Annotated in this window: 45 protein-coding genes and 5 pseudogenes (2 of these 50 cut by a window edge); 36 read left to right on the top strand and 14 right to left on the bottom strand. The window is 29.5% G+C overall.

Translation table 11 applies throughout. The annotated features are described in order from the left end of the window. From AXY43_RS02355 to AXY43_RS02340, 4 genes are all read left to right on the top strand, one after another. A protein-coding gene (locus AXY43_RS02355) for a glycoside hydrolase family 11 protein (RefSeq protein ID WP_012059233.1) crosses the window boundary here: on the top strand, positions 1-108 show its 3' end. It extends 537 nt beyond the left edge of the window; only the last 108 of its 645 coding nucleotides appear in the window; its start codon lies off the left edge, out of view; its stop codon occupies positions 106-108. A 218-nt stretch (positions 109-326) separates the two neighbouring features. Then, positions 327-953, top strand: coding sequence for a GntR family transcriptional regulator (locus AXY43_RS02350; RefSeq protein ID WP_039768756.1), 627 nt, complete (start codon positions 327-329; stop codon positions 951-953). Positions 954-1,315: 362 nt separating this feature from the next. Next, positions 1,316-2,443, top strand: coding sequence for an ABC transporter ATP-binding protein (locus tag AXY43_RS02345; protein WP_039768754.1), 1,128 nt, complete (start codon positions 1,316-1,318; stop codon positions 2,441-2,443). A gap of 1 nt (position 2,444) precedes the next feature. Continuing rightward, a complete protein-coding gene (locus tag AXY43_RS02340; protein ID WP_023975383.1) occupies positions 2,445-4,019 on the top strand; it encodes an ABC transporter permease/substrate-binding protein in 1,575 nt (524 codons plus the stop codon). Positions 4,020-4,053: 34 nt separating this feature from the next. Here AXY43_RS02340 and AXY43_RS02335 read toward each other — a convergent pair. Further along, positions 4,054-4,266, bottom strand: a pseudogene (locus tag AXY43_RS02335) (KipI antagonist); the annotation flags it as partial. A 357-nt stretch (positions 4,267-4,623) separates the two neighbouring features. Here AXY43_RS02335 and AXY43_RS02330 point away from each other — a divergent pair. The 3 genes from AXY43_RS02330 to AXY43_RS02320 all read left to right on the top strand — a co-directional run bounded on the left by AXY43_RS02330 (position 4,624) and on the right by AXY43_RS02320 (position 9,147). Next, positions 4,624-5,745: an IS4 family transposase gene (locus AXY43_RS02330; RefSeq protein ID WP_243099107.1), complete on the top strand. Its 1,122-nt coding sequence runs from the start codon at positions 4,624-4,626 to the stop codon at positions 5,743-5,745. A 391-nt stretch (positions 5,746-6,136) separates the two neighbouring features. After that, the gene (locus AXY43_RS02325) at positions 6,137-7,807 is read left to right on the top strand and encodes an acetolactate synthase large subunit (RefSeq protein WP_039768750.1); all 1,671 of its coding nucleotides are present in this window, start codon (positions 6,137-6,139) and stop codon (positions 7,805-7,807) included. 392 nt (positions 7,808-8,199) lie between these two features. Then, positions 8,200-9,147 carry a LysR family transcriptional regulator gene (locus AXY43_RS02320; protein WP_023975382.1) on the top strand — a complete coding sequence of 316 codons (948 nt, stop codon included), beginning with the start codon at positions 8,200-8,202 and terminating at the stop codon, positions 9,145-9,147. Between the two features lie 337 nt (positions 9,148-9,484). Here AXY43_RS02320 and AXY43_RS02315 read toward each other — a convergent pair whose 3' ends face one another. Further along, a complete protein-coding gene (locus AXY43_RS02315; RefSeq protein WP_023975381.1) occupies positions 9,485-10,066 on the bottom strand; it encodes a TetR/AcrR family transcriptional regulator in 582 nt (193 codons plus the stop codon). A gap of 197 nt (positions 10,067-10,263) precedes the next feature. Here AXY43_RS02315 and AXY43_RS02310 point away from each other — a divergent pair, with 197 nt between their 5' ends. The 3 genes from AXY43_RS02310 to AXY43_RS02300 all read left to right on the top strand — a co-directional run bounded on the left by AXY43_RS02310 (position 10,264) and on the right by AXY43_RS02300 (position 16,010). Further along, the gene (locus tag AXY43_RS02310) at positions 10,264-11,610 is read left to right on the top strand and encodes a TolC family protein (protein WP_105410914.1); all 1,347 of its coding nucleotides are present in this window, start codon (positions 10,264-10,266) and stop codon (positions 11,608-11,610) included. Positions 11,611-11,701: 91 nt separating this feature from the next. Next, the gene (locus AXY43_RS02305) at positions 11,702-12,910 is read left to right on the top strand and encodes an efflux RND transporter periplasmic adaptor subunit (protein ID WP_105410913.1); all 1,209 of its coding nucleotides are present in this window, start codon (positions 11,702-11,704) and stop codon (positions 12,908-12,910) included. Between the two features lie 13 nt (positions 12,911-12,923). Beyond that, positions 12,924-16,010 (top strand): efflux RND transporter permease subunit, encoded by a 3,087-nt coding sequence (locus AXY43_RS02300; RefSeq protein ID WP_105410912.1) that lies wholly within the window; start codon positions 12,924-12,926, stop codon positions 16,008-16,010. A gap of 448 nt (positions 16,011-16,458) precedes the next feature. Here AXY43_RS02300 and AXY43_RS02295 read toward each other — a convergent pair whose 3' ends face one another. Next, complete coding sequence (locus AXY43_RS02295) at positions 16,459-17,601, bottom strand: epoxide hydrolase family protein (protein ID WP_105410911.1); 1,143 nt, start codon at positions 17,599-17,601, stop codon at positions 16,459-16,461. Between the two features lie 304 nt (positions 17,602-17,905). Here AXY43_RS02295 and AXY43_RS02290 point away from each other — a divergent pair, with 304 nt between their 5' ends. Both AXY43_RS02290 and AXY43_RS02285 read left to right on the top strand, forming a co-directional pair. After that, entirely contained in the window at positions 17,906-18,760 is an 855-nt protein-coding gene (locus tag AXY43_RS02290; protein WP_039768739.1) for a helix-turn-helix domain-containing protein, read from the top strand. A 523-nt stretch (positions 18,761-19,283) separates the two neighbouring features. Then, positions 19,284-21,661: pseudogene (locus AXY43_RS02285) on the top strand (EAL domain-containing protein). A 44-nt stretch (positions 21,662-21,705) separates the two neighbouring features. Here AXY43_RS02285 and AXY43_RS02280 read toward each other — a convergent pair. Then, positions 21,706-22,251 carry a DUF6512 family protein gene (locus tag AXY43_RS02280; protein ID WP_039768734.1) on the bottom strand — a complete coding sequence of 182 codons (546 nt, stop codon included), beginning with the start codon at positions 22,249-22,251 and terminating at the stop codon, positions 21,706-21,708. A 630-nt stretch (positions 22,252-22,881) separates the two neighbouring features. On the opposite strand from AXY43_RS02280, the gene AXY43_RS02275 reads away from it, so the two are divergent. The 3 genes from AXY43_RS02275 to AXY43_RS02265 all read left to right on the top strand — a co-directional run bounded on the left by AXY43_RS02275 (position 22,882) and on the right by AXY43_RS02265 (position 24,895). Continuing rightward, on the top strand, positions 22,882-23,631 hold the full coding sequence (locus tag AXY43_RS02275; RefSeq protein ID WP_077869644.1) for a class I SAM-dependent methyltransferase: 750 nt from the start codon (positions 22,882-22,884) through the stop codon (positions 23,629-23,631). A 262-nt stretch (positions 23,632-23,893) separates the two neighbouring features. Then, the gene (locus tag AXY43_RS02270; RefSeq protein WP_077869645.1) at positions 23,894-24,502 is read left to right on the top strand and encodes a uridine kinase family protein; all 609 of its coding nucleotides are present in this window, start codon (positions 23,894-23,896) and stop codon (positions 24,500-24,502) included. An 84-nt stretch (positions 24,503-24,586) separates the two neighbouring features. Then, on the top strand, positions 24,587-24,895 hold the full coding sequence (locus AXY43_RS02265) for a nucleoside triphosphate pyrophosphohydrolase (RefSeq protein WP_012059057.1): 309 nt from the start codon (positions 24,587-24,589) through the stop codon (positions 24,893-24,895). Between the two features lie 327 nt (positions 24,896-25,222). Here the strand turns inward: AXY43_RS02265 and AXY43_RS02260 are convergent, their stop codons facing one another. Then, positions 25,223-25,780: a TetR/AcrR family transcriptional regulator gene (locus tag AXY43_RS02260; protein ID WP_023975371.1), complete on the bottom strand. Its 558-nt coding sequence runs from the start codon at positions 25,778-25,780 to the stop codon at positions 25,223-25,225. A gap of 421 nt (positions 25,781-26,201) precedes the next feature. Here AXY43_RS02260 and AXY43_RS02255 point away from each other — a divergent pair, with 421 nt between their 5' ends. The 4 genes from AXY43_RS02255 to AXY43_RS02240 all read left to right on the top strand — a co-directional run bounded on the left by AXY43_RS02255 (position 26,202) and on the right by AXY43_RS02240 (position 31,272). Further along, positions 26,202-27,395, top strand: a complete 1,194-nt coding sequence (locus AXY43_RS02255; RefSeq protein ID WP_105410910.1) for a multidrug efflux MFS transporter — start codon at positions 26,202-26,204, stop codon at positions 27,393-27,395. Positions 27,396-27,435: 40 nt separating this feature from the next. Then, a complete protein-coding gene (locus tag AXY43_RS02250) occupies positions 27,436-28,032 on the top strand; it encodes an isochorismatase family protein (RefSeq protein WP_017212962.1) in 597 nt (198 codons plus the stop codon). A 600-nt stretch (positions 28,033-28,632) separates the two neighbouring features. Beyond that, positions 28,633-29,295 (top strand): CAP domain-containing protein, encoded by a 663-nt coding sequence (locus AXY43_RS02245; RefSeq protein WP_039768723.1) that lies wholly within the window; start codon positions 28,633-28,635, stop codon positions 29,293-29,295. Positions 29,296-29,856: 561 nt separating this feature from the next. After that, complete coding sequence (locus AXY43_RS02240; protein ID WP_242986330.1) at positions 29,857-31,272, top strand: methyl-accepting chemotaxis protein; 1,416 nt, start codon at positions 29,857-29,859, stop codon at positions 31,270-31,272. 98 nt (positions 31,273-31,370) lie between these two features. Here AXY43_RS02240 and AXY43_RS02235 read toward each other — a convergent pair whose 3' ends face one another. Next, positions 31,371-32,672 (bottom strand): IS110 family transposase, encoded by a 1,302-nt coding sequence (locus AXY43_RS02235; RefSeq protein ID WP_105410909.1) that lies wholly within the window; start codon positions 32,670-32,672, stop codon positions 31,371-31,373. 352 nt (positions 32,673-33,024) lie between these two features. Between AXY43_RS02235 and AXY43_RS02230 the strand changes: the two genes are divergently transcribed. Together AXY43_RS02230 and AXY43_RS02225 are read left to right on the top strand one after the other, a co-directional pair. Beyond that, a complete protein-coding gene (locus AXY43_RS02230) occupies positions 33,025-33,393 on the top strand; it encodes a hypothetical protein (protein WP_243099156.1) in 369 nt (122 codons plus the stop codon). 25 nt (positions 33,394-33,418) lie between these two features. After that, a pseudogene (locus tag AXY43_RS02225) lies at positions 33,419-33,715 on the top strand (CAP domain-containing protein); the annotation flags it as partial. Between the two features lie 234 nt (positions 33,716-33,949). On the opposite strand, the gene AXY43_RS02220 reads toward AXY43_RS02225, so the two are convergent. From AXY43_RS02220 to AXY43_RS02210, 3 genes are all read right to left on the bottom strand, one after another. Beyond that, on the bottom strand, positions 33,950-34,714 hold the full coding sequence (locus AXY43_RS02220) for a DODA-type extradiol aromatic ring-opening family dioxygenase (RefSeq protein WP_039768719.1): 765 nt from the start codon (positions 34,712-34,714) through the stop codon (positions 33,950-33,952). 164 nt (positions 34,715-34,878) lie between these two features. Then, on the bottom strand, positions 34,879-36,873 hold the full coding sequence (locus tag AXY43_RS02215; protein WP_105410908.1) for a methyl-accepting chemotaxis protein: 1,995 nt from the start codon (positions 36,871-36,873) through the stop codon (positions 34,879-34,881). A gap of 22 nt (positions 36,874-36,895) precedes the next feature. Next, positions 36,896-37,369, bottom strand: coding sequence for a MarR family winged helix-turn-helix transcriptional regulator (locus AXY43_RS02210; protein WP_039768718.1), 474 nt, complete (start codon positions 37,367-37,369; stop codon positions 36,896-36,898). Between the two features lie 168 nt (positions 37,370-37,537). Here AXY43_RS02210 and AXY43_RS02205 point away from each other — a divergent pair, with 168 nt between their 5' ends. The 3 genes and pseudogenes from AXY43_RS02205 to AXY43_RS02195 all read left to right on the top strand — a co-directional run. Further along, positions 37,538-37,789 (top strand): hypothetical protein, encoded by a 252-nt coding sequence (locus AXY43_RS02205; RefSeq protein WP_146145451.1) that lies wholly within the window; start codon positions 37,538-37,540, stop codon positions 37,787-37,789. Between the two features lie 12 nt (positions 37,790-37,801). Further along, complete coding sequence (locus AXY43_RS02200) at positions 37,802-38,770, top strand: hypothetical protein (RefSeq protein WP_105410906.1); 969 nt, start codon at positions 37,802-37,804, stop codon at positions 38,768-38,770. 12 nt (positions 38,771-38,782) lie between these two features. After that, positions 38,783-39,073, top strand: a pseudogene (locus AXY43_RS02195) (IS1096 element passenger TnpR family protein); the annotation flags it as partial. 185 nt (positions 39,074-39,258) lie between these two features. On the opposite strand, the gene AXY43_RS02190 reads toward AXY43_RS02195, so the two are convergent. After that, positions 39,259-40,023, bottom strand: a complete 765-nt coding sequence (locus AXY43_RS02190; protein WP_193928533.1) for an EFR1 family ferrodoxin — start codon at positions 40,021-40,023, stop codon at positions 39,259-39,261. 204 nt (positions 40,024-40,227) lie between these two features. Here AXY43_RS02190 and AXY43_RS02185 point away from each other — a divergent pair, with 204 nt between their 5' ends. After that, positions 40,228-40,785 (top strand): TetR/AcrR family transcriptional regulator, encoded by a 558-nt coding sequence (locus AXY43_RS02185; protein ID WP_065417506.1) that lies wholly within the window; start codon positions 40,228-40,230, stop codon positions 40,783-40,785. 187 nt (positions 40,786-40,972) lie between these two features. Here the strand turns inward: AXY43_RS02185 and AXY43_RS02180 are convergent, their stop codons facing one another. Both AXY43_RS02180 and AXY43_RS02175 read right to left on the bottom strand, forming a co-directional pair. Beyond that, the gene (locus AXY43_RS02180; protein ID WP_023976088.1) at positions 40,973-41,221 is read right to left on the bottom strand and encodes a carbohydrate-binding protein; all 249 of its coding nucleotides are present in this window, start codon (positions 41,219-41,221) and stop codon (positions 40,973-40,975) included. 74 nt (positions 41,222-41,295) lie between these two features. Further along, positions 41,296-42,795 carry a glycosyl hydrolase family 18 protein gene (locus AXY43_RS02175; RefSeq protein ID WP_243099155.1) on the bottom strand — a complete coding sequence of 500 codons (1,500 nt, stop codon included), beginning with the start codon at positions 42,793-42,795 and terminating at the stop codon, positions 41,296-41,298. Positions 42,796-43,352: 557 nt separating this feature from the next. On the opposite strand from AXY43_RS02175, the gene sigI reads away from it, so the two are divergent. Further along, positions 43,353-44,105 (top strand): RNA polymerase sigma-I factor, encoded by a 753-nt coding sequence (gene sigI / locus AXY43_RS02170; protein ID WP_012059032.1) that lies wholly within the window; start codon positions 43,353-43,355, stop codon positions 44,103-44,105. 287 nt (positions 44,106-44,392) lie between these two features. Next, positions 44,393-45,625: a family 16 glycosylhydrolase gene (locus tag AXY43_RS02165; protein ID WP_105410902.1), complete on the top strand. Its 1,233-nt coding sequence runs from the start codon at positions 44,393-44,395 to the stop codon at positions 45,623-45,625. A gap of 219 nt (positions 45,626-45,844) precedes the next feature. Here the strand turns inward: AXY43_RS02165 and AXY43_RS27450 are convergent. Beyond that, positions 45,845-45,937, bottom strand: a pseudogene (locus AXY43_RS27450) (IS3 family transposase); the annotation flags it as partial. Positions 45,938-46,071: 134 nt separating this feature from the next. On the opposite strand from AXY43_RS27450, the gene AXY43_RS27445 reads away from it, so the two are divergent. After that, entirely contained in the window at positions 46,072-47,904 is a 1,833-nt protein-coding gene (locus AXY43_RS27445) for a carbohydrate-binding protein (protein ID WP_206608162.1), read from the top strand. A gap of 188 nt (positions 47,905-48,092) precedes the next feature. On the opposite strand, the gene AXY43_RS02155 is transcribed toward AXY43_RS27445, so the two are convergent. Beyond that, positions 48,093-48,362 carry a beta-1,3-glucanase family protein gene (locus AXY43_RS02155; protein WP_242986070.1) on the bottom strand — a complete coding sequence of 90 codons (270 nt, stop codon included), beginning with the start codon at positions 48,360-48,362 and terminating at the stop codon, positions 48,093-48,095. A gap of 168 nt (positions 48,363-48,530) precedes the next feature. On the opposite strand from AXY43_RS02155, the gene AXY43_RS02150 reads away from it, so the two are divergent. The 8 genes from AXY43_RS02150 to AXY43_RS02120 all read left to right on the top strand — a co-directional run. Beyond that, positions 48,531-49,865: a nuclease-related domain-containing protein gene (locus AXY43_RS02150; protein WP_105410901.1), complete on the top strand. Its 1,335-nt coding sequence runs from the start codon at positions 48,531-48,533 to the stop codon at positions 49,863-49,865. A gap of 211 nt (positions 49,866-50,076) precedes the next feature. Next, positions 50,077-51,207, top strand: coding sequence for a GGDEF domain-containing protein (locus tag AXY43_RS02145; protein WP_105410900.1), 1,131 nt, complete (start codon positions 50,077-50,079; stop codon positions 51,205-51,207). A 162-nt stretch (positions 51,208-51,369) separates the two neighbouring features. After that, complete coding sequence (locus AXY43_RS02140; RefSeq protein WP_243099154.1) at positions 51,370-52,605, top strand: AAA family ATPase; 1,236 nt, start codon at positions 51,370-51,372, stop codon at positions 52,603-52,605. Positions 52,606-52,897: 292 nt separating this feature from the next. After that, positions 52,898-53,470 (top strand): DNA-3-methyladenine glycosylase I, encoded by a 573-nt coding sequence (locus AXY43_RS02135; protein ID WP_174775795.1) that lies wholly within the window; start codon positions 52,898-52,900, stop codon positions 53,468-53,470. A gap of 109 nt (positions 53,471-53,579) precedes the next feature. Further along, the gene (locus AXY43_RS02130) at positions 53,580-54,053 is read left to right on the top strand and encodes a YbaK/EbsC family protein (RefSeq protein ID WP_105410899.1); all 474 of its coding nucleotides are present in this window, start codon (positions 53,580-53,582) and stop codon (positions 54,051-54,053) included. Then, positions 54,013-54,138 carry a hypothetical protein gene (locus AXY43_RS28355; protein WP_257792335.1) on the top strand — a complete coding sequence of 42 codons (126 nt, stop codon included), beginning with the start codon at positions 54,013-54,015 and terminating at the stop codon, positions 54,136-54,138. Before AXY43_RS02130 ends, AXY43_RS28355 begins: the two co-directional genes overlap by 41 nt. 105 nt (positions 54,139-54,243) lie before the next feature. Further along, positions 54,244-56,118 (top strand): sensor histidine kinase, encoded by a 1,875-nt coding sequence (locus tag AXY43_RS02125; protein WP_181246046.1) that lies wholly within the window; start codon positions 54,244-54,246, stop codon positions 56,116-56,118. A gap of 82 nt (positions 56,119-56,200) precedes the next feature. Beyond that, positions 56,201-57,671 carry the 5' portion of a response regulator transcription factor gene (locus AXY43_RS02120; RefSeq protein ID WP_105410897.1) on the top strand. It continues 71 nt past the right edge of the window, so only the first 1,471 of its 1,542 coding nucleotides appear in the window; its start codon is at positions 56,201-56,203; the stop codon falls past the right edge of the window.

Raw genomic sequence — 57,671 nt, 5'->3', positions numbered from 1 at the left:
GCATGGGGAAGTAAAGGAATGGCTTTAGGTTCTAGTTGGGCTTATCAGATGATAGCAACAGAAGGATATCAAAGTAGTGGAAGTGCTAATGTAACAGTATGGGAATAGAACTTAACAATGTAGTTTTGAAAATTTTTTGTTATTTATTTAAGCTTTAATTTATAAGGTTTTGATTCTCAGTATTTTATAAATTATATGAAGTTAGGTTATGATAAATTAAGAAGAATAGCAGAAAATAAAAATATATGATAAAATACCTTTGAAAGTATTTCGTAATATTTTCAAAGGTATTTAAATCTAATTTTAATAAGAGGATAGAAGAAAAGATGGAAAAAAAAATAAGAATAGTTAGTCCTGTTTATCAGCAAATTGCCACAGATATTGCCTCGAAAATAGCAAGTGGACATTATCAAGTTGGTGAAAAAATATATGCGCGTTCTGTACTTGCAAGTCAATATGGAGTTTCAGCAGAAACGGCTAGAAGAGCTATAGCAATACTTGCAGATGTGGATATTGTAGATGCCAATAAGGGCAGTGGTGTAATAATAAAATCAACTGAAAATGCTATGAAATTTATCAAGCAGTATAATGATGTTAAGACGGTTAATGATTTAAGAAATGATATATTAGATAAATTAGAAGGGCAGAAAAAAGAAAATGATCTATTAAGAGAACAAATAATTGATTTGTTAGATAGAACTGATAGATTTAAGTCTATAAATCCATTCATACCATTTGAAATACGTATAACTAAGGAAACCCCATACATAGATAAAAATGTAGCTGAAATTAATTTTTGGCATAATACCTCTGCAACAATTGTATGTATCAAAAGAAATGGATGCCTAGAAATGTCGCCAGGACCATATGCTGTGTTACGTGATAATGATATTTTTTATTTTGTCGGTGATGAAAGCTGCTATGAGAGAGTAAATAAATTCTTATATCCATAATATATCTCTGAATTAATTTGTAACGGGTAATATATTAACCATTTAGATTATAAAAATGGTTAATATATTACCCGTTATAATTTTAGCGTGAAAAATCTTAATCCAAATCAAAATTAAATATATAACAGCTCACTTCCAATGCTTATTGAATGTTATGATTCAAGAGTTTATCGATATTTATCTAATTTCGCTCTTTGTAGTATCTCAGATTTTCAACGTGAAGCTCTATAACACAAAAAGCAAAAAAGTTCAAATTTGACAAAAGTAACAACCTTATATTACAATTAAGTTGTTACTAAAACTATAAAAAGTAACAACTTGTATATGGAAATAAAGTTGTTAACGGGAAGGGAGTGGAATTTTTGATAGAATTTAAAAATGTTCGCAAAGATTTTAAAAACAAAACAATACTCAAGGATATTACACTAAAGATAAATAGAGGAGAGCTTGTTGCTATTATAGGATCAAGTGGATGTGGAAAGACCACAACCTTAAAAATGATAAATAGGCTAATTAAGCCAACAGCAGGTAAGATTTTTATTAATGGAGAAGATATTGCATCAAAAGATGTGATAAAACTTAGACGAAATATTGGATATGTAATACAGCAGACAGGATTGTTTCCGCATCTTACAATTAGAGAAAATATTGAGATGATTCCTAAAGTTGAAAAGTTAAACAAAGCAAGTATAAAAAAAAGAACTCTTGAACTTATGGATATGGTTGGATTAAATAGTAATGACTTTTTAGATAGATATCCAACAGAACTTAGTGGTGGGCAGCAGCAGAGAGTAGGAGTTGCAAGAGCCTTTGCTACTAATCCAGAAATAATTTTAATGGACGAGCCTTTTAGTGCATTAGATCCAATTACTAGAGTTCAGCTTCAAGAAGAGTTAATTGATTTACAAAGTAAATTAAAAAGAACTATTGTGTTTGTAACTCATGATATGGATGAAGCAATAAAAATAGCAGATAAGATTTGTATAATGAATAAAGGTGAGATTGTGCAATATGATACGCCTGAAAATATACTTAAAAATCCTATAAACGATTTTGTAAGTGAATTTATAGGAAAGAATAGAATATGGTCTTCACCAGAATTTATAAGAGCTAAGGATATAATGATTGACCATCCTGTTGTTTGTTTTAAAAATGCATCACTTTTAAGATGTATTGAAAAAATGAGAAGTTCAAAAGTTGATAGTTTAATGGTTATAGATAGAGAAAGTTATCTTTTAGGAATTATTACAGCAAAGCAGATTCAAAATAAAACTGATAGAAATATTCCTGTAGAAGAGATAATGAATAAAAAATTTATAAGCGTACAACCTGATGATTCAATTATAGACATTCTTGAACTTGTAAAGGAACATAAAATAGGACAAGTACCTGTTCTTGATGACTTTGGAGTTTTAAAAGGTATAATTACCAAAAGTAGCTTGGTAACAACTCTAAGCAGTCAGTTTTTAGATATGGAAGAGGTGAATTAGTATGAACGAATTTTTAAATTATATATTTACATCAAAAGATCAGATAATTACATTGCTGCTTGAACACATTAAGCTTACAGCATTATCAGTTGGGATAGCTATAATAATTGGTATGCCATTAGGAATTCTTACAAGCTATGTGAAAAAGCTAAACAAGCCAATCTTAGGAATAGCTAGTGTTGTACAAGCAATTCCAAGCATGGCACTGCTAGGATTTGCAATACCGTTTTTAGGGATTGGTACACCGCCAGCGATTGTAATGGTAGTACTATACTCATTATTGCCAATTATAAAAAATACAACAACAGGGATTGATAGTATAAATTCAGACATGCTAGAGGCTTCAAAGGGAATCGGACTTACTAAATTTCAAGTTTTAGTTAAAGTTCAAATTCCATTAGCACTACCAGTAATAATGTCAGGAATAAGAATTTCAGCAGTTACAGCAGTAGGACTTATGACTATGGCAGCATTTATTGGTGGTGGTGGTCTAGGATATTTAGTCTTTTCTGGTATAAGAACTGTTAACAATTATCAAATTTTAGCAGGAGCAATACCTGCATGTATATTAGCCTTATTAGTAGATGGGTTATTTAGTATTGTAGAAAAACTTGTTACGCCAATCAGTTTGCAAAAAGCTAATAACAAATCCAAAGAAGCAAAAATAAGAGCTAGAAAAATACAAAAGGGTATATTAGCAGCCACTGCATGTGTACTTATTGGGATTTTTGCAGTAAGTGGATTATCTAAAAAGATTTCTAATAAAAAAGTTATTACAATTGGAAGCAAGGACTTCACTGAACAAGAGATTTTAGGAAATATATTATCAGAGCTTATCGAAAGAAAAACAGATATTTCAGTTAATCGTAAATTTGCATTAGGCGGTACTCAGGTTATATTTTCAGCCATGCAAAATGGAGATGTTGATATGTCTGTAGATTATACGGGTACAGCGTACGGAGATGAATTAAAATATAAACCAATATCAGATGTAGAAGAAGTTTATAATACAGTAAAAAAAGATTTTAAAGATAAGTATAATATAGAAGTATTAAAACAGATGGGATTTAATAATACCTATACACTTGCTGTAACGAAAGAAACTGCTAAAAAATATAATCTCAAAACAATAAGTGATTTATCTAAAGTTTCAAATGACATTACTGCAACTACAACCTTAGAGTTCTTGAATAGGGAAGATGGATTAGTAGGTTTAGCTAAAAAATATAATTTGAATTTTAAGAATACTGTAGGCATAGATGGTAGTCCTAGGTATGCGGCATTAATGAATAAAGAAAGTGATGTTATAGATGCATTTTCAACAGATGGATTATTAAAGAAATATGACTTAAGCGTTTTAAAAGATGATAAAAACTTCTTCCCTCCATATTATGCGGTTCCAGTTGTACGAGCTGAGACATTAAAGAAATATCCTGAAATACAACCGCTTGTAGAGGGAGTAGGAGATTTACTTAATAATGATGTAATGAGCGAATTAAACTATGAAGTAGATGAATTAAAAAAAGATCCTAAAGATGTTGCTGTAGATTTTCTAGAAAAGAATGGATTAATCTAATTAAAGCAAAAAAAATTAAAGGTAGATTACGATGCTAATGCAAAGTAATCTGCCTTTTTCTATTTAAATATAGTTTTTCAGCTTCCTTTAATGTGCTTTTCTTAAATGTAATTTTATCGTTAGGTTTTAGCTGAACTATTTTTTGTATGTCTACAGATGCAACATGAGCAATCTTCGGATATCCCCCAGCTGTCTGTCTATCAGCTAAGAGAATAATTGGATTGCCATCTGGAGGGATTAATAAGCTATTCCCTCTTAAAAATAATACTTATATTAAGTTTTTTATTAACATCTGTAAGTTAAAAAGAATAAATATAAAAAAATCCCAGGCGACTGTGGAGCCGTAGATTTTTTTTACGCATCTGCCTTTCCGAACGCATGTGAGGAAAATCTGGCAGGCGAATAAGATTTCTTTTTTATTCTTTTTCTATACAAAAACTAATTAAATAGCCTTCTTCATAAGTTATCCACAGATTCTATTACATTATAAATTCCCATATGTGTTGATTAACCAAAAAATAGAAGTGAAAATATATAAAAAATGAGGTCATTCTGTAGTAATATTAAAGTGCGAACCAAAATAATACTTAAGGAGAATGCCCTCATGAAAAATACTACCACTATATTTGATATATTTCAAACATTTTTAAGTGAAAAGGAAGTTGAAAAATTTAGTGAAATTTTAGAATATGTTGATACTGCAAGAAAATTCACATTATATGATTTAATAAAATTCTTTATTGCAGCAGCTACGAATGAATATAAGAGTTATAGGGATGGCGTTGAGCATATGGAATCAGTAGGGCTAACACCAGTTGATTATTCAACTATTTCTAAAAAAGCCTCTAAGGTAGATTACAAAATTTCTAAAACTTTATTTGAGATTATTGTTTCTAAATGTAATCGTAGAATGCGAAGAATTCTAAATTTGCCAAAACAATTAATAGCAATTGATTCAACTACCGTGACCGTAGGTGAAAACCGTCTTAAATGGGCAAAATTTAATGGGAAGAAATCTGGAATAAAACTTCATATATCTTTAAATATTAATGACTTTACACCACAAAAAGTTATTGAAACTATTGCTAAAAAGCATGATGGACCGATAGGTGAAGGTTTAATAGATGTACACTCTATTTTAGTTGAAGATAGGGCTTATGAAAATCATGAGAGATTTGATATGTTTAAAGAAATAAAACAATCTTTTGTTATAAGAATAAAAAATAATACAATACTTTCAAAACCAAAGAAATTGAGAAGTTTAGGAGTAGTAGAAAATTCTTCTGTAATTCGAGATGTTACATGTTATTTAGGAAAAGAGACTAAAAAAACTCAAAATAGATTTAGAGTAGTTGAATTTACTGATTATTATGGTAAATCAGTAAAAGTGTGCACTGACCTAATGAACATTACTCCAGAAAAAATAGCAGAAATATACAAGGAACGTTGGAAAATTGAAACCTTCTTTAAATTTATAAAACAAAACTTGAATGTAAAAAGAATATTTGGAACAACTGAAAATGCTGTCTATAATCAACTTTTCATATCATTGATAGCTTATGTTTTGCTTCAATTTACTTATGTTGAAACGACTAAAAATTTAAAATATGTTAAATTATCACTAATTCAATTTGTAAGAAAATTGCTTAAAAAAAGTCTTAAGGTCGAAGTCTATATATCTATTAACTTATTTTTGAAAAATATCAAAAATAAGTTAATAATTTAAAGTAAAAATTTGGTTAATCAACACTTGTGATAAATTCCTATAGAATAAAAAAAGAGCCATTTTAATAAATGACTCCATTGTCTTGCTATTTGATTATAATCTTACATAAAAAAATAAATTTTTTCAAGAATTTATTTAAGATTAAACATATTTACCAAAACAATTTTATCATTATTCTAAATATCATTCAAACAAATTTTTTGTTGCACAACTACAACAAAACAGTTGTTAAATAAATTAGTTGATTTTCCTCATTTTATCACAACCATTTTATTGTAATTAAATAGGAAAAAAGTTGTTGGAAAAATATTTTTAATTGAAGTATGATGTTTGAGAAAATATTAATGCATTAAGCATAATACTAAAATATATAGATTAGAGGATGTTTACTATGGGGACAGAAAAAAATGAAAAAGTTCAATTAAATACAGCACAGCTGTTAGTTAAATGCTTGGAAGCAGAAGGAGTAGAATATATTTTTGGAATTCCAGGAGAGGAAAACTTAGAAGTAATGAATGCTATTGAAGGGTCAAGTATTAAGTTTATTACGACTCGTCATGAACAAGGGGCTGCATTTATGGCTGATTTATATGGACGGTTAACAGGTAAAGCAGGAGTATGCTTATCAACACTTGGTCCAGGGGCAACTAATTTAGTAACAGGAGTAGCAGATGCACATAGCGATGGTGCCCCTGTAGTTGCAATTACTGGACAGGTTGGAACTGAAAGAATGCATATAACATCGCATCAATTTTTAGATCTTTGTAAAATGTTTGAACCAATTACTAAGAGAAGTAAGCAAATTGTTAGACCAGATACAGTAAATGAAATTGTAAGAATCGCTTTCAAATATGCTGAAAGCGAAAAACCTGGAGCCTGTCATATCGATTTACCTGTAAATATTTCAAAGATGCCTGTAAGTATTTGTGAAAAACCATTAGAAAAGAAAATTCCACCAAAAGAATATGCAGCCTTAGCATCAATAGAGGAAGCTGCAAGTGAGATATTTAAAGCAAGAAATCCAGTTATATTAGCTGGAAGTGGAGCTATTCGGAATAATGCTGCAAAAGCAGTTACAGAATTCGCAAGTAATTTAAAGATTCCAGTAATAAATACTATGATGGCAAAAGGAATAATTCCTTTTGATAATATATATTCAATGTGGACAATAGGAATTCCGCAGAAAGATTATGTAAATAAAGTTATTGAGGATGCTGATTTAGTAGTCACAATTGGTTATGATATCGTAGAATATGCACCAGCAAAATGGAATGTAAATGGAGATACTAAGATTGTTCATGTTGATACAAGACCATCACACATCAATAAGCTTTACCAGCCAATAGTTGAAGTAGTTGGTGATATTTCAGATGCTTTATATAATATAATGAGAAGAACATCTAGAAAAGAAGAGCCAGTTGATGCACTAAAAATCAAAGAAAAAATGGTTAATGAACATCAAATCTATGCAGAAGATGAAAGTTTTCCAATGAAACCTCAGAAAATCTTAAGTGATGTCAGAAAAGTAATGGGACCCCATGATATTGTGGTTTCAGATGTTGGTGCGCATAAGATGTGGATTGCAAGGCATTATAATTGCTATGAGCCAAACACCTGTATAATTTCTAATGGTTTTGCAACAATGGGAATAGGAGTTCCAGGTGCAATTGCAGCAAAATTAATAAATCCTAGTAAGAAAGTTTTAGCAATTGTTGGTGATGGCGGTTTTATGATGAATAATCAGGAAATAGAAACAGCACTTCGTATAGGTACTCCGATTGTCGTTTTAATTTTTAACGATAGAAATTACGGGTTAATAAAATGGAAACAAGAGGATCAGTACGGTAAGAGCTGCTATGTAGAATTCACAAATCCAGATTTTGTTAAAATGGCCGAAAGTATGTATGCAAAAGGATATAGAGTGGAAAAATCAGAAAACTTAATACCAATTTTAGAGGAAGCCTTTAAGCAAGATGTGCCAGTAATTATTGATTGTCAGGTTGATTATAGAGAAAATACAAAGTTAACAAAGCATTTAGCAGAAGTATATAAGAATCTTTAAGCAAAAAATATGATTAAGAGATGATATTTAAAACGAGGCGCTAGAGAACGAAAGGCTAATTGTTAAAACAGAAATTTGTTTATTTAAAATATATAAGGAACTTATTTATAAATTTAAATCTCTACCGGAGGATACTGAATTAAATAAATTTATAGGGAAAACTCTGGATTGCAAGGAAAAAGAAGTATATGATAAAATAGAAGAATAATTAAACGTGCTAATTCCTAGAAAAGCTTTAAGAGATAGAATATTCTAGAATATGAGCTAATATAGTTAAAGATAGTATAGTAGGAAAGTAAAGACGTTTGATGATAAGTAATTATGTAGAATTAGCAATAGAAACAGATATGAAATATATTTATATTAAATACAAGGTAGAGTAGTGTTACGTTATGATGAATTTTCTTAATTTAGAGTATTTTTTAACAGCAGCAGAAGAGCTGAATTTTACAAAAGCGGCAAAAAAATTGTTTATTTCTCAACAGTCATTAAGTTCTCATATTTCAAAATTGGAGAATGATTTGGGGGTTGAATTATTTAATCGTACAGTGCCATTAACATTGACACCAGCGGGGAAAAGTTTAGTGAAAAATGCCTTAAGAATTTTGGATTTAAAAGAGCAGTCAGTAAAGGAATTGGCAGATATTAAAGATTTCAAACGTGGAGATTTGTTTATTGGAGCTTCACATACAAGAGGACGAGCCTTTTTGCCAGAAATTCTTCCTTATTATAATGAAAAGTTTCCTAATATTAATTTACATTTACTTGAAGGAAACTCAAAGGAACTAGATGCAGCTTTATTAAAAGGTGACGTAGATTTAATAATAGGAATGTTACCTTTTAATGTTGAGAATGTAGAGATGGTTCCACTTTGTAATGAAGAAGTTCTTATGGTTGTTCCAGATAATATATTAGTTAAATATTTTCCTAATAATTATATGGAAGTAAAACAAAAACTTGAAAAAGATATGGATATTACATTACTAAAAGATTGCCCATTTCTAATGGTTAATGCTAAAAATAGAGTTAGAATTATTGCAGATGAAATGTTTAATGAAAAAGAAATAAAACCTAATATTATATTGGAGACAGAAAGCATTGAAACAGTGCTGGCACTTTCAGTTAAAGGAATGGGAATTACTTTTTATCCCAAAACCTTAATGAATAATAAAGATTTAATATTCGATAAGAATACAATTACTGGAGTTAATCTCTATCATCTGAAGTATAACAAAACTCATGGTACATTAGCTATTGGATACCAAAAAAATCGGTATGTATCTCAAGCTTTAAAAGAATTTATTGAGCTTGCAAAAGATAAGTACGGAAATATAGAATAATAGCATAAGTTATTAATTAGCGTTCTAGTTCTATAAGGTGTTAAACACTTTTAGTAAACTAGAACGCTTTTATTAATAAAGGGTAAAAGGAATAAGATAAAGGAGCTGCTTACTTTTTGCTTTGGAATTTAACTATTTAGTAATTTCAAACTTAAGTAAAATATATTCCATAACTAAAACTTCCTAGAAGTTAAAGTGATGTTCTTTTAATTGAAGAACCTAAATGGATAAACATATAGGTTTAAAGATTAAATTAACTTGAGCTTTTTTAGCCTTGCACAATAGATGAAGTTTCATTTAAGAAATAAGATCTTGTTTTAGCAGATAGAATTCCTGTCTATTTATCAGTTGTATCCAATTTGTCAATCAACATATCTCCATATCTAACCATTTCATCAATACTTAGAGGCATATTATTTTCAAGCCACCAAATGGCTAAACTAACCATTGAAGAAGAATAAAATTCTGAAAGAATTGGTGCAGGGATTAAAAATATTAGTCCATTAGCTTCGTCACTTTCCAATCTAGATTTTGTACGTCCAACTACTATTTTTTGAAGCACTTTTATTGTGGAACCATTATTTAATAGGCCGACTGAATACATTTTTATATTTTCTTGCATATGTTCTAATAGAAGTCTAAATAAATTTACATAGTATTGCCTTGGATTATCAACTGGAGTCTGTTCAGTGCTTTTTTCTTCGAAATTTTGGACTAATTGACTAATTAAAGAATCAAGCAAATGATATTTATCTTCAAAATGTTTATAAAATGTAGTTCGATGGACCATTGCCTTCTCACAGATATCAGTAATAGTGATATTATCGAAGCTTTTTTCAGAAAGTAAAAGTGTTAAAGCATCAAATAATAGTTTATATGTCCTTCTTATTCTTAAATCAAGAGTTTTATTATTAGTCATAAGTTCCTCCTAAGGAAATAATCTACACATATGTAATTGTGCAGATTAACTATATAGATTAAGGTTATTGTTTCTTGATAACCCTCATACAACAGTATATAGTATTTGTTGTACACCTGTAAAGTTTGTATACATGTGTAGATTATAAAACTATATTTAAATATTTAAATATTTAAATAATGGAGAGGTGGATATTAATGAGACGAAATATAAAAAATCTGATTGCTGTTGGAATTTTAGTAAGTATCATAAATAGTAGCACTGCACCAGTATTTGCAACAGAATCTACATCTACCGAAAGTGAAAATATCTCAAGACAAGCGCAAAATCATACTAATAGGGTGGAAAACGTAAGCGTTGGACAAGGTATACATGATGATGTAGATAAGAGAGTTCTAAAACTAACTGATGCAATAAATGCGGCAATAAGTAATAGTGATAAGTTTGCTTTAAAATCGAAACAAATAACCTATTATCGAAATAAAGAGGATCTTCAAGAAAAAAGCACTGATTTTAATAAATCCTTAGCAGGAGATAATTACTCCAGTGATGTATATGATTATCCTTACGATAAACTTGAATTGCAGGAAAAGCAGACAAAACAATCAAGAGATTTCATGGAAGATCAAATATCGAGTGATATTACCAATAAATATAATGATATGGTTTTAAAGCAAATTGATATAGATAAATCAAAAAGAAACTTGGAATTAAAGAAAAATGATTTAACTTATTTAAAAGGAAAGCTGTCGCTCGGAATGGCAACAGAGAATCAAGTTACTGATACTGAGGTTGAATTAAAATCATTACAAGATGATATAACAGCAAAGGAAAATGCTTTAAGTGATGCTAAAGATTATTTCAAAGTGTTAACTGATTTAGATTTAAAGAATACTTACATATTTGATTATGATGTGGATTATGGAAAATTTAAAATAGATGACTCAGTTGAGGAATATATAGATGATAAGCTTAACAGTTATTTTGAATATGATGATAAAATATTAGATTTAACTAAGGACTATCTGAAAGATTTGAAGGACGAAGGAATAAAAGACATTATGAATAAAGATATACCAATAGCACCTAAACAATCCGATTATATTACAACTGATGCTAATGGTAATACTACATTAGATTCTGGTGGGCTTGCTTTGGCGTCAATAGCATATGAACAAAAGGAATTAAAGTATTATACAGATCTTAAGAATTATGAAGCTTATCTAGATGGTAAATACAGTTACGATGAATCAAAAGTTAAGTTAGATGATACGAAAAAGAGTCTTAAAAATATATTAAAACAAAATTACTCAACATTACTTGATATAGAAAATAAAATAGATAACTTAAAAGAACAGATTAATTCAACAAATACTAAACTTAAATTTGCAAAAGCTCAAGTAGATATGGGATTAATGCTACAAAATGATTATGATAAACAAGTTATAGCAAGTGAAGAATTGGATACTGCTTTAAGAAAACTTATTTATATTCATAATAACTTAAGAGATAGTATTCAAAAGCCATGGATATTAAGTAACTAATAAATTTTTTCAATGAATAAAAATTATTCAGGAAAATAAACTCAATAAATATTATGTTTTATGTGCGATATGGTGAATATAAGGAGGATATATGAATAAGAAGATAATAGCTATTTGTTTAGTAATTTTAAATTTTACAACATTAAGTGGATGCAGTAAAAATGATAAAAAAATAGATGCAAAAACTTATCCAGTGAAAACAGTAGAACTTCAAAATCAAAGCCATTTAAGTGATTTAGAATATGAGGGTATAACAGGAGGAAGTGAAGTAAGAAAGCTTTCCTTCAAAAGTCCAGCTAAAATTTCAAAAATATATGTTGTAAAAGGTCAAAAGGTGAAAAAAGGAGATAACCTGGTTGATTTAGATAAAAGTGACTTAAATTTGGCAGAAAATGCTGCAAAAGCTCAAATGGATGCAGCTCAAGCCCAATATGATAAAGCAGTAAATGGAGCACAAGCAGAGGATATAAATAAAGCTCAGATAGCAGTAAAAAATGCTCAGGATGAGTATAATTACTGCAAGGATTTATATGATAAAACCGTTAATTTATTTCAAATAAAGGCAGCTACACAGCAGCAGGTTAACGATCTTAAAATTAAATTAGATGGTAGTGAAAGCCAGTTAAATGCAGCAAAGGAAACATTGACACAGCTTCAAAATGGAACAAGGGAAGAGGATAAGCAAGCAGCATTGGCACAGGTAAATGCTGCAAAAGCTAATTATGATTCAAAGGTTAATTTAGTTCAAGATGCATCTCTTGTAGCAGATGAAGATGGTTATGTAGTAGATGTCCTTTGTAAAGAAGGAGAAATGCAACAAGCTGGGTATCCAGTAATTTTAGTTAGAAGTGACGATCAAGTGATTACTGCAGGTTTATCAGATGATGATGTAAAGAAAATACAAGTAGGAACAAAAGCAGAAGTTAAAATAGATGACACTACTACTGATGGAGAAATTATGAATATAGTTCAAGCACCTGATAAACAAAGTGGAACTTACAGTGCAGAAATCAAAATTTTAAATCCAATAGATAATGATAAATATTACGTAGGTCAGTCTGTGAAAGTTTATATTGATAATGGAGAAAAGAGTGGCATATGGATTCCAATTACCAGCATTTTGAATGATGGACAAGATTATGTTTATACAGTGGAAGATGGACGTGCTGTTAGGAAAAATGTAACTTTAGGAGATACAAATGAAAATGAAGTACGCATAGATGGATTAGAAGTTGGAGAAAACCTTATTACTGAAGGTATGAAAAATATAAAAGCTGGATATCAGGTTTCAGCAGAATAAAGGGGGATGAATTATGGGATTGATTAAAGCAGCTATTAGAAATAAAAAAATAGTATTATTTTTAATAACTATAGCTATTTTAAGTGGATGTTATTGCTATTATATTGTTCCTAAGCAGGAAATGCCAGATGTTTCATCTCCAGCAGCAATGATCACAACGGTTTATCCAGGAGGTTCTCCTAGTGATATAGAAAGTTTAGTTTCAAAAAAAGTTGAAGAAAAAGTTGAAGAAATAGATGGTTATGATTATTGTGAGTCTTACTCTGTAAATAATGCTTCAATAGTTGTTGTTTTCTTAACTAATGATTGTGATAAAGAGAAAGCATGGCGTGATATGAGAGATAAGATAAAAGATTTAAAATCAGATCTCCCAGATGGATGTCAGGATAGTGATATAAATACGAATCTTACAGAAACTGCTGGTATGATTCTAAGTGTATCTGGCGATAATTACACATATGAACAATTGGGAAATTATGCAGATGATATAAAGAAGCAGCTAAGCAATGTTAGTGGTATTTCAAGATTTGATATAAAGGGTAAGCAAGATAATCAGGTAAAAGTGGAAGTGGATTTAAATAAGATAAATAAATATCCAATTTCTTTTGAAGACATATGTGGAGCATTAAAAGCTCAAAATGTAGATATTCCTTCTGGAAATTTAGATTTAAAAACTGGGAAAATGAAAGTTGAGACACCTGGAAGTTTTACATCTCTTAGGGAAATAGAAGATACTGTGGTGAATGTTTCAACTGATACTGGACAAACTATTAGGCTTAAAGACATAGCCAAGGTTTATATGGGTTATGATGATGATTCTAGTCTTAAATTCACTAGCAATGGAGAAAATGCAGTATTGCTTACAGGTTATTTTCAAGATAATAAAAATATAGTTTTAATAGGTAAGGATGTAACAAAAAAGTTAGATGAGATAAAAAAACAATTACCACCAGATTTGAAAATAGAGCAAGTTACTTTTCAGCCTAAGGCTGTAGATGAATCAGTTTCTTTCTTTATGGAGAACCTTAGAGATGGTGTGATTCTGGTAGTTATAACTGTTTTAATAGGAATGGGATTTAGAAATGCAATGGTAGTATCAGCAGTAATTCCGATATCTATATCTATGTCATTTGTTGCTATGAATGCCCTTGGTATTAAGGTTCAGGAAATGTCTACCACAGCACTTATTATAGCTCTTGGAATATTAGTAGATGATGCCATTGTAATAGGCGATGTTGTGCAGGTAGGTATTGATGAAGGTATGTCTGGAGATGAAGCTGCTTTTCATGGTATTAAAAAATTATTTGTGCCTGTATTCACATCTACATTGATTATTATTGGTGCTTTTGCACCACTTTTAAATATACCTGGTGGAGCAGGAGAATTCTTAAGAACTTTGCCTCAGGTAGTAATGATATGTATTGCGTGTTCTTACTTATCAGCACTGTTTGTAACTCCTGCTATGGCATCTATATTTTTTAGAAAAAGTAAAAAAGTTGAGAAGGAAAGTATAATAAAAAGGTTTTTCCATAAACTTTTAAATTATGGACTTAAGAATAAAATAAAGATTATTATAATATGTTTATGTTTATTTGCAGTATCAATAGGATTGCTGAATTCAATAGGAACGAAGTTCTTTCCTTATGCAGATAAAGACATTCTTTATATAGATGTTGCTAATGAAAAAGTGGATAATATTGACAGCACGAGTGATTTAGTAAAACAAGTTGAATATATAGTAAAATCAGATGAAGATGTTACAAGTTATACGTCAGCTATAGGTGGTGCTGTGCCTAAATTTTATATTACTATACCTCCTCTTGCACCAGCAAAAGATAAAGCTCAAATTATGATGAACATAGACCTAAATAAAACCAAAAAGTTCAGTACAAGACAAGAATTGGCTGAGTATTTACAAAGTCAAATAGATAGTAAAATATCTGGAGGTACTGCAACAGTAAAACTCTTGGAACAAGCAATGCCAACAGGTGCACCTATTCGTATAAGACTTACAGGAGATGATTTAGAGAAGCTTTATTCGGCTTCAGATCAAATACAAGAAAAATTAAATGGTATTCCAGGAACTACAAATGTAAGAGATGATGCAGCAAAAAAGACTTATCAATATGAAGTAGATATAGATAGTACTAAGGCAGTACAGCATGGTTTATTAAAATCTGATATAGAAAAGCAGATAAGCATTGCTATAAGAGGATATGCTGCTTCTGTATACAGAAAAAATGGAAGTGATTACGATATACTAGTTAAAAGTAATGCTATATCAGTTGAAGATTTAAAAAATTTACAAGTGAAATCCAGCCTTGCAAAAAACAAGGTATTGTTATCAGAAGTAGCAACTATAAAACTTGATTCACAGATAGACCAAATAAAACATTATAAGAAAGATAAAACTGTAACAGTATATAGCGATATAAAAACTGGTTATAATGCTGTTACCGTAGAAAATGCATTAAGTCCGGAAATAAATAAGATGGATATAGATGGTGTAAATGTTATTTATGATGGTGAGAAACATCAAATAGATTTGAATTTTACAAGTCTAGGTATAGCTGCAGCCATGTGTATACTAATAATTTATGTGATTTTATTTGTTCAATTTAAATCTTTTGTACAGCCACTTATAATAATGTGTGCACTTCCACTATCATTAATAGGAGTAACGGCAGGGCTTCTCACATTTAAGATGCAGCTATCTTTAACTGCTGTAATGGGAATAATAAGTTTAATTGGAGTAGTTATAAGAAATGGTATTCTGCTTGTGGAATATATAATTGAAGGAAGAAAAGAAGGTCTTTCTATAGATGAAGCATGCTTGAATGCTGTAAGTCAAAGATTCAGGCCGATAATACTAAGTTCTGTAGCAACTATTACAGGTCTTATACCACTTGCATTTTCAAAAAGTGCGTTATTTGGACCTATGTCTGTAACCATAATATTTGGACTTGCATCAGCTACTTTCCTTACATTCGTAGTTGTTCCAGTGGTTTATTCTTTAGTTAATACTAGGTTAGAGGAGATATCAATAAAGCCTGATAAGCCAAGTGTTAAATCACTGAAATTCTGGAAAAAGCAAGGATAAGTGAATAAAATAGCTACTATTTATGATGCTAATATCTAAAATAGTGGCTATTTACTGCATTTGTGATCATTGAATAAGAAGAGGTTTAGTGCTGTTTTAAAAATGTTATGTTTATGGGTATTGTTGCAGTTATGTGGAATAAAAGTACGTGAGTATATCATATACCTTCACTAGAAATTATAAATATATTTGTGAAGAAAACATTTGAAAATGAGCTGATGAGATTCTTAGTTGTAGATTGTTCCACTTTAGCTTGTGAAGTGAGAGTCCAAAATTTTATTTTGGGTTCCTCGAACTTCCTCAGCGAATGTAATGAGTCGAGCTTCCCTAGGAAAGTGGGAGCATGCTAAAGTGGTGAAATCTGAAACTTAGAATTTCCAGCGATATTTTTATAGTTTTTCGGAACAAAATATTTATAATTTCGGTAAGCCATGACATAAGTTCAAGCTTATCTATAAGTTCTAAAGAATGTGCAAATTTCTTCAGCAAAATGTTCAGGATCTTCCATGGCTGTAAAATGTCCTCCTTTAGGCATTGTAGTCCAGCGAGTGATATTTAAATTGCGCATAGCCCATTCTTTTGGTGGCAGCAATACATCAGAAGGGAATAAAGCCATGCCTGTTGGTACATCTATGTATCCTATTGGTGGCAATGAATGTGTATTTTCATAATATGCATTTGCCGATGATCCTATGGTATTTGTGATCCAATAAATCATTATATTAGTGAGAAGCTCATCTTTAGTAAAGGTTTTATCTAAATCCTTATTGCGATCACTCCAGCTGAGAAATTTTTCTATAATCCATGCAGCTAGGCCAACAGGTGAGTCAGAAAGTCCATAGGCAATGGTTTGTGGTTTTGTAGATTGAATAGACATATAGCCTCCCTCATTTGAAATCCATTCTGAAGCAATTTTCTTATAATGCAATTCATCTTTTGAAAGCTCTGTATCATTTGAAATCATAAGATCTCTTATAATTCCAATATCAGTTAGATGGATTCCTATTAGAAGTTCTGGATGGTTTAATGCCAAGTATCTTGTAACACCTGAACCCATATCTCCACCTGCAGCGGCAAACTTACTGTAGCCAAGCTTTTCAGTCATTAGTTTTGCCCAAAGTTCAGAAACAGCATAATTATTCATACCACTATGTTTTGAAGCACTAGAAAAACCAAAGCCAGGTAGCGAAGGGATAATTATATCAAAAGAATCATTAGGATCACCACCATAACTTGCAGGGTCAGTAAGAAGTGGGATAATCTTTTGATAGCGTATGAAACTGTCAGGCCATCCATGAGTAAGTATAATTGGGGTAGGATTAGGTCCCTTTCCTTTTTCGTGTATGAAGTGAATATCTATCCCATCCACATTACAGCGAAAATGAGAAAAGCGGTTTAATTCTTTTTCTTGTGCACGCCAGTCAAACTCATCCTTCCAATACGAAACAAGTGATTTTAAATAACTTATATTAGTACCTCGTTCCCAACTTGAGTTTTCTAGCAGCTCAGGCCAGCGTATATGATCCAATCTGTATTTTAAATCATTAAGTACCTCATCAGATACTTGGATATTGAATTTTTTAATAGACATAATAATTCTCCTTTCATATAAGTTATAAACAGTAAGTTATTAATAGACTTATTTGCATAACTTTCTTTAATTCTTAATAATAGTCTACCATTTAGAAAATATGATACAATGTCATAAATGAAGCTTTTAACTATACTATTTGTAAAAGAACAAGAACAAAATCTCAAAGGCGACTGTGGAATTGTCGACTTTTGGTGTGGGGATTTTTTACGTATTTGTCTTAGAATTTGCTATTGATTAATAAAAATATAAATGGTAATTTAAATTTATTACTTATTTTAATGTACCCAATGGAGGAATGCTTATGCCACAAATGGATCGTCACAAGAATAGAACTGTATATATAGAATTTATTGCAAATGAAAACTTTGTAAATCTTCCTTATAAAGAGCGTTTAACTATAACCTTTATTACGAGTGGAAGCATGAATTTACAACTAAATGGTCGCCCTGTGAAAATTGTCGCTCCAAGTATTCTTTGTTTATCAATGGAAGATAAAATAGAAGTTATTGAAAAACAAAATGTATCTTCGCAATCATTTTGTTTCCATCCAGATTTTTTTAATACAGCTCATTTCTCAGAAAATACTGGATATCTGTCAACTAATCTAAAAATAAAAACTGGTCTTTTACTTTTTGGAAAAGATAAAATTCATACTAGGGTATATGCTGTAGATGAGAAAATATATTTGAAATTATATGAGTGGTTTTTTATTATGGGAACAGAAGTATATGCACAAAGTGACTCGCTTTGGGTGTGTAGAATAAAAAAATACTTAATACAAATACTTGGATTGATTGAAGAGCTAAACCACCATAGCGAAGAATCACCTGTTAATTTGGTTTTAGAATATATACATATAAACTATTCTGATAAAATAACATTGGAAGATTTAACAAGATGTGCTCATTTGAATCGTGTGTCACTAAATAAAAGTTTTCAGGATCTATGTGGCTGCACAGCAATGGCCTACTTACTAGCGTACCGCTTAAAGGTTTCTGAGAGTCTATTGACTCATACTGATATGAGCTTAAACGAAATTGCACGTGCCACTGGCTTTGAATATGATACATATTTTATAAAACAATTTTTGGCTAAAAAGGGTATGACTCCAACAGAGTTTAGGAAAAACTCAAGAGAGTTTTCAAGTCACCAATAAAAAATGTGAAATATATTTGAGAAGATAAATAATACCATTTAAGAAATGGAATTAGCAATAGTAGAGGATACTGAAGTTTATAAAAATCGGAATCCTCTATATTTATGGTATTTAATGTATTGTAATCTTATTTTAAGAATATACTATATTCTTAAAAGTCTAATTCATAAAAGCCTATCTTAACTGTGACATAATGTGAGTTTGATAATTTTATAAGGAATGAATATATCATTTAAAACTTATATATTCACTGCTAAAAAGTCTAATTCATTAGTAGGAGTTCATGTATGCAAATGAAGTTATTGGAAAAATATTTTTATTATGTATAGATTTACAGAACTTGAATATTTATGAAATTAAGAATAAAATGATATAATGACAGAAAATGTTGAAATATGAAATTATTTAATAGAAACGTATAAAATTTAAGTTATAGTTTCTCGATAATTATATAAAGTAGAAATTTATTAAAATATTTTATGCCGGAGGTGGTTTTATTTATATTAGTTTATTTATTTCGTTAATGTTATGTTGCGTTTTTTATTCATTCCTAGGGATATATGGATACAGGATGGACAAAAAATCAAAAGCTAATCAAATATTTTTAAATTTAAGCATGTGTTGTGCTGCTTGGGCACTTGGATATGCAATGATGCTGACTTGTGAAAATATAAATATAGCGTTTTTTTGGAGGGCAGTTTCAGTTTTTGGGTATTGTTTTTTTTCTGGTCACTGGCTGTATTTTGCACTTGTATTAAATAATGAGAAAGAAAGTAAATACAATCGGATTATAATAATTTTAGCCCACGTTCCTGCTGCATTATTATTTTTATGCAATATTATGGTTGAACCATCTTCAGCTATGATTAGAAGACCTTATGGATGGATTGATGTGGCTCCAAATTTATTTGGTCAAATTGCATACAGCATATGTTCTATAATTTTTTATGTATCAGGTCTTGTAATGCTATTTAATAGAGGGAGATATTCAAAAAAGAATAGGATAAGAAAGCAAAATAAAATTATTTTATGGACATGTTTTATAAGTATTACATAGGGGTATTAACAGATATTATTTTACCTATGTTTGGAATTCTTGTCTTTCCTTCAGCAGTTTTGAGTGGAACTATAGCGTTGGGTGGTGTTTGCTATGCAATAAGTAAGCACAGGTTTATGTTAACTACTTCGAAGTATTTATCAGAATACATTTTTAATAGTGTTAAGAACCCAATATTTATTTTAGATGAGAATTTTGCAATCCAAAATTGTAATGAAGCGTCATCAAATATAACAGATTATAAATTTAAAGAATTAGAAGGAAAGATGTTCAGCGATTTAATATCTTATAAAAACATTGAGTTTAATACTATAATAGAAAATAGTTATGTGAGAAATGTAGAGGTTAATTTACAACAAAAAGATGAAGGATACATTGTATGTGAATTATCAAGTACAGTTATATATGATGAGTATGACGATAAACTAGGTATTGTAATTTTGATACATGATATTTCAGAAAGAAAGAGAATAGCAGAAATAGAAAAGAAATATACTTTAAAACTGGAAAGAAAAAATTCGAAACTTGTAGATCAAATAAAAGATAAGATACTTGCAGAAGAAAAAATTCGTCATTATGTATATTATGATGCTCTCACAGAAATTCCTAATAGAAAAATGATGTTAGAAAATATTAATCAACTATTAAAAAATAAAGATAAAAAATTTGCAATTCTTTTTATAGATTTAGATGATTTTAAAAATATAAATGATAATTTTGGACATCAAGTTGGTGACAAAGTTCTTAAAAAAGTAGCATCTACATTGAAAGATTCTATAGGTCCACAGGATATAATTAGTAGAATTGGTGGAGATGAATTTATAATTATATTGAAAAATGTAGAGTCTGATATATACATTAAAGAAATTGCTCTAAGAATACAAAAGGAATTGAAAAAGCCAATTACTTATAATGAAGAATCTTTAATTCTTGGAGCAAGTATAGGAATAAGTATATTCCAAGAGCATGGAGAAGATTCAGATACTTTGATTAACAATGCAGATTTAGCTATGTATGAAGTTAAGAAAAATGGTGGTTATGACTTTGCTATATATTCACCTAAAATGGAACATAAAGCAATTGATAAATTAGAAATGAAGATGAAATTAAATAAAGCATTATCAAATAATGAATTTATGGTTTATTATCAACCTATTATGGATTTAAAGTCAAAGAAAGTGTTAAATTCAGAAGCGCTTATAAGATGGAAGCAAGGGGATAGAATTATTCCGCCTATAGAATTTATTCCTATAGCTAAAAGTGTAGGAGAAATAATACCAATCGATAATTGGATGTTAGAAAATGCTTGTATACAGTGCAAAAAGTGGAATGAAATTGGATCGCATGAATTTAGTGTATCAGTAAACACCTCTTATTCTCAACTAAAGCAACCTGAATTTGTATCACTCGTTCAAAATATATTGGAGGCATATTCTCTGCCGTCTGAATACCTGAACCTAGAAGTTACTGAAGATGAGGCCATGGAGGATTTTGAAACAATTATAAACATATTGGAACAATTTAAGAGTATGGGAATAAAAATATCATTAGATGATTTTGGAACAGGCTATTCATCTCTTAATTATGTAAATAAATTGCCTATTGATAAAATAAAAATTGATAAATCCCTTATAATGAATTTGGAAACAAACTATAAAAATCTAACGATTATTAAATCAATAATAAATATGGGACATAGCTTAGATATTAAAATTGTTGCAGAAGGAATTGAAACAAAAGAACAGCTTAGAATCTTAAACGAGCTTAAATGTGATTTCATTCAAGGGTATTTAATAGGAAAACCTATGGAAGCATCCGATTTTGAACATAAGTTTATTAATTAAATTTTCGTTTAAGATTAAGCTGATCCATATAAAGAGGACTTATTTTAATGAATTCCATACTGTTTAGTAATGGGGTCCATAAAAATCGGCAATTTAGGAGGAAGAAAAGTAAAAAGAGTAAAACAAATTATTATTAAAGAACCTATTATAATAGATAAATAAAAATGAAGCATAATTAATGTTGCATATTTATAAATATGCAAAGATAAACATTGAGCTATAGAAAGCCCTAAAAATAATGAAAATATGTCAAGAAATAATGATTGTATTCCAAGAGCACCTGTGTAGGTATAGAAAAAGCAAGTTATAACAATACAGCTAGTAATAACTGAAATGACAGAGCATATGGCCCAGATATACAAGTTAACTTTATCTCGAAATATTAAAATGCCTAGTATATACCAAATAAAAGTAGGATAGGTAGAAAGTTTTAAATGTTCCCAGATACTTTCGTTAACAGGAGTAAAGATACCTACTATAACTGATTTACCACTCCAATCATATGCAAAGTGAGCTAATGATCCAAGTAAAAAAGTAATTGGAATACCGATAATAAACCAAAATTCAGGACTTAAAAGCATGTTGTTCATAATTTAGATACATCTCCAATTTAAATTATATAACTGCTTTAAATAAAGTTATAGATATCCAACTATAATCTGTACGTATGCGTATACCTCACCGAAATGAATAATATACTTTTGTTCCAGTTTCTAGGTAATTATGATGGGTGATTCTAAGGCTATAAAGTTGCACCCAAAGTGCTAGCCTCAAAGAACAAGCTTTGAGGCTAGCACATTTGGAACAACTTATAGCCAAGGATAACATCCATCAAAATTACCAATGAAACATTCCACAAAAGTATACCATTCATTTCTGGTTGGAAGATATTTCATGGGTTAAGTATAGTTCATTATTGGGTTATCTATATAAACTAACTATAAAGCAGTTTCATATAATAAATATATGTATCATAAATGAAAATTAAAACCTAAAAGCCTTATGTAAAATTTTGCTTAATACTTTCAGCGAAATTTTCATAGCTTTTCGGAATCAAAATATTTATGATTTCGTAAATTAACACATAAATCTAGGTTTTAAAGTTGGATCTCTATATAAATCATAGTTATATAAAGTATAATTAATATGCATTTCAATTATGGTATCTGTTTTGATATACTATTTTTAATGTCAGGTATATTTAAAATGGAGGTGTTTTTATGAATATTAAGTGGAATGCTAAAGGGTATACGAAAGATTTTCAGTTTGTACATCAATATGGTGAAGATGTTTTAAATTTGTTAGATATTGAGAAAGGAATTAAAGTCTTAGATCTTGGATGTGGTAATGGAGCATTAACGAAAAAGATTTCGGACATGGGAGCAGATGTAATTGGTATGGATGCATCAGGAGAAATGCTGGAAATTGCAAGAAAAAATTATCCTGAACTAACATTTATACAGGATGATGCAGTGAATTTTATTTTAAATGAACAAGTTGATGCGATATTTTCTAATGCAGTTTTTCATTGGATTGATAATCAAGATGGATTGCTAGAGAGTGTTTATAATGGATTAAAAATAAACGGAAGCTTAGTATGTGAATTTGGAGGATACGGATGCACAGAAACAATCCATTCATTTTTGCAAAAGGCTTTTGAAGCAAGGGGATTAGAATATAAGAGAACATTCTATTTTCCAACTATTGATGAATATACTCCTATTCTTAGAAAGCATGGACTACAAACAGTATATGCAGCATTATTTGATCGTAAAACCGCACTTATAGGTGAAGATGGAATGAAGAATTGGATTGAAATGTTTGTTATACAGCCTTTTAAAGGCTTAGATGACTCGTTAAAAAATGAAATTATTGATGAGGCGGTAAAAAGCTTAAAACCTATTCTATATCAGAATGGAGTATGGTATGCAGATTATGTGCGCATTAGATTGAAAGCTAGAAAAATATAAGATATATATGTTGGAAATATACTAGTTCTAAAAATATCGTAAGAATTTTAACCGTAATTGTGAATTATGAAATGTGCATTGTGAATTACAAAATATCTATAGAAAAGATACGAATTTAGAGGAATATCAATCATAAATGGTGAACAAATATATTATAGTAATAAAATAATATTAAAGCTGCAATAACATGTTTATTAATAAACAAAGCACTGTCTTTAGCAGGAGTTTATGTAAAGTAAGCCTTTAAATATTGGAGGAAATAATGAATAAAGAACGTAAACCACATATTTATAATGAATATAAATATGTAATTGATGAAATTAAGAACTTACTAAAAGATAATGAAAAATTAGTAATAGCCATTGATGGAAGATGTGGCGGAGGGAAGAGTTCCTTAGGAGCAATGCTTGCAGAAGAGTTTGATTGCAGCCTTTTTCACATGGATGATTTCTTCCTTCCTCCAAGAATGAAAACAAAAGAACGACTAGCACAGCTTGGTGGAAATGTTCACTACGAAAGATTTGAGGAGGAAATCTTAAAGTCATTAAAAAACGACGAGCCTGCTGTATATAGAAAATATTTATGCAATAAAGGGGAGCTAAGTCAGCCTATAAAAGTAGAACCTAAAAATTTAACTATAGTTGAAGGAAGTTATAGTCTGCATCCTACATTAAGGGATTATTATGATTATAAAATTTTTATAACTATTGATCCTAAAGTGCAGCATGAACGAATTCTAAAACGTAATGGTGAAGAAAAACTTCAGGATTTCATAAACAAATGGATTCCACTGGAAGAACATTACTTTACAGAACTAGACATTGAGAATAAATGTGACATAATATTTGATACTACAAATATAAAGAGATAGATGAAAAGTTCATTTAGATAATACGATTTTTAATAAAAATATTAAATACGGGAATGTGGATAATTGTGGAAAGAGTGAGAGTTAATGAAAGTATATAATAAATTAGTAAGAGATAAAATCCCAGAAATAATAAAAGCTGATGGAAGAGAATGTGATATAGACGTCGCAACTAAAGAAGAGAAGTATGAGCTTTTAGAAGCCAAACTAAAAGAAGAAGTTAATGAATTTCTGGAAGATAAGAACTTAGAAGAATTAGCTGATGTTATGGAAGTTTTGTTTGGACTTGCTGACAGCCTAGGCTTTAGTGAAGAAGAGCTTATTAAAGCTAGAGATAAGAAAAGAGAAGAACGTGGGGGATTTAAGGAAGGAATTGTCCTTAAAAGCACAAAATGATCTTGTTGTGAAAATATAACAGCAATAGAGGTAAATGACAGAATATGTTGGCTTTCTAGGTTATGTTCGCATGTTTAAAAAGATGGGCATAAAAAATTCTAACTAAAAGCCGTATATGATTTTACTAAAGAGAGTTTACACAAAGTAAGCTCTCTTTTTATGTTAAGAAAAATATACAAATTTGGATCTTGAAAATCAAGTTATTTAAATAGTTAATGCATATTGGTCATACAAGAATCTTAAAATCCTATAACAAAGGGGGAGGTGGATTAATCACTTTGTTTTGTTAAGTATACTCATATTATATTTTCTTACCTTTCACAAGGGTTATTTGTTAAGTGACGAGATAAAGTCATCTATCATAGATTTAAAGGTATCTTCTAAATCAACATCACCTTGAAAATATCCAAAGGAATATAATGAAATAAAACCATGTAAGAGACTTCTTAAAGTTCGGCTTTTATGAACCAAAAGAATTTCATCCTTAATGTAAGACTTTAGAATTTCATGAATAATATGAGTTATTTTTCTCATCAAATTAAATAATTCATTATTTTTAGTGCTAGGAATACTGATAAAAAGTTTATAAGCTGTCTTATTTTCAAAAGCGAATTCTTTATAAACACTAGCATATTCTCTTATGGCATCATAACCACTCTTGCCAATCAGCCTCTGCATCAATTTTTGATTCAGCTCATTTAACATATATACCGTCATTTCAATTTTAAGTTCATCCATATTATTAAAGTGATTATACAAAGAAGGATATTTTACATCCAATTTTTCAGCGATTTTTTGAAAATTAAGTTGATTAATACAAATTTCATCTGCTAGACAAAAAGAAACTTGAATAATCTTTTCTCTGGTTAGATTTCTTTTGTGCATACACTTTTCACTCCTATAACCTTATAAAAATAGTTTAATGTTTAAAAAAATATATATGTTGCTATAGTAAATTTACATTTAAAACTCTAATAAAGCAAATGTTAATCAAGAGCATGATGTTGAAACTTAATTGCAATATATAATTATAAAAACATTTTGTATTATATAATATAATTATAAACTATATTTTATAATTTACAAACTATAAAATATAGTTTATAATCAAATTGAAGATAATGAACAGAAAAATTAAGGGGGAAGTAATAGAAACTTTATCAAGATATTAGCAATTACTAATATTTTTTGTTCTTTAGCAAATTGTAATGTGGTGAAATTTGAGGAAAATTTATATAAAAGGCTATTCAGATGAGGTTACATGTAATTTTGTTCTTAATTTATACAAATAGAAAGGAGTATGCTTATGGAAATATGGAGAAAAAATTTAATAGTGTGTTGGTTTGGGATATTTGTTGCCGCCATAGGGATGAGTCAAATCGCTCCAGTATTGCCAATCTACATACAGCATCTTGGAGTTCAAGATACAGCATCAATTACAAAAATTTCAGGAATTGCATTTGGTATTACTTATGTAGTTTCAGCTATTTTTTCACCAATTTGGGGCAGTGCTGCTGATAAATATGGGCGAAAACCAATGATTCTTAGAGCAAGTCTTGGTATGGCCATAACTATAGGGTGTATGGGATTTGCACCGAATGTATATGTTCTAATAGGGTTAAGATTACTTCAAGGGGTAATCACAGGGTATAGCACAGCATGTACAGCACTTATTGCAACTCAGACAGATAAAGAAAATGCAGGATATGCTTTAGGTACACTTTCAACAGCAAATATTGCAGGTTCGTTAATTGGTCCAACAATTGGTGGGTTCATAGATGAGGCCTTTGGTTTACAAAGCGTATTTTTCATAACAGCGGCACTACTTTTGATCTCATTTATTACAACTGTTTTATTTGTAAAAGAATCTTTTACTCGAGAAGATAAAGATGTTCTAAGCATTAAGGAGGTATGGAAGGCAATTCCAGAAAAAAACCTTACAATTACAATGTTTGTAACTTTCTTTGTATTAGCTGTTGCATTATATTCAGTTGAACCTATTGTAACAGTATATGTTAAGCAGTTATCCAATAATAGTAGTCATATTGTGCTTTTGGCTGGATTAACATTTTCAGCTTCAGGTCTTGCAAATATAATTGCTGCACCAAGACTAGGTAAACTTTCAGATAAAGTAGGGGCTCATAAAATAATACTAGCATGTACTATAGGTGCAGGAATAATTTTTATACCACAAGCTTTTGTAAAAGACACTTGGCAGTTAATGGGCCTTAGATTTTTATTAGGAATAGCATCTGCTGGACTTAATCCATCTGTAAATATCGTACTAAAGAAAATAACTCCAGCGTCTCTTACAGGCAGAGTATTTGGTTTTAACATGTCGGCAGGATATTTAGGGGCATTTGGAGGTGCAGTTTTAGGTGGACAGGTAGCAGGAAACTTGGGAATGAAATACGTATTTTTCATTACAAGTGCATTATTATTTATAAATGCAGTTTGGGTCTATTTCAAAGTTTATAAAAAACTTAGTTTAAATCAATAATTATTATATAAATAAAATGAATAAAAAGGAGAAAATAAAGATGGAAGATTTAAAATTAAACGAAAAGGAACTTATTAATGCTAAAACTAGCGCTCTTGTGCTTATAGATTTACAAAAAGGAATTGCAGCTGGAGGAATTTCAGGTTCACCTAATCCAGTTGATCAGGTAATTAAAAACGCTAGTAAACTAGTTAAGGAATTTAGTGAGAAAGGGGCATTTATAGTTTTAGTAAGAGTTTCAACTATAGATGGAAAAGATATGGTTAAGCCAAAAACAGATTTGGCCTCTAGTGGAATGAAATATCCAGAAGGCTGGGATGAGCTTATACCTGAAATAGCAGGAGCTAAGAATGCTCATATTGTTACAAAAAGGCAATGGGGAGCATTTTATGGTACAGATTTAGATTTACAGTTAAGACGTAGAGGAATTGATACAATTGTGTTAGGAGGAATTTCAACTAACATTGGAGTTGATACTACAGCAAGAGAAGCTTTCCAACATGGCTATAATCAAATTTTCGTAGAAGACGCAATGACAGCAATAAGTAAAGAAGAACATGAATATGTTTGTAAATATATATTCCCTAGAATAGGCAAAATTAGAACAAGTGAACAAGTGGTTTCTTTATTAAAATAGATATTAGAAGATAAATTTAGAAGAAGATATAGAACATATAGTTCATCATATCTTCTTCTTTTATATTATTAAAAAAATATAGGGGATTATCCTTGGCACTTTAAGATGTTAAATGATATTAGGCACATTCAAAAAATAACAAGTCTGCTTGCCATCAGAGGAAGCTCGACTCGCATTCGCTAGCTGAATAATCGAATTCACACAAAATCATAGATTGCATTGTGTGAAAGTTCTAAGAACGAAATATAGAATTTTGATTCTAACTTTTGGTTCACTGCTTATCTGCAACTTGCTCTAATATGCTCGCTATGAGGGCAATTGTCGTCCTTGCCTGATGAAAAATAATCATAGCAACTTTAGACTTTTTATTTATTTTCATATGCCTTATGGTGCATAAAGACGTATACAAGAACATAGTAAAGCAAGTTCAAGACAATATCATTTAAATCAATAAATTGAGAAGAATTCATGTTGAATATTGTCGAAAAGATGATAAGATAGAGACATGTCCTTACTCGAAAGCAACAAAAACTTAAAAAATATTTTTTGTTTAAATAAAAATCATAAGGACAAATAAAACATATAGAAGGAGAAAAACTAATGAGAAAGAATGGTTTAAGAAGAATAGTAACTACAGTTATTGCAGCTACAACAATAGGGAGTTTCTCATCATTAGGAGTATCTGCAGCTACAATTAATTCAAATATTAACGATTATAATAATGTTAATATAAATAATCTTTTAAATACAAATTTATATATGAATACTTCTAATGTAAATAACGTTGGTAATACAGATACAGTTTCAAAAAGTAGCACAAATGCAACATCAGTAAATGTACAGGGGTTACCTAATCTGCCGACAAATTATTCAATCAGCATGCAAAATTCTGCTGAGGATAAAATTCTTCAATTAATGAATGAAAAAAGAAAAGAAGCGGGTCTTCAGCCATTAACTATAGATAATACATTAGTGCAAGTTGCACGATATAAGAGTGACGACATGATTCAAAATAATTTCTTTGATCACACAAATCCAGACGGAACAAAGTGGACAAACTGGTTACACACAATAGGCTATACTTATACTACAGCAGGAGAGAATATTGCATATAACACTTCTGACCCAGTTGAATTATTTAATCAATGGTGGAACTCACCAGGTCATAGAGCAAATATGATGAATGAAAAATATACTAAGGTTGGTATAGGTGTAATCTACGGAAATAACAAATACATGGGAACTCAAGAATTCTCAAACTAAAGATTAGCAATAAAAATAAGAGCTTATGTAAATAGGCTCTTATTTTTTACTGTATAAGTGTAGGTGTAGGCTATAAATAGATAGTTATATATTTGCGCTTATTTTTATTAATTACTTATATATACGTTGCAAAATTAATTCTTCATCACAATTCTAAAAATATTGAAAGAATTTCAGCCGTAATTGTGAATTGTGAAATGTGCATTGTGAATTGCAACATAATATACTAAAAATATCATATTCATATCTTTGGATTAAATCAATTATTAGGCGTAATCAGTATTTTAATAATATAAAATTGCTTTGTAACTTTATAAATAAATATACCTATTAATTCTAAAAGTATAGGATTAGAGGATTATTAAAATATAAGTGAAATATTGGAGATAAGATATTGAGATATACAATGCTAATTAATTATGTAACAAAAATCTTTGAAAATAATATGATAAAGTGTCAATGTTATGTGAAAAAAGTAAAAAATAGAATAAATATAATAGACATTATAATTTAAATTAAAGTATAATTAATGTATTGAGAAAAATATTGGGAGGGATAGTGATGAGATTTAGTAAAATTAAGTTATCAAACAAACTAATTATAGCATTTTCATTAATGATTATTCTAATTATGGGAGTATCCTCACTAGCTATACTTAGATTAAGTCAAATTAATGGAACTATTAATCAATTAATTGACGTAGAAAATGAGAAAGTATCAGCTGCATATAATATGAGAGGAAGCCTTAACAAAATTGCAATTAGCATAAGAAATATATCAATTAGCAATGATATGAATTATATGAATGAGCAAAAAAAAATACTAGATAAGAATAAAATTATTTATTATGAAAACGAAGATAAACTTGGTAGCTTAGTTTATACTGAAAAAGGAAAAGAAATATATAAAGAAATAAAGAAAAATTCTGAATTAGCATTTTCAGCATTTGATGAAGCTGTTAATTTAGGGATGAGAACTGGAGTATCAACCGAAGAACTTCAAAATATGATTACTAATATAGAGAAACCACAAGATGAATTACTTTTAAGTATAGAAAATATGATAGCTGCTCAAAATAATTTAATGAAATCACAAGGACAACTTTCTAAAGAGATAACAGATAGTTCTAAACAACAAATGGTTATACTATTAGTAGTAAGTATTATTATAGGAACTTTATTTATGCAGTTAATTAGAAAAAGTGTCATAAATCAAGTAAAAGAAGTTATGAATGGTGCAGGAAAATTGGCAGATGGTAACTTTGATATACAAATGAAAGTAGTTGCTAAAGATGAAATAGGAAATACTGTAACTGCATTAAATGGTGCAGTTGAAAAACTGAACGAAAGTATGTTGTTTATTAAAGATAAAAGCAAAAGTATCCTTGAGAGTAGCGAATTAACAAATAAAATGTTTTCAGAGGTAAGTTCTAAAGTAGATGAAATATCAGCGGCGACAGAAGAAATATCAGCAGGAATGGAAGAATCATCTGCAGCAGTTGAAGAAGTTACATCTATGGCTTTTACTGTCAAAGAGGAAGTGAGCGTAACAGCTCAAAAAGCTCAAGAGGGATTAAATGTTGCATTGAATATACAAGAAAAAGCAGTTTCAATCAATAATGATTCTATTAAATCAAGGGAAAATGCAGAGAGAATATATAGGGAAACAAAAATTGGATTAGAAAAAGCATTGAAGGAAGTTGAAGTTGTAAACGAGATATCAGAAATGGCAAAAAGTATAGATGCAATAGCAAACCAAACTAACTTACTTGCGCTAAATGCAGCAATAGAGTCCGCTAGAGCAGGGGAAGCCGGTAAAGGATTTGCTGTTGTAGCAGATGAGGTTAGGAAACTTGCAGAACAGTCATCACTAACAGTTTCTGAAATTCAGAATAAAATAAATGCTGTATTAGCTTCAGTTGGAAAACTTTCAGGTTCATCACAAGATATCTTAGTATTTATAGAAAAGACCAGCTAATAATAGTCAAGTTAATTTTAAAAAAAATAGTTTTTGGAAAAAGAGTATGGCAAACAAACCGTTTCAAAACACGAACGGTTACAGAAATTGGAATAAAATTAAGCGACTTTGTTTAAAGAGTTATTTTCTAGGAACATTTGCTTATGTATTTTTGGATCTCTTTGCTCAAACGGAGTTTGATTTCGGAGAACAGCAAAAATGTAGTTTATAATTTTATGCATTATAGCGACTAAGGCGATTTTAGGCTTTTTGCCTTTAAGGTTTATTTGATAATAATCTAATAGGACTTTATTTATAGGAACTCCATTACGATTGTTACGGATTGAAGCTAGTGCAACAGAATATAATGCTCTTCGACCGATTCGAGTTCCTCTTTTTGAAATTTTATTATCATCGCCTTTAAAATTACCTGATTGATTAACTGAGCTATCAATACCAAAGAAAGCTACAAGATGTTTGGGCTTAAGAAAACCATCAATATCACCTATTTCAGCTATTATAGTAATAGCAGTTAATTGCCCTATGCCAGGAATTGAATCAATTAGTTCAATATTAGCTCTAATAGATTCAGGAAAAGTTTCAGACTGTATAAAATTGTTAATTTTCTGTAGCAATGTATCAATCTCTGATTGAATAGTTTTTATTAATGTTATAGAGCTGGCTATTTTGACGGCTAAACCGTCTAACGGTAAGCCAATTATTTTAGCTTCATTAGCAACCTTAAATAATTTGGAATATGTATTTTCCGACCAGATAATGCCCTTTTTAGAGCTATTAAGGAAAATCTTAATTATATTTTCCTTAGGTGCCTCTAAAATTGATTGTGGCGTTGGGTATTGACTTAAAAGCTCAATTGAACTTTTAGATGTTGAATCTGAAAATATAGTATTATAGCCAGGAAAAATAACTCTTAAATCAGCGGATAATTTTTTCTTAAAAGTAGAGCTAGTATCTGTAAGTTTGTAATACTCTCTTACAAGATTTTTCAGAAGAAAAATATCAAGGCTAAGTTGTTGTGATAACTTAATGTTTTGAAATTTTCCTATTGTTGCAATAGATAAAGCGTCTTTTTTATCATTTTTCACTTTTCTTATGTCGCCATTTTTGTTAGACTTAGTAACGAGTGGATTGATAACAAATGTGTTATCGAAATATTTATTAAGATAGTGGAAAAGAGATAAATGGTACACGCCAGTGGACTCCATGAAAATTGCAGTTTTCATGTTAAACTCTTCTTCCACTTTTTTTATTTCATCAACTAAGTGGTTGAAGCCATTGAGATCATGCTTTATTTTAAATGACTTCTTATAAATATCACCATTCGGTGCGAGTATTGCAGTATATGAAAAATCAGCTGAAACATCAATTCCTATTACAGGACTATAAAAAAAATTAGACATTGTATATATCTCCTTAAATTAAATTTTAGATATAGAATAGAACTTCCACTCTGTCAGATAGCTTATAACCTTGTTTGTGACACGGGTAATTCCCGAAGGGAAACCCAACCAGCTAAACATAGAATTCTACCTGATGAAATGATACGCTTTTTTACGGGTATAGGTTCTAAAAGACCTCCCAGGAGGTTTACATCTATCTTCTATTCAGGAGTATTATACTAGACTATATAAAACTTGGTTAGATTCCTTTAAGGAATTTAAATAAAAAACTATTTAAGATATGAAATGCATATTCCCTATCGGGGCGTAGGCAAAGTAATAAATTAGAATATTAAAAATAATAAGAGGTGTAATGTTCGTTAGAAAGATAAATAGTTTTCTATCAAATGTTACAACTAGATTATACAAGGAGGTTCTTAAAGATTATGATAAACTAATTACTATAAGTGCTGAGTATAAAAAGGATGGAGATACTGTTAAAGAAATTATAGGTAATTTTGCAGAAGTTTCTGAAAGTGTTTCTGAGTCTGTAGATCAAATTTCAAAAAGCATGGAAGATGTTGCAATTTCAGTATCAGAAGTAGCTAAATCATCTGCTAATATTGTTTCAAATGTTATTGATGTAAGCAGCAAAAATGAATCTATATTAGCTGCATCTAACAATAATGCAGAAAGTGCTTTAAAGTTAGAAGAAATTATAGAGCAATTTAAATTAAAATAAAATACAAATATAAGGAAAACGCTATTCATTAGTGAAAGTTGTGCGATATAAGAGTGACAAGATGATCCAAAATAACTTCTTTAATCACACAAATCCAGACGAAACAAAGTGGACAAACTGGTTACACACAATAGGCTATAATCATACTACAGCAGAAGAGAATATCGCATATAACACTTCTGACCAGGTTGAATTATTTAATCAATGGTGGAACTCGCCAGGCCATAGAGCAAATATGATGGATGAAAATTATACTAAGGTTGGTATAGGTGTAATCTACGGAAATAACAAATATATGGGAACTCAAGAATTCTCAAACTAATTATTAATAATAAAAATAAGAGCTTATGTAAATAGGCTCTTATTTTTTACTGTATAAGTGTAAGTGTAGACTATAAATAAGTGGTTATACATTTGCGCTTATTTATATTTACAATTAAGAGAGAAAGCATCAAACAAAACAGATAAGAGGAATTATGACAAATGAAATCATAAATCCTCTTATCAAAAGAACTAAAATCTAAAATGAAAATGCTGAGGTTCAAGGCAAATCTGTCTAAAATTCATAGCAAAGATAGCTTAAGTTTCCTAATTGGTAATCTCTAAATATAACTCTAGGGGTTAATTCTGAACTGCTGCCTAAAGCTATAAATAGTGGGACAAGATGATCTGCAGTTGGAACTGCTAAGTTAGCATGAGGAGCATATTTTTTATAGTTATTAAGGGCATTCATGTCCTTGTTTCCTATCTTGTCAATTAACCAATCATCAAATTCTTTAGACCAAGAATCAATTGTATTACTATCAAAATTAACTAATCTTAGATTATGAACTGTATTTCCACTTCCAAGAATTAAAATATCTTCAGAACCAAGCTCTTTGAGTGCATTGCCTATTTTAATCTGCTTATCAATAGGTAGAGTATAATTTATAGAAACTTGAATAACTGGTATATTAGCTTTTGGATAAAGATGCTTTAAAAGAGTCCATGCACCGTGATCCAAGCCTCTTGTTAGATCTGTTTTTACATCAATACCTGAATTTATTAATTTATTTCTAATTTTTGTTGCAATAGTGCTAGAACCTCGTGCAGGGTATTTAATTTTATAGAGTTCTTCTGGAAATCCATAAAAATCATATACAGTATCATATATATCATCAGAAGCAGAAATAGTAAGTGTTTCAGTTGTCCAATGGGCTGTGAACACAACTATAGCTTTAGGATTAATAGATCCTCCAAGGTCATTTAAAAATTTAGTATACACGCTTTGCTCAATTGCCATCATAGGTGAACCATGAGCTAAAAATAAAGGTTTAATCATATAATAAACACCTCCAAATATTTTTGTTAAATTAAATATATAGTGCATAAATAATTATTTAAAACTTAATGATTTCCAAAGGAAATCAGCAGTAATTGGCCATTTAGCATTATCCTTAGAACATATAAGTTTTAAGGATTACCTTACATTAAGAATTAATGTAACTAAACTATAAATTTATTTTGCTCAGCGATTAATTTCTTTGTCATATTATTTAAGGTAGCAGAAGCTTTTGCAACTTCATTAGATAGCTTGTACATTTCGTCAGTAGAAGCAGATATTTCTTCAGATGAAGCTGATATTTCTTCGGCTATAGCAGATGTACTTTCAATCTTATCAAGAATATCGTCCTTTTCTTTATTTATTTCTATAGTTGCCACATTTACAGTTTGTACTTTTGGAATTACAGTTTTAATAACATCAATTATATTTTCAAATGAGTTTATAGTTTCATTTATAATACTAACTTGATTGTTAAGATCTGTGGTCATGCTATTTGTATCATCTTTTATTACATTAGTATCATTAGAGATATCAGATACTAATTTACTAATATTTTGAGATGAAGATTTTGTTTGTTCTGCCAAGACCTTTACTTCATTTGCTACCACTCCAAAACCCTTTCCGGCTTCACCAGCATTTGCAGCTTCTATAGATGCATTTAATGCTAATAAGTTAGTTTGATCTGCTATTGAATTAATAATTTGTACTATATTATTTACTTCTTTTATATTGCTGCTAAAAGTAATAATTTTATTAGATAAATTTTTAAAGGATAAACTTATACTGCTTACTGTATCCATTAATAACTTCATGCTTGAGCTGCTATTATTTGCAAGTTCATTCATTATTATTGTATTTTTATCTATATCTTTAGTGTTAATTACAATATCTTCAAGTTTACTACTGAAGATATTTAAAGTTGTAGTGATTTCAATTAGGTTATTCGCTTGAGAATTAATTCCACTTGCTACCTCTTGCATTGAATTTGCCACATTATTAGAAGATGAGACCATGTTTTGAGATATAGTTGATAAATCACTTGAGTTTTCATCTATTATTAGAGAACTGTCCTTAGACATTTTAATCATATCTCCAATTGAGTTTTGCATAGTATTCATAGAGTTAGCGATATCACCAATTTCATCTTTAATGTATAAATATTTTTCACTTATCTTATTAGTGAAATTTCCAGTAGCCAATATATTTAAGGAATTAGAAGCATATCGGATTCTTTTAGATAGTCTATTTGAAATAATATAAATTACAAGAATTCCAATAACCAAAAATAATATAGATGTAAGGGTTATTGAGAATTTTAGAGAGTTAAGTTCTGATAGAAGTTCAGATTTCTCTAAAATAACAACTACAGACCATTTTTCTTTTTCGATTGGAGCAAAGCCTCCATAAGATTCTTTTCCACCAAAAGTATATAAACTTAAACCAGTTTCACCAGCTATCATTCTCTTTTGCATATCAGCGATACCTTTTAGGCTAGGATCTTTTTCTGCTTCTTTTATAGAATTATATTGATTTAATGGCATGCTTGAATCCTTATAAGCAATGCTATTGCTTTGACTGTTAATCATGTAGGCACTTCCAGTTTTACCAAAAGAGATCTTCTTAATCATCTCACTAAGTTCCATTCCATCTCTAACTGATACTAATACGCCTATAATTGAGTCATCATTTTTTATTGGTACTGAATATATCATTGTCATTGCAGTTTTGTCTTCATTAACTTCAGGATCATTAATAAAATTTTCTCCAGACATTGATTTTTTAAAATAAGTAGTATCTTTTATATTAGTTTGTTCACCAGTAGTATATATAGTGTTTCCATTCATATCAGCGTATCCCATTTTAATACTACCATTTCTTTTTGCTTCAGCTTTTAAAATAGTCATTAATTTATCTGGAGTATCATTGTTTAATGAAGCAGTCTTAGCAGTAACTTCCAGTGAATTTAATTGATTATCTAAATTAGCCTGAACAGTATTAGAAGCCTGGATAGCTATTTCAGGTAATGTCTTTGTAATATTTGATATTAAAGCGTTAGATGCATTAATATAAGAAATAATTCCAAATCCAGTGCTTACAACTAAGAGTAATATACTTATCAGAATAATTAATTTTGATTTTATAGTTTTTATAAACATAATTAAACCATCTCCTTAATATTTATTTCATAGTTTTCTTATCTTCATATAGATCTCGCATTTTTATAATCAAGTTCTGAGCTTTTAATAGTGATTGAGATAACTCAGATATTTCTTCATTAGAAAGAACATTAAATCGTTCTAAAAAAATATCCTCTCCAGCTGCAGCAACAGATGAAATAAGATTTAATGATTTATTTGATAGTGATAAATAAACAATTCTTTTATCTTTTTCATCTTGTTTTTTTATCAAGTAACCAAGATTATATAAAGCATTAATACTTCTGCTTGTATTTGGTACAGATATGTTTAATTTTTTACTTATTCTTGATGCTGTAGTAGTACCTTCAAAATGAATAAAATTCAGTATTTTTGAAAGAAGGGGAGTTATTTCTGTATTAGTTAGGTCTGGAATTAGATCTATAAACTCAACATTAAATAAACTATAAAAGTTAACCATATTTAAAATTAATTCTCTATTATCTTTTTTAGTCATATGAAAACTCCTTTGATAATTATTATTAATTAAGATATATTATAACAATATAGTTATCATTTGACAACTACTTTATAAGTTTTATATAGAAATTATTGACAAAGACAAAGTGGAAAAGATTTATTCTAAAAAGTTGCAGATTTTCTTGAGATTTCATAAAAAGAGTTTATGAATATGTATATTGAAGAAGATTTTGGGAAATATGAAATTAAGCAAATACTATGTTCTTTTTTTAGAAAAGATGGAAGATGTGAAATTAAAGCATGTAAACCAGAAAGCTGCAAGAGGTATCGATTTACTGATAGACCTGAGAGTATTATTAGTTTAATTAATATAATTGAATCGACAAGCGTTTGTTATGTTGTATTTGAAATGATTGAAATATTAAAAAAGGAATATGGATTTAAAAGAAGAAAATAATTATATATAGTCATGATCAAATTTAACCTGATAAATAAAATTCAATCACAAAAAAATATAAAAACTGAAGATGGATTAATAAAAATGAGTAATATTAACAGTGCAATAAACGATTTTGAAAAATTTATAGAATTTATAGAAAATGAAAAGCCTATACTCTCAGCGACTCAGGAAGTATTAGGCAGAAAGGATTGCTATAATCTAAACATGATCCTTGAAAATAAAAAAGATGTAATAAATCCTAGTTATAATCAAGATAAATATTATGCAATAGACTTGATGTTTTCACTAGTTCTTGCAAGTAAGCTTTATATAAAGGCTAACGATGAAAAGGGAAAAGTAAGACTCTTTAAAACAGATAAATTAGAAAGCTTTCAAAATTTAAATGAAGATGAAAAATATATTTTCTTACTCCAAACTTATTGGACCCAATATGATTTTGAAACAAAATTTGATAGAACCCATAATATAGCAGCTTTTTACAATATTTTAGCTGAGATAGCTAGTGCTAAACAAGGAGATATAATTTTAAAAGATGAAAAGGATATTTCAAATGTAATGTATTCAACTGGGGCTGCATTTTTTCATCATTTAAAATTCTTTAGTTTTGGTGAACTAGAATTAATTAATGGCGCAAAAACAAGGTATGAAGATACGATAAAAAGTTTTTCTCCAAATGAATTTGGGATTAAAACAAGTATATTACTTCTAACAAGGGCTATTCAGTATTGGAATAAAGAAGATGTTCCAGTATTACTAGAGTATTATAATTTAAAAGTTACAACTAACAAAAACGAAAAAGCATTTGACGTTTTTAAAACCATATTTAAAGGGAACACTGTTAAAAATACAGTAGAAGAAAGTAAGATAAATAAAGGCGGAACGTATACTTTTAAAGTAAGTTTATCAAAGACTGTATGGAGAAAAATAAATTTAGCATATAAGCATACTTTTGGGGATTTACATAATGTTATTCAATAAGCCTTTAAATTTGATAATGATCACTTATATGCATTTTTTATAGGAGGCAACAGAAGAAAAGGAATATACTGTAAGTATGCAGAGTATGAAGGACCTGTAGCAGAAACTACGACTATAGCAAGTTTAAATCTTTATAAAGGAGAAAGACTTCTATACTTATTTGATTTTGGAGATGAATGGGAATTTAATGTGGAGCTTGCCGAAATAAATGAAGAAGCACCGGTTCCTTTAAAACCTATGATCATGGAATCAAAAGGAAAGTCACCTCATCAGTACAGTGGAGGCTGGGGACTTTACGAATAACATAATTGTAAATAGATACTATTATTCTAATAATAGTTTTTCAATATTAGGGGTGCACGGATAATTAAAAAGCACCCCAATGTTAGGCATCAACGTCTTTTCATTTTAAACTAAGGCTAGCCTTAATAGATTTCCTAAGGCATCATATGAGCCTCTGACCAGCCTTAACTATATTTTCAGCTTTCTTAATTAGCCTGATTATTAGAAGCAATTATTTCTTTAAGCTGTACATTTTGATTTATGAATCTAGCTTTGCTTTTCTCAGATTTCAAATGAATTGCATTTTGAGGACAATGATGTATACATGCTAGACATACTTCGCATTTATGGGAAAACTCAGGTTTGTTATTAACTTTAATATTATTTGCAGGGCAAACCTTTTCGCATACCTTACAGCTAGTACAATTATCCGTAACAATAAATCTCTTAGCTGCAAAATTATTGCTGATTTTATCTGCAAAGCCACGGCCATATTTAGATAGAGTATTTGATACGATTCCTTTTTTCACAAGAGAATTTCGTCTATTTGTAATATCAGCTATTATTTCACTCAGTTTTTCATCAATAACTTTTGGATTCTTATTTATTATCTCATCCTCCATCTTAAAGGCTGAAAGAAAATTATCAACCATCAGTATTTCATTTGTATAGTTGAACTTGATTCCAGATTCCTTGGCCACAAGCTCCATATGCCTTAACCCAGAGAATGCATTACCACCATATGTCATAATTGAAAAGAAGTAATCAGCTTTAAATTTTGACTTTTTTATAAAGTTACTAACTATTTTCGCCATTCCGAATCCATGACAAGGAAATACAAATCCTATAGCATCATCCTCAAATTCATATTTACCTTCTTTTATCATTTGAGGTATTGAATACAATTCTCCACCAATCTTTTTTGCAACATATAAACTATTTCCTGTAGCAGTAAAATAAAATATTTTCAAATTAATTCCGCCTTTCATTATTTCAACGAATATTGATTTTTCAACACATGTTCAATATAATAAATTTATCAATTAAGTTAACTCAATTCAATAGTTAAAACAATGAGATTTGTTTATTAATGAACAAAACACATATGAATGTTGATTATTATAAGATAAATCAGTTTACAGGAAGTAGATTAGGTACATAAAGGAGATATTTTTATGGATAGACGTATTGAAAAGTCAAAACAGGCTATTATGGGTGCTTTTATCAAGCTCATGTCGGAAAAAGATTTTGAAAAGATAACTATTAACGAAATTGCAGAAGAGGCAAATGTAAACCGTGGCACTGTATATCTGCATTATGAAGACAAATTTGATTTGATGAATAAGTGTATAGATACTCATTTAAATCAATTATGTGACAGTTGCATTTCAGATGGAGAGAGCAGCAATTTTGACTCCAAAGCTTCGCTACTTCAGACGTTTCAATATCTAGAAAAGCATGCCATTTTCTATTCAAATATGCTCACTAACAAAGCTATGCCTGCTTTTAGGGAACGTATTTTAACAATGGCTCTTAAAAGTATGGAAGAACATCTTGACATGACAGGAAGTAATGAAAATATAAGCAAGGAGATAATGGCTCAATATGTTGCTTCAGCCGCTGTTGGTGTAATGGAATGGTGGATTGTAAATTCAATGCCTTACCCCGCAGCATATATGGCGGAGCAGTTGTGGCAACTACTAAAACGAGAACAAATAGAGGGATACATATGATTATCTCAGTTAAAAAGAAAAAGAGCTTTTATTAGCATAAAGAAGTTGTTGATACAAATGGAGCTCATTTAAAAAAATAATAATTTAAATGGAATATATAGGGCAGTGTAGGAATTAAATTTTCTGCTTTGCTCTTTTTGCTAAATTTAAGCAATTAAGAAAGATAGCATTACTCATTTTTGTTACACTACTTGGTATTGTAACATTTGCAAATTGTCCACCATTTAGCTTTATAATTTTTACCTTCATAATTAACAGTATCTCCACTTACATAAGCTTTGTTGGCATCCCAATTAGCATAAGTTACAGATGCAGAGACAATCACTGTGGAAGCCTTTGTTGTTGTTGCTGCCTTGGCTAATACTGACATTTGTGGTAATGCAAACGATAATACTACAGCGAAAGCAAATAACTTTTTTAATTTCATGTATTTCATAATACATCAACTCCTTCTATATATTTTTGAAATGTATATAAATTATACGTTCCCACTTAAATGTTATTATTTAATTAGTATTTTGGATTACTTGGTGTAGCGGCTCCAATTAATTCCCAAACATCAGAAGCACCAGGTTTATCACCTTGAGTCCACCATTTTGCTTTGTAATTGTTGTTGTTATAAGAAACAATATCTCCATTTACATAAGCTTTACTACTATCCCATGCAGGATAAGAAGTACCATGATTACTTGGGGTTGCTGGATCCGTTGGGTTAGTAGGGTTAGTTGGATTACTTGGGTTAGTTGGGTTAGATGGAGTAGTTGGATTACTTCCACCAGCAAGTTTGTTTGCCATTAAAGATGTTAAAGGAAATCCATTTGGGTCATCTCCTGAAACTTCCCAAGCAATCATTCCGCCATAACCGTTATTTAATACATAATTACATCTTTCTGTAAGAGATTCTTCATCTTCATATGTGTACATAATTCCTTGTGATGCATTATATAGATAAGGAACTTTAGCATATGGATCTCTATATTTTACGTAACCTGATGTTTTTTCCAATTCCTTCATTTTAAAATAAGGGTTTTGTCCACCTGGAGATTGTGCATTATCCCATGTACCTACTGGTGCACCATTTGCAGAAGCAAATAATCCAGGTAGGCTTCCACCATTGTTCACAACATTTTTCCATCCTCTTGAATAGAATGGTGTTCCAACATTTAGTTTGCTTGCAGGTATATTATAAGTATCCCTGTACAATTTCATTGCTGAATCAGTATTATATTTATTTTTTATATCTACAGGAGAAGTTCCAGATGGATCATTAGGATTTGGATATATTGCAGCATGATGATTAGTAGTTGTTTCCCAAGCCCCATGCATATCATAAGTCATAACGTTTATAAAATCTAAGTATTGAGCATAAACGTTAGGTTCAGTATATTGTGCTTTATCATATCCAGATGGTGCTGCTATTGTAAGCGTTTTATTAGACAATCCATTATCATTGTAAGCTTTACGTATTTCACGAAGAAGTGAAGTAAAGTTTTGTTTGCCCTCGGGTCCACCTGGGCAACCTTTATCAAATTGGTCGTTTGGATCGGCTTTTCTATCAATACCAGGGAATTCCCAGTCGATATCAATTCCATCTATGAATGGATATTTTTTTAGAAAATCTACTACACTGTTTATAAATACAGCACGAGAACTAGAACTTGAGGCCATTGCATGGAAATTAGCCCCCCTTGTCCATCCACCTACTGATATAAGCACCTTTACATTTGGATATTGAGATTTGTAATACTTATATTCACCCATGTGTCCTCTAAGTTTATCTGCATCCCAACCTTCAGAATGTGGGAAAGATTTATCAAAATCTGCATAAGAATCAGTAGTGGCGAGTTTAAAGCTTGAATCTACTTCAAAGAATGCATGATTGATTACAGTGACCTTGTCCCAAGGTAATTGATCAACAGATATACTGCTGTGAGCTGTATTGTAGGTACCCCAATTAGGAAAATAAACTACAACATTTTTTTTATCAGATTTTTCTGCTGCTTTAGGCATTAGTATTATTTGCGTGAATGTAAGTAGAAAGACTACAAAAAAAGCAAGAAATTTTTTTAATGTTACGTGTTTCAAAACACATCAACCCCTCTCATATAATCATTGAAATTTTTTGGAAAGCAACTTTAATAATAAATTGTTCACCTCCTTAAAACAGTAATAGAGAATTTTCTCTTGCGTAATAAATAATAAAATATTTCACGCCTATATTTATTGCCTATTACTTTGTAAAAAAATAAAACTGTAGGAAATTTATAGAATATATGATTGTACTATATTCAATACGAGAAAAGTGTAATTTTTGTGTGGGACAAAATTAACTTTTTTTAGTAAAACATTTAAATTTAACCACAACAATATATACAAATGTAATAAAATGTAATATAATTACTTATATTGTAAAATATAAATACTTAATAGGAGAGGAGTGTAATAAATTATGGTTTATTATTTATAAAATCTATATATTAGAGCAAAGTTAAGTATATGAGAATGGTATATTTTGTAGTTATGGTAGTTTGTATAAAGAGGTATTTATTATGTAGGGGGGAAAAGTATTGTCAGATAGTAAACTATTTTATGATGATACTAAAGATAACAAATCAATATATGGATACATAGAAAGAATTAGAAACGGTGACGTTAAATTAAAAGATAAATTAATAAAAGAGTATTTACCATTTATAGGTAAGTCTGTGTCTAAAGTATCAAAAAAATATGAAGATATAAGGTACAGCGATATATTTAGTATAGGAATGATAGCTTTTAATGAGGCGTTAGATAATTATGATGAAAATAAAGGAAAAAACTTTTTCGCTTACTGTGACATGATAATAAGAAGTAGAATTATAGATTATTATAGAAAAAGTGAAAAAGAAGAAAAAGCATATCCATTTACTTATTTTGAAAATGAAGATGAAATTAATTTTGAGGAAAAATATTTAAGATCTAATTCATTTAATCAATATGAGAATATAGAAACACAGGATGAAATGGAATTCTTTCAAAAAAAGTTGAGTGAGTTTAATATAAACATATATGATATTGGAGAAGAAATTCCCAAACACAGGGACTCTATTATTATGTGTATAAAAATTGCAAAAGAATTATGTGATAATGATTACTTATATGGAAAATTGATTCGAAATAAATCAATTCCGTTAAAGGAATTAGTGTCAATGGTTCAGGTACATAAAAGAACCATTGAGAGAAATAGGAAATTCATAATTGTAGTAAGCTTAATATTTAAAACAGAATTTACGTATTCAAAGGAATATATACAAGATTTTTTTAATGGATCTAATGTATAGGTAATTGTAGTAATAACAATTTTATTCAAGTGTGTCTCAGAAAGAATAATGGCCTTTCATGCATTCGATTATACAATAAATGTATAATTTGTTCTAATTTATAATTTATCCCACTTAAATAGAATCTTTTTACGTATAATATAGTGTACGTTAAAAGTAATTAATTTAGGAGGTGATATGAAAAAAGTTCAGCAAAAAGGTAACAAAGTTTAATAAAATATTTATGTAAATAAGGGGGGAGTAAACTACTACTAATAATAATAAATAGAGGTATAGGGGGAATTTTTATGAAAAGAAAAAAACAACTAATTATGTCATTAGTTATTTCTTCACTTATGGTTTCATCATTTATTCCAACAGTTACAGCGAAAGCTGATACAGGATGGAATCTTGCATGGAGTGATGAATTTAATGGGACAAGTATAAATACATCAAATTGGAAATATGAAACTGGCGGAGACGGTTGGGGTAATAATGAACTTGAATATTATACCAATCGTTCTGAAAATGCAAGAATTGAAAATGGAAATCTTGTTATAGAAGCAAGAAAAGAAAATTACAATGGGATGAATTATACTTCTGCTCGCTTAAAAAGCCAAGGATTAAAAAACTGGACTTATGGAAAAGTAGAGGCAAGAATGAAGTTACCAGCTGGACAAGGTATATGGCCTGCATTCTGGATGTTAGGAGAAAACATTTCTCAAGTTAGTTGGCCAAAATGTGGCGAAATAGATATTATGGAACATATAAATAATGAAAGTGCAATCCATGGAACTATACATTGGGATAGCACTGGTAACAATACGCATGCACAGTATGGCGCTGCTTCACCTAATATCGATGTAACTCAATATCATGTATATTCAATTGAATGGGACGCTTCATCAATAAAATGGTTTGTAGATGGAACACAATATTTAGAAGCTAACATAGCAAATAATATTAATGGTACTGAAGAATTCCATAAACCATTCTTTATATTATTTAATCTAGCAGTTGGAGGAAATTGGCCAGGTAATCCTGATGGATCAACTCCATTCCCAGCTAAAATGTATGTAGATTATGTTCGTGTATATCAGCACGGGGATAATAATCCAACACCAGCACCTACAGCACCAGCTGTTCCAAGTGGATTGTCTGCAGCTGCTAGCAATCAATCTAGTATTAATGTGTCTTGGAACGCATCATCAGGTGCAACAGGCTATGATTTAAAAGTTGATAATAACATTATTAGTAATGTAACATCACCTTATGTTAATAGTGGTTTAACTGAGAATTCAACACATACTTATGCTGTTAGAGCTAAGAATGCTAATGGAACAAGCAGTTGGAGTAATTCTACCAGTGCCACTACTAAGGCTTCAAGCAATCCTACGACTGGAAGCTGGGCTCCTAATACTGCATATAAAGTTGGAGATATAGTTTCTTATAATGGTAAGAATTATAAATGCATTCAAGCTCATACTTCATTGGTAGGATGGGAACCATCAAATGTTCCTGCTTTATGGGTATTAATATAAATGCAGAATATGTAGACTGAGTATTCCATGAAAAGGATACAGCACTTACAACTAATCAAGTAAAGGCTAAGGTTGATAGTTATAGAAATCAAGTTGTTACATTTAAAGATACTGTAGATTAATATTTTAAGTTATGTATAGTAATGGATAAATATTAATAGATTAAATGTATATAAAAGAGAAAGCATAAACCTTAAAATAGATCTCTATAAAAAGGGGCTATGCAGCTTCTAAAAGATGATTTCTGTACTTTTCAGGAGTCATCTTTTTTAGATTTAACTGTGAATGGCTAGTATTATAGTAGATTATGTATCATTATGCTTCTTCATATGTTCGAATTGCAATATGAATATTAATAGGGAAATTAAATGTTTTATAAAAGGGTTCCAGTTTACTAATATTTTTGGCAAAATAAATAAAATCTTAAAGTGAGGGAGAGAAAAGTATTGAGTAAAAAGAAATTTTTAAAAAAGATAGTTTCAGTCATGGCTATGGCAAGCCTTATGGTTACAGGAGTGGTATTAGGTAATTCAAATAGTGCATCTGCGGTAACAAGCAGTAGTATTCCCAATCATGTACTAGTAGGCTACTGGCACAATTTTAATAATGGGTCAGGAGACATTAAACTCAAGGACGTTTCGTCAAACTTTGATGTTATTAACCTTTCATTTGGAGAACCAACATCTGTTACTTCGGGGGATATAAGGTTCACCCCATATAATGAAACAGAGACTGAGTTTAAAAGTGATGTTCAATATCTTCAAAGTAAAGGAAAAAAAGTATTGTTATCTATTGGAGGACAAAATGGTGAGGTTCAACTAACAAGTTCCACATCTGTTAATACCTTTGTTAATTCTGTAAGTACTATTATTGATAAGTATGGATTGGATGGATTAGATGTAGATTTTGAAGGACATTCTCTATATTTAAATGCAGGGGACAAAGATTTTAAAAATCCAACAACACCTGTTATAGTTAATACAATTAGTGCTTTAAAACAATTAAAGACTAAGTATGGTAGTAAATTCGTATTAACTATGGCACCTGAAACATTCTTTGTACAACTAGGACATACGTACTATGGTGGATTAAATTCATATGTAGATAACAGAGCTGGAGCATTTTTACCAGTAATCTATGGACTTAGAGATGAGTTGAACTGGCTTCAAGTGCAATATTATAATTCAGGTTCAATAAATGACATTAATGGTAAAGCTCAATCAATGGGAAGTGGAGAATTCTATGCTTCTTTAGCAGATATGCTTTTAACAGGTTTTAATGTAAATAATGATTCTAATTATTTCTTCCCAGCATTAAGACAAGATCAAGTAGTTATTGGTGTTCCATGTTGTAATTCTGCTGGAAATGGATATGTTTCAAATGCTGAGGTACAAAGTGCTTTAGATGGATTAATCAATGGTGGAACAGTTGGAAGTTATAAGATTAACAATAAATATCCTAATTTAAGAGGTCTTATGACTTGGTCAATAAATTGGGATCAATATACAAACTTTAATTGGTCTAATTATTTTAGAGGTTATTTTAATAATTTAACTCCACCTGTAAATAAACTTAATGCAGCAGTATTAAGCTCTTCAGAAGTTATTAATGGAAGCTATTCTATATCTGCAGAAGTTCCAGCTTATAATACCGCAACTTCTTATAAGATTTATGAGGGAACAACAGTAGTAGCTTCAGGAAATTTAACAGCTGGACAACCTACTAAGACGCTTAACTATAATGCCATATCAAAAGCTCCAGGGGCATACATCTACAAAGCTGAATTAAGTGATGGAAGCAATACAGTTACTTCAAATCAAATAACTGTAACAGTTCCAAAAGCAGGAGATAACACATTACAACCAGCAATATTATCTGCTAGTTCAGTAAATAATGGAGCATATACTTTAACGGCTGTAGTTCCAAAAAATAATACTGCAACAAGCTACAAGATATATGAAGGAACAACAGTTGCTTCTACGGGAGCTCTAACTTCAGGTGTAGGAGAAGTTAGCATTTCTTATGCTATTACTAATAAGGCTAAGGGAAGCTATGATTATACAGTGGTTCTATATGATAGTACAAATTCTATTAACTCTAACAAAGTTACAGTAAATGTACCAGATTCTGAATCTAACAATGCATGGGTTGCAAATCATGCATACAAAGTTGGAGATATTGTAACTTACAATGGCGGTACTTATAAATGTATTCAGGCTCACACTTCATTAGTAGGTTGGGAACCAAGTGCTGTACCAGCTTTATGGCAAATTCAATAATAGATAAAGGGAGTTGTAGTTTTATGTAAAAGAATGAGCTAAGATTATCTTGGCTCATTTTTTTGAATTTGCATGTAATATAAAGTATTTTAGTTTGATGAAAGTAGTTAAGAAAATAAAAAAGATGCTGCATCAAATTTTGATACAGCATCTTTTTACAAATCTTATGGTCTAATTTATTTAATTTATTACCAACCTACATTAATTATTGCATACTTAGGGTCAGCTACATGCAATGTGCTGCTGAAGTCGAAAACATCATCATAGCAGAAGCCATATGATTTGTTTTCATAAGAATGATCATGCCAGAATTTTGCAAAGTAATTTGCAGGAGCATCTTTATAGAAATAGGCTGAGTTATTCCAGTGTGCAGGATCAAGCATAACATGTCTGTTAAATGCTGCACAAACCTGTGCTTTGATAGCTTTTTCATCTAGGCAATGTGATACTGAGCACAAGCAACAGCGTTATGAGTTGTAGTAAATATGAGGGCTTGAGGGCAAAATGATTTTTTGATAAAACTTTATATAAGCATCAACTATTTATGTTAAAATATAGTTACTATGTATAGAATATGTAATTTAATTATTTGATTGCTAAATTAAGGGTAAAGGGAGAGAAATTATATGATAGAGTTATATATTATAATAATTTTAGTAATTATTATTGTTTTAACATTAAAGAAGAGTAAATACGATAAAAGCAATTACAAAAAAGAATCAGGAAATGGTTTCTTTGGAGTTATGATGGACAAGGGGAAATATGGAGAGTATCTATCCTTCAATATTTTAGAAAAAATAAAAGGGGAGCATAGAATACTTACTAATGTATACTTACCAAAGGAAAATGGAGAAACAACAGAGATTGATTTAATATATTTGCATGAGACAGGAATTTATGTTTTAGAATCAAAAAATTATAGTGGTTGGATCTTTGGAGATGAGAAAAGTAAGTATTGGATGCAAACTTTAAAGAACGGACAGAAGGAAAAGTTTTATAATCCAATAAAGCAAAATAATACGCATATAAAATACTTAATAAAATTATTGAAAGTAGACGAAAAGTTAGTAAAGTCAATTATAGTTTTTAGTGAGAGATGCATTATAAAGAAAATGGAAGTTCAATCAGAGAATATAAAAGTTATTAATAGATATACTTTAAACAAAACGATAGAAAAGCTTATAAGTAATTCTTCTAAAGTATTTGCAGCAGGTGAGATTATTGAGCTATATTATGAATTAAAGTCTTATACATGTGTTAGTAAAGATGTAAAAGAAAATCATATAAAGCAGATTAAAGAAAAACAAAATTTGAAATGTAATTCAATGAATTTGGGTTTAATAGAAAAAGAAGATATTAAAAGTAAGAATAGTGATAGAGAAATTATAGATAATGTAGAAGAAATTAAATTAGTGGAAAAAGAAATTAATAATGAAAATGAAATTGCAGAAAAGCAAGATAAAGTGACCTTAGATATAAATAGAAATGATGTATGTATAGGAAATCTTGTTACAAGAAAAATTAGAGAAAAGTTAGATGAATCTGGTGGACATGCATCTATTAAATTATTTAGAGGTGATTCTTGTGAAATAAGTTACGATTTAAATAAAAATGGACTTGTTTCACCTAAGATACCTGTTCCAGATCAATTAACATGGGAAGCATTTAATGCAGCCGTAGAAGTTGTAATAAATAATGGGGGGAAAGCGCCAAAAGGAAGTGCTAGATCAAAAGGAGCTAGACTTGGAAATGATAAGCTTCCAATGAATTCAGTGGAAGGCTATGTTGCACATAAGGTACATGGAGTGAAAGAAGGACAAAGCGCATTTGGCCCAGGCTTTGTAATATTTGCGATTTTAGATTGGGCAGGTATATGCAATAATGAAAAAGGATTCTTAACTATAAAGCCTTCATTCTTGATGGAACTTGAAGAAAGTAAAAATGAAAAGAAATCAATATAATGATTATTTATTTATATTTTAAAATATAAATAAATAATCGAAACTTATCTGTATTAGTATTATTGTGGTGGTATAATATGATAAAGGTAATTTTATACACTTTGAGGTCGAGATATTTTTAAAAATTGGAGTTATAAAAGAATCATTAAGTATGATCTATGAATAATTATAAGTATATCCTATATTTTAATAGAAATGGAGTTAATATATTATGGCAATTTTTTCACCGGTTCAAGTTAATATAGTTTTATTTATTTTATTGCTTATTTTATTTGGACATACTTATTTTAATATGAATAGAAAAAATATAACCAATAGATTATTTATGTGGATAATGGGATTAACAGCATTTGCCATAATGCTAGAGATTTTAAGCGTTATATTAAATAATCCAAATTTAAAACAATTTATGGTAATGCAAAAGATTGTCAATGTTCTTGGATTTACAGTGACTCCTATCATTCCATTTCTAGGATATATATTCAGTAAAGAATGGGTAAATAGGTATCAGAAAGAGAAAATCAAACTAAATAAAATACTTTTATTACCCCTATTCATAAATGGGATAATGGCATTTGTAAGCTATAGTGTAAACTTGCTTTTCTATGTAACTAGTGGAAATACTTATGAACGTGGACCTTTATTTTTTATATTACCTTGTGTAAGTTACTTTTACTTTGGGTACAACTTATATTTTATTTACAAACAGCGTAAAAGGTTTTCTTGGTGGGAGCTTCGTATATTTAATTTATTCTATATTGCAGCAGGAGTATTTACAGGTATTCAGATTGTATATTCTAGTTATCTAACTATTTGGAATGGAACTGCAATGATGATAGTTATTATTTATATCTTCATATTAAATGATCAGGTACATAGAGATAGGCTGACGGGATTAGAAAATTATTCATCCTATGAACGCTATATTGAAAATATATCTTTTAAGAGGATTAATAAGCTTTTTATAATTAATATTGATATAGATGATTTTAAAAGTGTTAATGATAAATATGGGCATAACGAAGGGGATGAAGCACTTAAAATGTTTGCTAATCTACTAATTGATAGTTTTCCACTAAGAAGAAAAAAATTGATACGCGTAGGCGGGGATGAATTTTTAATTTTATTAGAAGTTGAGCGGAAAGAAATAGTTGATAATTATATTCAAAATTTAAATAAAAACATTGAGGAATATAATAAAACTAAAGAGAAACCATATGAACTTAAATTCAGTTATGGAGTGGCATGCTGTAGTAACTCTAAGGAAGATATCCATGACATTTTGAAATGTGCAGATAAATTGATGTATGAGCAAAAGAGAAGTAGAAAGATAAAGCTATAATTTAGCACGTAAAATTAAAAAAGATAAGAATTTAGAAAATTACAGGCTTTATTGCTGGTATATTTAAATAGTGGTAAAATTATTATTGAAAAATAAATTTTAAGATATAATTTAGTAGAAACTAGACAAGATTATAGCTTGAATTGTAAGGAAGTGAGAAACGTGGAAAAACAAATAATAGATCTTAAAAGAGATGCATATAAAAAGCTATTAGAGTGGAAAAATAATCATAATAATAAGGTACTATTAGTAGAAGGTGCAAGACAGGTAGGAAAAACTTATTTAGTGAAAAAATTTGCAAGAGAAAATTATAAGCATTTAATATATATAAATCTGTTGGAAGAAACAGGGGAGGACTTACTTACAATTTATAATATAATAAAAGAAGAACGTCTATCAGGAAAACTAGACAGGGAAAAAACAAATACATTAAAAGAGATGTTTAAGAGATTCTCTAATAATTTTAAAGACAATGAAGAATGCATAATTATAATAGATGAAATACAAGAATCTTATAAGATTTATAATATGATAAGGCAATTTGCAAGGGAATTTAAGGCACATTTTATCATGACTGGAAGTTATTTAGGAAGAGTTGTTATGCAGAAAGAGTTTTGGTCTCCAATGGGTGATGTAGACTTCCTTGAAATAAAGCCATTATCATTTACTGAATTTATTAATGCGCTTAATTTAACACAAGCTTATGAGTCATTAGATTTGTATGGAGATGGCGATAAAAAGGATTATGATTTATTTTATGATAAGTATAAAGATTACTTAGAAGTTGGCGGTTATCCAGAGATAGTATGCGAATACTTAAGAAATCACAAGGGAAATATTAATGATTTGTTTGAAAAATTATTAAGAGTATTTTGTGAAGAATCTTCAAGATATTTTGATGGAGATATATTGACTACAAGAGTGTTTGAAGACTGCATAAGCGCAATAATTGAAATTCTAGCTAGAGGAAAAAAAGGCATTAAGGAAAGCAGTTATACGGAAGAATTACAGCAAATAATAACCAAACAATATTCAAGTAATATCACGAAGGAAAATTGTAATAGAGTACTTCAATGGTTTTACACGTCAAAATTTGTTAAAGACTGTGATAAGCTTATAGATTTTGAATTTACCAATATAAAAAAGAGGCAAAGATATTTCTTGTCAGATGTTGGTATGGCAAATTATGTGATGAAAAAAGCAAACCTATTAGCATCGGAATCCGGTGGGTTATTAAATGAAACGTTTGTTTACCACTGTCTTTTGGATAAGATATCTACAGTTCCTATGTTTGGGATCTATGGTGATGGAGAGCTTGATTTTGTCTACAGAGATAGGGAAAATGGGCATGTTTACGGAATAGAGTTAAGGCTGGTAAGAATCCAGGTAAAACCATAACAAAATCACTAGCTAATGGAAAAATTAATTTTGCAGTTTATCTAAAAGGGGTAACGCAAGGTGGAATTGCAAACAAGACTTATACAATTCCAATATTTTTATTTCCAAGATTTGAGTTCAGAAAAATATAAGGATATCTATGATAAGAGTTTATGTAATGTAAGCTCTTATTTTATGGTAAAATATCCTTATAATATAGATTAATTAACACTTTTACGTATTTATAAAGATTGGATTTATGTAAAAAACGGTGAAAAATACAGCAAGGTTTGGAATTTTGCTTAATGAGGAAGTGATTCAAATTATTAAAAGATGTGAATGGGTGACAAAAGAAGAATTATATATTGAATATCACGATAAGGAATGGGGAGTGCCGGTATATGATGATAGGAAACTATTTGAAATGCTGTGCTTAGAAGGAGCTCAAGCAGGCTTAAGCTGGTGGACTATTCTTAAAAAAAGAGAAAACTATAAAGAAGCTTTTGATAATTTTGAGGCTGAAAAGATAGTGAAATATACTGAAGAAAAATTAGAGCAATTAATGCAAGATAAAGGCATTGTTCGTAATAGAAGAAAAATTGAAAGTGTCGTAACTAATGCAAAAGCATTTCTGAAGATTAGAGAAGAGTGTGGCTCGTTTTCTAATTATATATGGAAGTTTGTAGATAATAAGCCTATCATTAATTCATGGAAAAGCATAGGAGAAGTTCCAGCTTCAAATGAATTAAGTGATAAAATGAGTAAGCAACTAAAAAAAGATGGTTTTAAATTTGTTGGAAGTACAATTTGTTATTCTTTTATGCAAGCAGTAGGAATGGTTAACGATCATACAACTGAATGCTTTTGCTATACAAAATTAATTTAGTTAAGAATATTCTTAACTAAATTGAATAATATGATTTTTATATAATACGCTGCAACTAAATAGAATAAAAAGTGTAATTTTAAAGTAGAAAACGAGGAGGATTTTACATATGGCAATAGAAAGAGTTAAAGAGTATTTCAAAAAATATGGTATTGATAATCGTGTGCAAGAGTTCGACGTGTCAAGTGAAACAGTAGCACTTGCAGCAGAAGCATTACATTGTGATCCATGTAGGATTGCAAAGACGCTTTCATTTATGGTAGCTGAAAATCCGATTTTAATTGTAGTTGCTGGGGATGCGAAAATTGATAATCCAAAGTACAAAGCACACTTTAAGGCAAAAGCCAAAATGCTTACACTAAAGGAAACTGAAAACTTAATTGGTCATGCCGTTGGTGGAGTTTGTCCTTTTGCTATAAATGAAGGTGTAAAAGTCTATCTTGATGAATCATTAAAAAGATTTCAAACTGTGTTTCCTGCTTGCGGAAGTGGTAATAGCGCAATAGAGGTGACCATAGAAGAATTAGAAAAGTATTCTGGTTATGATGAATGGATTGATGTTTGTAAAGGTTGGAACAATTAAAGAAGTTGATTATAATATAGGGATTTTAATATCAACATATGAAACTTGTGGTAAAATAAGTAATTTAAATAAAAATGTTATATAATTAGAGATAGAATATTTAAAAAGTAAATAATCTATCTTTTTTATATTTTAGAAATAAATTATTAAATATAGATTCTGATAATTCGTAAGAAATGAGATGAATATTATGAGTATTAAAAAGTATTTTTACAATATGGGATTTAATCATATAAAAAAGGCTAGTTTTAAAACAAAATTAATATCATCATTTCTGATTATTTCCATATTACCAATCTTATCTATTGAGATATTTTCATATTATTATTCTACTAATAAAATAGAAAATAAAATATCAAGGCTAATGGATTTCAGTCTTACACAATCTGCTAAAAGTATAAACACTACTCTTTCTTCTTATGAAGATTTAGATATGCAGATTGCCAGCGATGATGAACTCACAAAACTGATTGATAAATATGATGTTGGAAGTAATACGGATATAAATACCCAAGTGGCATTGAATGATATTAAAGGCAAATTAACTGTTTACGCTTATTCAAAACTGGGAATTGTTAATATTGATATACGTACTAATAAAAATCATAAGATAGCTTCATACAACAGAATAAATGGACATGCAATACCAGATATCTGGAAAAAGTATGACGATATAATTGAAAAAAATGATTATGAAGATGAGACTAGCAGATACGGAACAATATGGAGCGGAATGTCATATACGCAGCCATTGGTAGAAGAAACATATAATTTGATCAATGTGTATTCAAATATAATTGACTTTACAAGTGACAGAATAATCGGAGTTCTTTGTATAAGCATAAATGAAGACGTTTTACAAAAGACTTATAACTTAAATTCAGATGATCTGCATGCCAATAATATCAATGTATATTCATTAATTATAGATAATGAAGGTACAATAGTATCTTATGAAGATAGAAATTATATTGGGAAAAATATATATTATTTAGCTAATAAAAAAGATAGAAATTCAGAGGATCTAAACAATACTATAATTAATTCTCATATTGTAAAAGGAAATTCACTAATTGTAAACACTAAGAGCTTAAAAATAAGTAATTGGTATATTGTTAATATAATTGATGAAAATAAATTGTTTTCTGAAGTAAATCTGAGCATAAGAATTATTATTATAGTTATTGTTATAGTAATACTCTTTTTCATATTTTTTATAGTGCTAGTTTCCAATAGGTTGACAAGTTCCATAAGAAAAATTGTTGCGGCAATGAAGAAAGCTCAGAAAGGAGAATTATCTGTAAGGATAGAGGAGGATATAACTGATGAGTTTTCTATAATTGCACTAACCTTTAATAAGATGATATCTCATATTAATGAGTTAGTTGAAAAACTTAGGATTCAGATGAATTTAACTTCTGAAGCAGTAAAATTGCAAAAAGAAGCAGAAATAAGAGCAATTGAGGCTCAGATTAATCCGCATTTTTTATATAATACTCTTGACTGTATCAACTGGATGGCAATTGAAAAGGAGGAGTATGAAATTAGTAAAATGCTTAAAAGCTTAGGTCAAATATTAAGATATTCAATTAATCAAAGTAATAAAATAGTTTCTTTTTCACAGGAAATTCAATGGCTTAAGCAGTATTTATATCTTCAGGAAAGCAGATTTGATAATTCCTTTAAAACTGAAATTAAGTTTGATAAAGAAGTTCCGGAATTTAAAATACACAAGCTTATGCTGCAGCCACTAATCGAAAATTCTATTATACACGGCTTTGAGGGCTATACATCTGGAGGTATTTTAGAAGTGTCAATTGAAATAAAGGAAGCGGATATAGTGATTTTTATAAAAGATAATGGAAAAGGAATGGATGGTGAGAAAGTAAAATATATTAATAGCCTTGTAAGTGAAGCCAAGATTATTAATAAAGGAGAGCATATTGGAATAGAAAATGTAATATCAAGACTTAGAATATATTATGGAGATTATTATAAGTTCAATATAGAAAGTGAAATTGGCAGAGGGACAAGTATTTGCATAAGAATACCTAAAATAAAATAATTATATAAGATATTTCTTAGAGTTTCTATTCATAATATATGTTGGATATATTAAAAATAACTAAGTTTTCAGGGGGAAGTATATGAACATTGTTGTTATTGAAGATGAGATTAGGACTAGAAGAGGAATTATAAAATTATTACCTAAAATCAACGAAAATTATCATGTTATAGGTGAAGCAAATGATGGCTTAGAAGGTTTTAATATAATAGAAAAAACAAAACCACAGGTAGTTATAACAGATATTAAAATGCCTGGATTAAATGGATTAGAGATGCTTAAGAAGCTTAATGAATCTGAAATTAAGGTTAAGATGATAATTATTACAGCGTATTCAGAATTTGAATTTGCCAAGAAAGCTATTTCAGTTGGAGTTACTGATTATTTATTAAAGCCCATAACAGTTGAAGACTTGAAAAATGTCTTTGAAAAAATAGAAAAAGATATTGATAGGGAAATAGAAAAAGAAAGTTATCAAAGAATTAACATAATGACTTTTGAACAAATGATAATAGAGATGATAGAAGGGAAAATAAAGATTAACAAAGTATATGAACACTATTCAGGTAAGATAAATGAATATAATTTTAATTATGTTATTGTAGCCAAATTACTTAATACTCATGTTGAAAAATATAATTTATTAAAAGAATGTATAAATAATTTGTTTAAGCATATTGAAAATTTAAAATATATTCTTATAGAGTATGAATATAATAATGAAATATTAATCTTATTTGCATCAAAAGATTCGGAAGTAAATATTGAAAAAGAATTGAATAAGAAATTATTCAATTTATTTCGTGATAATGGATTTGAAAACTGTATTGTTGCTGGTCTTTCTAAATTAATTTCAATTGATGAACTTGCGAGTAGAGTGAAAGAAATAAACAGGAATTTAAAATGGTCATTGTTATTGAAAAAGGATGTTATAGTTACTGAGAATGCTATATCAAGCATATGCACTAAAACTTTTAAATATCCTAAGGAAATTGAGCAGTTAATTATGGCTGCAATTGGTGAGCAGGACTATATTAAATTAAGTAATTTAATAAATAAGTTTTTAAGTTATTGCAAATCAGGCAAATATCATCCAGATAGTATCATAGATGGTGTAGATTGTTTCGTGATTTCAATAATTAACATAATGAAAGATATTAATTATGAGTTGTTTATCAAAATTAATAATGAAAGAATATTAGAAAAAGTTAAAAATAGTACAAGCTGGTGTGAAATAGAGGATATTTTAAAAAATATAATAAATATAGTGTCTGAATTAAATAATAAAGATTCAAAGGCATCATACAGTTTAATTGTATATAAGACTATTAATAAAATAATAAATGATTATGCAGAATGCATTTCATTAGAAAATATAGCAGCAAGCCTTAATGTCACCCCTGAATATCTTTCTACATTATTTTATAAGGAAGTAGGAACTAATTTTACAAGCTATTTAAAGGAATACAGAATAAATAAATCCAAGGAATTACTTATTAGCAGTAATTTAAAAATAGGAGAGATTGCTAAGAGGGTTGGATACAATGATCCAA

The sequence above is a fragment of the Clostridium sp. MF28 genome (genome assembly GCF_002969175.1).
Taxonomy (GTDB): domain Bacteria; phylum Bacillota; class Clostridia; order Clostridiales; family Clostridiaceae; genus Clostridium; species Clostridium beijerinckii.
Note: the sequence above shows the minus strand (reverse complement) of the source record. Positions and strands in the feature narration are given on the sequence as shown.

What these genes read in the sequence shown, in the direction of transcription:
- AXY43_RS02350 (WP_039768756.1), top strand. Translation starts at nt 327, where the DNA reads ATGGAAAAAAAAATAAGAATAGTTAGTCCTGTTTATCAGCAAATTGCC.
- AXY43_RS02340 (WP_023975383.1), top strand. Translation starts at nt 2,445, where the DNA reads ATGAACGAATTTTTAAATTATATATTTACATCAAAAGATCAGATAATT.
- AXY43_RS02330 (WP_243099107.1), top strand. Translation starts at nt 4,624, where the DNA reads ATGAAAAATACTACCACTATATTTGATATATTTCAAACATTTTTAAGT.
- AXY43_RS02325 (WP_039768750.1), top strand. Translation starts at nt 6,137, where the DNA reads ATGGGGACAGAAAAAAATGAAAAAGTTCAATTAAATACAGCACAGCTG.
- AXY43_RS02320 (WP_023975382.1), top strand. Translation starts at nt 8,200, where the DNA reads ATGATGAATTTTCTTAATTTAGAGTATTTTTTAACAGCAGCAGAAGAG.
- AXY43_RS02315 (WP_023975381.1), bottom strand. Translation starts at nt 10,066, where the DNA reads ATGACTAATAATAAAACTCTTGATTTAAGAATAAGAAGGACATATAAA.
- AXY43_RS02310 (WP_105410914.1), top strand. Translation starts at nt 10,264, where the DNA reads ATGAGACGAAATATAAAAAATCTGATTGCTGTTGGAATTTTAGTAAGT.
- AXY43_RS02305 (WP_105410913.1), top strand. Translation starts at nt 11,702, where the DNA reads ATGAATAAGAAGATAATAGCTATTTGTTTAGTAATTTTAAATTTTACA.
- AXY43_RS02300 (WP_105410912.1), top strand. Translation starts at nt 12,924, where the DNA reads ATGGGATTGATTAAAGCAGCTATTAGAAATAAAAAAATAGTATTATTT.
- AXY43_RS02295 (WP_105410911.1), bottom strand. Translation starts at nt 17,601, where the DNA reads ATGTCTATTAAAAAATTCAATATCCAAGTATCTGATGAGGTACTTAAT.
- AXY43_RS02290 (WP_039768739.1), top strand. Translation starts at nt 17,906, where the DNA reads ATGCCACAAATGGATCGTCACAAGAATAGAACTGTATATATAGAATTT.
- AXY43_RS02280 (WP_039768734.1), bottom strand. Translation starts at nt 22,251, where the DNA reads ATGAACAACATGCTTTTAAGTCCTGAATTTTGGTTTATTATCGGTATT.
- AXY43_RS02275 (WP_077869644.1), top strand. Translation starts at nt 22,882, where the DNA reads ATGAATATTAAGTGGAATGCTAAAGGGTATACGAAAGATTTTCAGTTT.
- AXY43_RS02270 (WP_077869645.1), top strand. Translation starts at nt 23,894, where the DNA reads ATGAATAAAGAACGTAAACCACATATTTATAATGAATATAAATATGTA.
- AXY43_RS02265 (WP_012059057.1), top strand. Translation starts at nt 24,587, where the DNA reads ATGAAAGTATATAATAAATTAGTAAGAGATAAAATCCCAGAAATAATA.
- AXY43_RS02260 (WP_023975371.1), bottom strand. Translation starts at nt 25,780, where the DNA reads ATGCACAAAAGAAATCTAACCAGAGAAAAGATTATTCAAGTTTCTTTT.
- AXY43_RS02255 (WP_105410910.1), top strand. Translation starts at nt 26,202, where the DNA reads ATGGAAATATGGAGAAAAAATTTAATAGTGTGTTGGTTTGGGATATTT.
- AXY43_RS02250 (WP_017212962.1), top strand. Translation starts at nt 27,436, where the DNA reads ATGGAAGATTTAAAATTAAACGAAAAGGAACTTATTAATGCTAAAACT.
- AXY43_RS02245 (WP_039768723.1), top strand. Translation starts at nt 28,633, where the DNA reads ATGAGAAAGAATGGTTTAAGAAGAATAGTAACTACAGTTATTGCAGCT.
- AXY43_RS02240 (WP_242986330.1), top strand. Translation starts at nt 29,857, where the DNA reads ATGAGATTTAGTAAAATTAAGTTATCAAACAAACTAATTATAGCATTT.
- AXY43_RS02235 (WP_105410909.1), bottom strand. Translation starts at nt 32,672, where the DNA reads ATGTCTAATTTTTTTTATAGTCCTGTAATAGGAATTGATGTTTCAGCT.
- AXY43_RS02230 (WP_243099156.1), top strand. Translation starts at nt 33,025, where the DNA reads ATGTTCGTTAGAAAGATAAATAGTTTTCTATCAAATGTTACAACTAGA.
- AXY43_RS02220 (WP_039768719.1), bottom strand. Translation starts at nt 34,714, where the DNA reads ATGATTAAACCTTTATTTTTAGCTCATGGTTCACCTATGATGGCAATT.
- AXY43_RS02215 (WP_105410908.1), bottom strand. Translation starts at nt 36,873, where the DNA reads ATGTTTATAAAAACTATAAAATCAAAATTAATTATTCTGATAAGTATA.
- AXY43_RS02210 (WP_039768718.1), bottom strand. Translation starts at nt 37,369, where the DNA reads ATGACTAAAAAAGATAATAGAGAATTAATTTTAAATATGGTTAACTTT.
- AXY43_RS02205 (WP_146145451.1), top strand. Translation starts at nt 37,538, where the DNA reads ATGAATATGTATATTGAAGAAGATTTTGGGAAATATGAAATTAAGCAA.
- AXY43_RS02200 (WP_105410906.1), top strand. Translation starts at nt 37,802, where the DNA reads ATGATCAAATTTAACCTGATAAATAAAATTCAATCACAAAAAAATATA.
- AXY43_RS02185 (WP_065417506.1), top strand. Translation starts at nt 40,228, where the DNA reads ATGGATAGACGTATTGAAAAGTCAAAACAGGCTATTATGGGTGCTTTT.
- AXY43_RS02180 (WP_023976088.1), bottom strand. Translation starts at nt 41,221, where the DNA reads ATGAAATACATGAAATTAAAAAAGTTATTTGCTTTCGCTGTAGTATTA.
- AXY43_RS02175 (WP_243099155.1), bottom strand. Translation starts at nt 42,795, where the DNA reads ATGCCTAAAGCAGCAGAAAAATCTGATAAAAAAAATGTTGTAGTTTAT.
- AXY43_RS02165 (WP_105410902.1), top strand. Translation starts at nt 44,393, where the DNA reads ATGAAAAGAAAAAAACAACTAATTATGTCATTAGTTATTTCTTCACTT.
- AXY43_RS02150 (WP_105410901.1), top strand. Translation starts at nt 48,531, where the DNA reads ATGATAGAGTTATATATTATAATAATTTTAGTAATTATTATTGTTTTA.
- AXY43_RS02145 (WP_105410900.1), top strand. Translation starts at nt 50,077, where the DNA reads ATGGCAATTTTTTCACCGGTTCAAGTTAATATAGTTTTATTTATTTTA.
- AXY43_RS02130 (WP_105410899.1), top strand. Translation starts at nt 53,580, where the DNA reads ATGGCAATAGAAAGAGTTAAAGAGTATTTCAAAAAATATGGTATTGAT.
- AXY43_RS28355 (WP_257792335.1), top strand. Translation starts at nt 54,013, where the DNA reads ATGATGAATGGATTGATGTTTGTAAAGGTTGGAACAATTAAAGAAGTT.
- AXY43_RS02125 (WP_181246046.1), top strand. Translation starts at nt 54,244, where the DNA reads ATGAGTATTAAAAAGTATTTTTACAATATGGGATTTAATCATATAAAA.